The sequence below is a fragment of the Sphaerisporangium dianthi genome, from assembly GCF_042654065.1.
Taxonomy (GTDB): Bacteria; Actinomycetota; Actinomycetes; order Streptosporangiales; family Streptosporangiaceae; genus Sphaerisporangium; species Sphaerisporangium dianthi.
The window spans coordinates 225,875-281,340 of the sequence record NZ_JBHSFP010000004.1; the positions used below are offsets into that span (position 1 = coordinate 225,875).

At 70.1% G+C, this 55,466-nt stretch carries 54 protein-coding genes and 1 tRNA gene (1 of these 55 cut by a window edge); 29 read left to right on the forward strand and 26 right to left on the reverse strand.

What is annotated here, in order from left to right; translation table 11 throughout:
* The first annotated feature begins 294 nt into the window (after window positions 1-294).
* The 7 genes from ACFO60_RS08920 (at window position 295) to ACFO60_RS08950 (ending at window position 6,655) form a co-directional block, all read left to right on the forward strand.
* On the forward strand, window positions 295-1,824 hold the full coding sequence (locus ACFO60_RS08920) for a pyridoxal phosphate-dependent decarboxylase family protein (protein ID WP_380839027.1): 1,530 nt from the start codon (window positions 295-297) through the stop codon (window positions 1,822-1,824).
* A complete protein-coding gene (locus ACFO60_RS08925; protein WP_380839028.1) occupies window positions 1,821-3,362 on the forward strand; it encodes a phenylacetate--CoA ligase family protein in 1,542 nt (513 codons plus the stop codon). Before ACFO60_RS08920 ends, ACFO60_RS08925 begins: the two co-directional genes overlap by 4 nt.
* 65 nt (window positions 3,363-3,427) lie before the next feature.
* A complete protein-coding gene (locus ACFO60_RS08930) occupies window positions 3,428-3,904 on the forward strand; it encodes a hypothetical protein (RefSeq protein ID WP_380839030.1) in 477 nt (158 codons plus the stop codon).
* A 25-nt stretch (window positions 3,905-3,929) separates the two neighbouring features.
* Entirely contained in the window at window positions 3,930-4,712 is a 783-nt protein-coding gene (locus ACFO60_RS08935; RefSeq protein WP_380839031.1) for a hypothetical protein, read from the forward strand.
* A gap of 100 nt (window positions 4,713-4,812) precedes the next feature.
* Entirely contained in the window at window positions 4,813-5,211 is a 399-nt protein-coding gene (locus ACFO60_RS08940; RefSeq protein WP_380839032.1) for a hypothetical protein, read from the forward strand.
* On the forward strand, window positions 5,208-5,756 hold the full coding sequence (locus ACFO60_RS08945; protein ID WP_380839033.1) for a hypothetical protein: 549 nt from the start codon (window positions 5,208-5,210) through the stop codon (window positions 5,754-5,756). The genes ACFO60_RS08940 and ACFO60_RS08945 overlap by 4 nt, the downstream gene beginning before the upstream one ends.
* A gap of 146 nt (window positions 5,757-5,902) precedes the next feature.
* On the forward strand, window positions 5,903-6,655 hold the full coding sequence (locus ACFO60_RS08950; protein ID WP_380839035.1) for an MBL fold metallo-hydrolase: 753 nt from the start codon (window positions 5,903-5,905) through the stop codon (window positions 6,653-6,655).
* 94 nt (window positions 6,656-6,749) lie between these two features.
* Here the strand turns inward: ACFO60_RS08950 and ACFO60_RS08955 are convergent, their stop codons facing one another.
* Window positions 6,750-7,358: a TetR/AcrR family transcriptional regulator gene (locus tag ACFO60_RS08955; RefSeq protein ID WP_380839037.1), complete on the reverse strand. Its 609-nt coding sequence runs from the start codon at window positions 7,356-7,358 to the stop codon at window positions 6,750-6,752.
* A gap of 127 nt (window positions 7,359-7,485) precedes the next feature.
* On the opposite strand from ACFO60_RS08955, the gene ACFO60_RS08960 reads away from it, so the two are divergent.
* Complete coding sequence (locus tag ACFO60_RS08960; protein WP_380839038.1) at window positions 7,486-8,331, forward strand: NAD(P)H-binding protein; 846 nt, start codon at window positions 7,486-7,488, stop codon at window positions 8,329-8,331.
* A gap of 103 nt (window positions 8,332-8,434) precedes the next feature.
* Here the strand turns inward: ACFO60_RS08960 and ACFO60_RS08965 are convergent, their stop codons facing one another.
* Entirely contained in the window at window positions 8,435-8,662 is a 228-nt protein-coding gene (locus ACFO60_RS08965) for a hypothetical protein (RefSeq protein ID WP_380839040.1), read from the reverse strand.
* 422 nt (window positions 8,663-9,084) lie between these two features.
* Between ACFO60_RS08965 and ACFO60_RS08970 the strand changes: the two genes are divergently transcribed.
* Window positions 9,085-11,256 carry a S9 family peptidase gene (locus ACFO60_RS08970; protein ID WP_380839041.1) on the forward strand — a complete coding sequence of 724 codons (2,172 nt, stop codon included), beginning with the start codon at window positions 9,085-9,087 and terminating at the stop codon, window positions 11,254-11,256.
* A 66-nt stretch (window positions 11,257-11,322) separates the two neighbouring features.
* Here ACFO60_RS08970 and ACFO60_RS08975 read toward each other — a convergent pair whose 3' ends face one another.
* The 4 genes from ACFO60_RS08975 to ACFO60_RS08990 are packed head-to-tail and all read right to left on the reverse strand — an operon-like array spanning window position 11,323 to window position 16,226.
* A complete protein-coding gene (locus tag ACFO60_RS08975; RefSeq protein WP_380839043.1) occupies window positions 11,323-12,078 on the reverse strand; it encodes a GAF domain-containing protein in 756 nt (251 codons plus the stop codon).
* The gene (locus tag ACFO60_RS08980; RefSeq protein ID WP_380839045.1) at window positions 12,065-12,943 is read right to left on the reverse strand and encodes a S8 family serine peptidase; all 879 of its coding nucleotides are present in this window, start codon (window positions 12,941-12,943) and stop codon (window positions 12,065-12,067) included. The genes ACFO60_RS08975 and ACFO60_RS08980 overlap by 14 nt, the downstream gene beginning before the upstream one ends.
* Complete coding sequence (locus tag ACFO60_RS08985) at window positions 12,940-16,017, reverse strand: AAA family ATPase (RefSeq protein WP_380839047.1); 3,078 nt, start codon at window positions 16,015-16,017, stop codon at window positions 12,940-12,942. The genes ACFO60_RS08980 and ACFO60_RS08985 overlap by 4 nt, the downstream gene beginning before the upstream one ends.
* Entirely contained in the window at window positions 16,014-16,226 is a 213-nt protein-coding gene (locus ACFO60_RS08990) for an aroma-sacti cluster domain-containing protein (RefSeq protein ID WP_380839049.1), read from the reverse strand. Before ACFO60_RS08990 ends, ACFO60_RS08985 begins: the two co-directional genes overlap by 4 nt.
* Before the next feature lie 246 nt (window positions 16,227-16,472).
* Here ACFO60_RS08990 and ACFO60_RS08995 point away from each other — a divergent pair, with 246 nt between their 5' ends.
* Window positions 16,473-17,738, forward strand: coding sequence for an MFS transporter (locus tag ACFO60_RS08995; RefSeq protein ID WP_380839051.1), 1,266 nt, complete (start codon window positions 16,473-16,475; stop codon window positions 17,736-17,738).
* Here ACFO60_RS08995 and ACFO60_RS09000 read toward each other — a convergent pair.
* Both ACFO60_RS09000 and ACFO60_RS09005 read right to left on the reverse strand, forming a co-directional pair.
* Complete coding sequence (locus tag ACFO60_RS09000; protein ID WP_380839053.1) at window positions 17,685-19,496, reverse strand: AfsR/SARP family transcriptional regulator; 1,812 nt, start codon at window positions 19,494-19,496, stop codon at window positions 17,685-17,687. The two genes, ACFO60_RS08995 and ACFO60_RS09000, sit on opposite strands and share 54 nt — an antisense overlap.
* A 35-nt stretch (window positions 19,497-19,531) precedes the next feature.
* The gene (locus ACFO60_RS09005; protein WP_380839054.1) at window positions 19,532-20,659 is read right to left on the reverse strand and encodes an ATP-grasp domain-containing protein; all 1,128 of its coding nucleotides are present in this window, start codon (window positions 20,657-20,659) and stop codon (window positions 19,532-19,534) included.
* Between the two features lie 864 nt (window positions 20,660-21,523).
* Here ACFO60_RS09005 and ACFO60_RS09010 point away from each other — a divergent pair.
* Window positions 21,524-22,594, forward strand: a complete 1,071-nt coding sequence (locus tag ACFO60_RS09010; RefSeq protein WP_380839055.1) for an endo-1,4-beta-xylanase — start codon at window positions 21,524-21,526, stop codon at window positions 22,592-22,594.
* A gap of 203 nt (window positions 22,595-22,797) precedes the next feature.
* Here ACFO60_RS09010 and ACFO60_RS09015 read toward each other — a convergent pair whose 3' ends face one another.
* The 3 genes from ACFO60_RS09015 to ACFO60_RS09025 all read right to left on the reverse strand — a co-directional run bounded on the left by ACFO60_RS09015 (window position 22,798) and on the right by ACFO60_RS09025 (window position 25,975).
* The gene (locus ACFO60_RS09015; RefSeq protein ID WP_380839056.1) at window positions 22,798-23,628 is read right to left on the reverse strand and encodes an MBL fold metallo-hydrolase; all 831 of its coding nucleotides are present in this window, start codon (window positions 23,626-23,628) and stop codon (window positions 22,798-22,800) included.
* Window positions 23,629-23,691: 63 nt separating this feature from the next.
* Entirely contained in the window at window positions 23,692-24,855 is a 1,164-nt protein-coding gene (pobA, locus tag ACFO60_RS09020; RefSeq protein ID WP_380839058.1) for a 4-hydroxybenzoate 3-monooxygenase, read from the reverse strand.
* A gap of 142 nt (window positions 24,856-24,997) precedes the next feature.
* Window positions 24,998-25,975, reverse strand: coding sequence for an acetylxylan esterase (locus ACFO60_RS09025; protein ID WP_380839059.1), 978 nt, complete (start codon window positions 25,973-25,975; stop codon window positions 24,998-25,000).
* 227 nt (window positions 25,976-26,202) lie between these two features.
* On the opposite strand from ACFO60_RS09025, the gene ACFO60_RS09030 reads away from it, so the two are divergent.
* From ACFO60_RS09030 to ACFO60_RS09045, 4 genes are all read left to right on the forward strand, one after another.
* Window positions 26,203-26,595, forward strand: a complete 393-nt coding sequence (locus ACFO60_RS09030; RefSeq protein ID WP_380839060.1) for a DUF3224 domain-containing protein — start codon at window positions 26,203-26,205, stop codon at window positions 26,593-26,595.
* Window positions 26,596-26,914: 319 nt separating this feature from the next.
* Window positions 26,915-27,034 carry a DLW-39 family protein gene (locus ACFO60_RS09035; protein WP_211264163.1) on the forward strand — a complete coding sequence of 40 codons (120 nt, stop codon included), beginning with the start codon at window positions 26,915-26,917 and terminating at the stop codon, window positions 27,032-27,034.
* Between the two features lie 58 nt (window positions 27,035-27,092).
* The gene (locus ACFO60_RS09040; RefSeq protein ID WP_380839062.1) at window positions 27,093-27,818 is read left to right on the forward strand and encodes an HAD-IA family hydrolase; all 726 of its coding nucleotides are present in this window, start codon (window positions 27,093-27,095) and stop codon (window positions 27,816-27,818) included.
* Window positions 27,819-27,834: 16 nt separating this feature from the next.
* A tRNA-Ala gene (locus ACFO60_RS09045) sits at window positions 27,835-27,907 on the forward strand.
* Window positions 27,908-27,982: 75 nt separating this feature from the next.
* Here the strand turns inward: ACFO60_RS09045 and ACFO60_RS09050 are convergent.
* From ACFO60_RS09050 to ACFO60_RS09080, 7 genes are all read right to left on the reverse strand, one after another.
* Window positions 27,983-28,741 (reverse strand): tyrosine-type recombinase/integrase, encoded by a 759-nt coding sequence (locus ACFO60_RS09050; RefSeq protein ID WP_380839063.1) that lies wholly within the window; start codon window positions 28,739-28,741, stop codon window positions 27,983-27,985.
* 124 nt (window positions 28,742-28,865) lie between these two features.
* Window positions 28,866-29,594 carry an IS3 family transposase gene (locus ACFO60_RS09055; RefSeq protein ID WP_380839064.1) on the reverse strand — a complete coding sequence of 243 codons (729 nt, stop codon included), beginning with the start codon at window positions 29,592-29,594 and terminating at the stop codon, window positions 28,866-28,868.
* Between the two features lie 133 nt (window positions 29,595-29,727).
* Window positions 29,728-30,747, reverse strand: a complete 1,020-nt coding sequence (locus ACFO60_RS09060; protein WP_380839065.1) for a cellulose binding domain-containing protein — start codon at window positions 30,745-30,747, stop codon at window positions 29,728-29,730.
* A gap of 503 nt (window positions 30,748-31,250) precedes the next feature.
* A complete protein-coding gene (locus ACFO60_RS09065; protein WP_380839067.1) occupies window positions 31,251-31,724 on the reverse strand; it encodes a GNAT family N-acetyltransferase in 474 nt (157 codons plus the stop codon).
* Window positions 31,725-32,346: 622 nt separating this feature from the next.
* Window positions 32,347-32,991, reverse strand: a complete 645-nt coding sequence (locus ACFO60_RS09070; RefSeq protein WP_380839068.1) for a response regulator — start codon at window positions 32,989-32,991, stop codon at window positions 32,347-32,349.
* Window positions 32,982-34,046, reverse strand: coding sequence for a sensor histidine kinase (locus ACFO60_RS09075; protein ID WP_380839070.1), 1,065 nt, complete (start codon window positions 34,044-34,046; stop codon window positions 32,982-32,984). Before ACFO60_RS09075 ends, ACFO60_RS09070 begins: the two co-directional genes overlap by 10 nt.
* 22 nt (window positions 34,047-34,068) lie before the next feature.
* On the reverse strand, window positions 34,069-34,686 hold the full coding sequence (locus tag ACFO60_RS09080; RefSeq protein WP_380839072.1) for a DedA family protein: 618 nt from the start codon (window positions 34,684-34,686) through the stop codon (window positions 34,069-34,071).
* Between the two features lie 136 nt (window positions 34,687-34,822).
* Between ACFO60_RS09080 and ACFO60_RS09085 the strand changes: the two genes are divergently transcribed.
* Window positions 34,823-37,195 (forward strand): M28 family peptidase, encoded by a 2,373-nt coding sequence (locus ACFO60_RS09085; RefSeq protein ID WP_380839073.1) that lies wholly within the window; start codon window positions 34,823-34,825, stop codon window positions 37,193-37,195.
* A gap of 111 nt (window positions 37,196-37,306) precedes the next feature.
* On the opposite strand, the gene ACFO60_RS09090 is transcribed toward ACFO60_RS09085, so the two are convergent.
* Window positions 37,307-38,407 (reverse strand): alpha/beta hydrolase family protein, encoded by a 1,101-nt coding sequence (locus ACFO60_RS09090; protein WP_380839075.1) that lies wholly within the window; start codon window positions 38,405-38,407, stop codon window positions 37,307-37,309.
* 109 nt (window positions 38,408-38,516) lie between these two features.
* Between ACFO60_RS09090 and ACFO60_RS09095 the strand changes: the two genes are divergently transcribed.
* Together ACFO60_RS09095 and ACFO60_RS09100 are read left to right on the forward strand one after the other, a co-directional pair.
* Entirely contained in the window at window positions 38,517-39,638 is a 1,122-nt protein-coding gene (locus tag ACFO60_RS09095) for a sensor histidine kinase (RefSeq protein ID WP_380839077.1), read from the forward strand.
* A 37-nt stretch (window positions 39,639-39,675) separates the two neighbouring features.
* On the forward strand, window positions 39,676-40,323 hold the full coding sequence (locus ACFO60_RS09100; RefSeq protein ID WP_380839079.1) for a response regulator: 648 nt from the start codon (window positions 39,676-39,678) through the stop codon (window positions 40,321-40,323).
* 460 nt (window positions 40,324-40,783) lie between these two features.
* On the opposite strand, the gene ACFO60_RS09105 is transcribed toward ACFO60_RS09100, so the two are convergent.
* The 3 genes from ACFO60_RS09105 to ACFO60_RS09115 form a co-directional block, all read right to left on the reverse strand.
* Window positions 40,784-41,365 (reverse strand): DUF6461 domain-containing protein, encoded by a 582-nt coding sequence (locus tag ACFO60_RS09105; protein WP_380839081.1) that lies wholly within the window; start codon window positions 41,363-41,365, stop codon window positions 40,784-40,786.
* Between the two features lie 66 nt (window positions 41,366-41,431).
* Window positions 41,432-41,890: a tyrosine-type recombinase/integrase gene (locus tag ACFO60_RS09110; RefSeq protein ID WP_380839083.1), complete on the reverse strand. Its 459-nt coding sequence runs from the start codon at window positions 41,888-41,890 to the stop codon at window positions 41,432-41,434.
* A 221-nt stretch (window positions 41,891-42,111) separates the two neighbouring features.
* Entirely contained in the window at window positions 42,112-43,014 is a 903-nt protein-coding gene (locus tag ACFO60_RS09115; protein ID WP_380839085.1) for an alpha/beta fold hydrolase, read from the reverse strand.
* Window positions 43,015-43,109: 95 nt separating this feature from the next.
* Here ACFO60_RS09115 and ACFO60_RS09120 point away from each other — a divergent pair, with 95 nt between their 5' ends.
* From ACFO60_RS09120 to ACFO60_RS09130, 3 genes are all read left to right on the forward strand, one after another.
* Window positions 43,110-43,715 carry a PadR family transcriptional regulator gene (locus ACFO60_RS09120; protein ID WP_380839086.1) on the forward strand — a complete coding sequence of 202 codons (606 nt, stop codon included), beginning with the start codon at window positions 43,110-43,112 and terminating at the stop codon, window positions 43,713-43,715.
* 807 nt (window positions 43,716-44,522) lie between these two features.
* Entirely contained in the window at window positions 44,523-44,726 is a 204-nt protein-coding gene (locus ACFO60_RS09125) for a cold-shock protein (RefSeq protein ID WP_068904148.1), read from the forward strand.
* Window positions 44,727-45,082: 356 nt separating this feature from the next.
* Window positions 45,083-46,516 (forward strand): DEAD/DEAH box helicase, encoded by a 1,434-nt coding sequence (locus ACFO60_RS09130; protein ID WP_380839089.1) that lies wholly within the window; start codon window positions 45,083-45,085, stop codon window positions 46,514-46,516.
* A 163-nt stretch (window positions 46,517-46,679) separates the two neighbouring features.
* On the opposite strand, the gene ACFO60_RS09135 is transcribed toward ACFO60_RS09130, so the two are convergent.
* Window positions 46,680-47,453, reverse strand: a complete 774-nt coding sequence (locus ACFO60_RS09135; protein WP_380839091.1) for a hypothetical protein — start codon at window positions 47,451-47,453, stop codon at window positions 46,680-46,682.
* 314 nt (window positions 47,454-47,767) lie between these two features.
* On the opposite strand from ACFO60_RS09135, the gene ACFO60_RS09140 reads away from it, so the two are divergent.
* Window positions 47,768-48,241 carry an ester cyclase gene (locus tag ACFO60_RS09140; protein ID WP_380839093.1) on the forward strand — a complete coding sequence of 158 codons (474 nt, stop codon included), beginning with the start codon at window positions 47,768-47,770 and terminating at the stop codon, window positions 48,239-48,241.
* 140 nt (window positions 48,242-48,381) lie between these two features.
* On the opposite strand, the gene ACFO60_RS09145 is transcribed toward ACFO60_RS09140, so the two are convergent.
* Together ACFO60_RS09145 and ACFO60_RS09150 are read right to left on the reverse strand one after the other, a co-directional pair.
* On the reverse strand, window positions 48,382-49,032 hold the full coding sequence (locus ACFO60_RS09145) for a uridine kinase family protein (RefSeq protein ID WP_380839095.1): 651 nt from the start codon (window positions 49,030-49,032) through the stop codon (window positions 48,382-48,384).
* A 337-nt stretch (window positions 49,033-49,369) separates the two neighbouring features.
* Window positions 49,370-50,017, reverse strand: a complete 648-nt coding sequence (locus tag ACFO60_RS09150; RefSeq protein ID WP_380839096.1) for a class I SAM-dependent methyltransferase — start codon at window positions 50,015-50,017, stop codon at window positions 49,370-49,372.
* A 124-nt stretch (window positions 50,018-50,141) separates the two neighbouring features.
* Here ACFO60_RS09150 and ACFO60_RS09155 point away from each other — a divergent pair, with 124 nt between their 5' ends.
* The 4 genes from ACFO60_RS09155 (at window position 50,142) to ACFO60_RS09170 (ending at window position 53,232) form a co-directional block, all read left to right on the forward strand.
* On the forward strand, window positions 50,142-50,627 hold the full coding sequence (locus ACFO60_RS09155) for a hypothetical protein (RefSeq protein WP_380839097.1): 486 nt from the start codon (window positions 50,142-50,144) through the stop codon (window positions 50,625-50,627).
* Window positions 50,628-50,669: 42 nt separating this feature from the next.
* On the forward strand, window positions 50,670-51,614 hold the full coding sequence (gene sigJ, locus ACFO60_RS09160) for an RNA polymerase sigma factor SigJ (RefSeq protein ID WP_380839099.1): 945 nt from the start codon (window positions 50,670-50,672) through the stop codon (window positions 51,612-51,614).
* A gap of 92 nt (window positions 51,615-51,706) precedes the next feature.
* Window positions 51,707-52,912 carry an NAD(P)/FAD-dependent oxidoreductase gene (locus ACFO60_RS09165; protein WP_380839100.1) on the forward strand — a complete coding sequence of 402 codons (1,206 nt, stop codon included), beginning with the start codon at window positions 51,707-51,709 and terminating at the stop codon, window positions 52,910-52,912.
* 152 nt (window positions 52,913-53,064) lie between these two features.
* A complete protein-coding gene (locus ACFO60_RS09170) occupies window positions 53,065-53,232 on the forward strand; it encodes a hypothetical protein (protein ID WP_380839102.1) in 168 nt (55 codons plus the stop codon).
* A 57-nt stretch (window positions 53,233-53,289) separates the two neighbouring features.
* On the opposite strand, the gene ACFO60_RS09175 is transcribed toward ACFO60_RS09170, so the two are convergent.
* Window positions 53,290-53,799, reverse strand: coding sequence for an Lrp/AsnC family transcriptional regulator (locus ACFO60_RS09175; RefSeq protein WP_380839103.1), 510 nt, complete (start codon window positions 53,797-53,799; stop codon window positions 53,290-53,292).
* A gap of 93 nt (window positions 53,800-53,892) precedes the next feature.
* On the opposite strand from ACFO60_RS09175, the gene ACFO60_RS09180 reads away from it, so the two are divergent.
* The 3 genes from ACFO60_RS09180 to ACFO60_RS09190 form a co-directional block, all read left to right on the forward strand.
* Entirely contained in the window at window positions 53,893-54,744 is an 852-nt protein-coding gene (locus tag ACFO60_RS09180; RefSeq protein ID WP_380839105.1) for a TIGR03619 family F420-dependent LLM class oxidoreductase, read from the forward strand.
* On the forward strand, window positions 54,741-55,166 hold the full coding sequence (locus ACFO60_RS09185) for a nucleoside deaminase (RefSeq protein ID WP_380839107.1): 426 nt from the start codon (window positions 54,741-54,743) through the stop codon (window positions 55,164-55,166). The genes ACFO60_RS09180 and ACFO60_RS09185 overlap by 4 nt, the downstream gene beginning before the upstream one ends.
* A gap of 111 nt (window positions 55,167-55,277) precedes the next feature.
* A protein-coding gene (locus ACFO60_RS09190) for a magnesium and cobalt transport protein CorA (protein ID WP_380839108.1) crosses the window boundary here: on the forward strand, window positions 55,278-55,466 show its 5' portion. 804 nt of this gene lie beyond the right edge of the window; the window shows 189 of its 993 coding nt (coding positions 1-189); the start codon lies at window positions 55,278-55,280; its stop codon lies beyond the right edge, outside the window.

The following is a 55,466-nucleotide window of genomic DNA, read 5'->3' on the forward strand; positions in this document are numbered from 1 at the left end:
ATCGATCGGTTTTCCAGTAGATATTGGACCGATACAACCAGTCAAGTCATGTAAGCAGGGGAACGAACACCACCTCGCGCCCCGGACGCCGGGAGCCTCTCCTCTCTCGGCGTTTCAGAGCTCATCTTCATTCACTCGCGAGATCCTCTCACGTCATCGCACGGAAATTCAGTTCACCATGCCCAGATTCCCGGCCGAGGGCGTTCATGTGAGCGTTTCCCGGCTCCGGATCACTTTGGAGTCCACTCCGTGACGAGTTCGCTTTCCGATGTCCAGAGTTCCTTTCCTAAGCCGGTGACCGGTGAAAGCTCCCAGTCGCCCACACCGGGCCTCACTGCGGCCTTCGACCCCGGGCGCTTCCACGACGGCGCCGTGAACGTCGTCGAACGTCTGACGACGTACCTCGGCGACCGGTCGGTCCGAGGACTCGACCTCCTGCATCCGGAGGCGCTGCTGAAGGCCGCGCGGGAGCTGATGACCCTCGAACGGCAGGGCATCGCCGAATTCGACGCCGATCGAGTGGACCAGATCGTCGACCTGTACGCGGAGACCGGTATCCCGGTCTACTCACCCGGTTACATGGGCCGGCAGTTCTCCGGCGTGGTGCCACTTGCCAGCCTTATCGACCTGGTCGGCTCGGTGGTCAACCAGCCCTCCTCCTTCTATGAGGCCGGCCAGCTCCCGAACGTCGCCGAGCGGCTCATGGCCGAGGAACTCAATCGGTTCGTCGGCTGGGACCCTGACCGGTTCGCCATGGTGACGACCTCAGGGGGCTCCCTGGCCAACCTGACCGCGCTGCTCGCCGCCCGCAACCGCGCCTTCCCGCAGATCTGGACGGCCGGATCCGGCGGAACGCCGGGCCGCCCCGCCATCGCGGTCAGCGAGGAGGCGCACTACAGCGTGACGCGCGCGGCGGGCGTGCTCGGCATCGGAGAACGGCAGATCGTCCGGCTCCCCGTTGATCGGGCCGGGCGGATACTCCCTGACCTCGCCGCCCCGGTACTGGACGAAGCGCACCGGCGCGGCCTGCGACTGTTCTGCCTGGTGGCCTCGGCCGGGACCACGTCGATGGGCGCGTTCGACCCGCTGGAGGAGCTCGCGGCCCTGACGCGCCGATATGGGCTCTGGCTCCACGTGGACGGGGCGCACGGCGCGAGCCTGCTGCTGTCGGACCGGCACCGGCACAAGCTGCGCGGCATCGAGCAGGCCGACTCGCTGACCTGGGACGCCCACAAGATGCTGTTCATGCCGGCGCCGTGCACGTTGCTCTTCTACCGCGACAAGACGGCGGCGCGCGGCGCGTTCCGGCAGCGTGCCAGCTACGTCTTCGACGAGGAACCGGACGTGTACAGCGCCTACGACAGCGCGGACCAGAACTTCGAGTGCACGAAACGTCCGATGATCATGCCGCTCTGGACGGTCTGGTCGGTCTACGGCCCGGCGCTGTTCGCGCAGAAGATCGACCGGTTGTGCGCGGTGGCCCGGCAGGCGTACCAGATGGTCGCGGCCGAGCCGGATTTCGCCGTAGCGCACGAACCGGAGTCCAACATCCTGTGCTTCCGGTACCGGCCGGACGGCGTGGATCCGGCGACCGTGCACCGGCTGCAGTTGGAGATCCGTAACCGGATCCGGGACGGCGGGCGCTTCTTCATCTCCAAGGTCGACATCGACGGGGTGGCGGCGCTGCGCGTGGTGGTGATGAACCACCTGATCGACGCCGGCCACCTGGCCATGCTCATCGCCGAAATCAGGGACATCGGGCAACGAGTACTGCGCGCGAGCGCCACGGCCCGGCACGAGCAGCGGAACGGGAGTCATTCATGACCATGACGGATTCGGACATCGGCGCCGCGGCGGAGCTGGCGGCACGACTGATCCCGGAGGAGGAGCTGCGGCCCCGCTCTGTGGACGAGGTCACCCGGCTGCCCTCGCTGACCGAGAAGCTGGAGGAGTGCGGGCGGCTCACCGGAACTCCGTACTGCGAGTCCCCGCTCGGCCTCCAGAACGCGCTGGTGTTCCGCCGGCTTCAGCAACTCGTCGGCATCGCCCTGCTCAACCCGCTGTGGCGCGAGCGGCTGCACTACTTCGGGATTCGCGACGCCCCCGCCGACATGTCCGAGTGGGAGCGGATCCCTCTCTCCGACAAGATCGTGCAGCGGGACATGTTCATGGGCGCGCGGGCCGGGATGGTCGTGCCGCTCGACCGCGGCGGGTTCGAGGTGGTGGCCAGCGGCGGCACGGGTGACGGCATGCCCTTGGAGATCGTGTACTCCCTGCGGGAACTGCGCGACACCTACCGCATCGCCGGGGCCTTCATGGGCGCCTACCAGCTAGGACGTTACCTGAGCGGCCCCGGGCCGCGCTGGTTGTTCACCACTCTGGCCGACTACCAGATGTGGAGCAGCGGGACCATGGTCGGCGGCGTTCTGTCCGAGGTCCCGGGAGTCAACTACATCGGCGCGGGGCCGGTGAGCGCACCGGTGCTGGAGCACATGTTCTCCTACCCCGGCCACAAGGCGCTGATGGGCATCACCGCCAGCATCGCGCTCCTCCCCGAACTCGGTGCGGGCCTGACGCCGCAGGCCAGGGCGAGTTTCCGGGTCGCCATGTACGGCAGCGGCTCCCTGCCGCAGCGCAAGCGAGACGAACTGCAGGCGTTCTTCCCCAACGTGTCGATCCTCAGCTACTTCGCCGCGACCCAGGCTGAATGCGTCGGGCTCCAGCTCGACCACACCTCGCCGGCGCTTTCCGCCGTGCCGGGGCTGCACCTGGTGGAGATCGTGGACGAGCACGGCCGCGCCGTGGCCGAAGGCGAGGAGGGCGAGCTGGTCGTCACCCGGCTGCACGCCGACGAGACGCCGCTGCTCCGGCTCAAGCTCGGCGATCGGATGATCCGCCGCCCTGCCCTGGACGGGCCCGGGTTGCGCACCGAGCGATTCGAGTTCGCCGGGCGCACCGCCGATGTGCTGCACCTCAACGACAGCCAGTACTCGGCGACGCTGGCCCACGCGGCCCTGCGCGGGAGGCTGCGCTCGGCGTCGGGCGTCGACCTGGACCTGGTCGCGCACGAGATCCAGTTCCACAACCACCGTGAGGACCGGATCCTCACCCTGCTTGTGGCGGTGGACGACCCTGAGGGCATGGCCGCGGCCGTCGAGCACGCCCTCGGCCCGAGCGGGACGCGGCGGCTGTTCACGCAGGCGCTGCCGAGCTCCCTGTCGCTCTTCAACGACAGGGAAGCGAACGCGGTGGCCATCGAGCAGACCGGATACGAGTTCCGGCTGGAATTCGTACCGATCTCCTCGCCGCGGGTCGAGCGGACCGCCGTTGGGAAGACGCCGCTGGTCAGGGACCGGGGCTGATGATCAGGGACCGAGGCTGAGCACGTGGCGGCCCGTGAACCCGGCAAATCCGACAAGGAGGATGCATGAAGGAGAAGGTCAGCATCGTCGTGATGGTCGACGCCGTCGGGGCGTTGTCCGACCGGACGCTGCACAACGGCAACCTCTCGCTGGTCGACGACGGATCGGCCGGGAGCCTGCACCAGGGGACCCCGGACCTCATCACGGCGGTGGTCCCGGGTCAGGTCGTCCAGTGGACGCCCATCCACGTGGACGTGCAGACCCCGGTGGAGATCCAGTCCATCGAGTTCCTGTCCGGTGCGGCCGTCGCCCCCTCGGACGACCCGGGCGTGCCGCCCTACCCGGCGGAGCCCCCTGCCGTTCCGGCACCCGACGCCACCGACTCCAACGGGCACGAGAACCAGGACCTGCTGGTGTGGGAGGGCGTCGTGCCCTACTCCATGATTCCCGGTGTCCCGTACCGGTACCGGCTCGCGCTCAAGCTCCACGAAGGACCCAACAGCGTGCTGCACATCGAATCGCCCGCGCTGCTGCGCGTGTGATCCACGTTCTGCGAAAGGCGGTTCCATGGCACAGCAACACGGGATCATCGTGCTGTTCGACGTCGAGAACGCGCTTCGGACGCGGTCGCTCGACGGCAACACCTACTGGTTCGACAACATGAAGTTCCTCGGCTCGGTCGGTGAGGGCACCGGGCGACTGGTGACGATCGTGCCCGGCACCTACTACCTCGACGGGTCGCAGGCGACCGAGCAGGTGCTGAACTGGCTGCCCGCGGCGCTGGGGGCGATCCCCCCGACGGTGCCGCGTAATTACCTGGCCGAGCAGGAACGCGCGCACGACCGGCGCACGCTGGAGCAGCTGGCCGCGATCGGCGGTGAGGGCGAGGCGAGCCGCGCCGAGCTCACGCGGCTGCAGCAGCGGGTCGGCAAGCGTCCCCGCAAGCAGGCCGGCGGGCGTGGCCTCACCGCGGCCAGGCTGCTGGACGTCACCGGGAAGACCACGAGCAGCGCCGCCGCGTACAACTATCCGGCCCCGGTGATCACCGATATCACCGGCCAGGCCGTCAGCGAGAAGATCATGTACCCGGCCCAGTACGGGTCGCCCGACATGATCTACGACGGCTGGTACTGGGCCGCGACCGTGGACACGAGCCGGCCCGGGGTCTACTCGTACACGGTGCACGTCCAGCTGCACGAGCTGGTCGAGCGGAACGACGAGCTGGTCTGGGAGTCCGTGGATCTGACGTGCGAGTCCAGCCTCAAGATCACCAGCGACCCGAAGCGCAACGCCTTCACCGGCGCGGGCCTCGGCGTCCTCCCCCTCCCGGCCGTCCCTCCTGCCAGCTGACCCCGCTCGAACCGGCGCATCTCAGAACAGAAGGAGTCGTATGCCCCCGAGGAATCGACAGTCCGAATACCGGCCCGCACGGCCTGTGACGATCACTGCGGTGGTCGACCCCGTGGCCGCGCTGGCGTCGGAGAACCTGGACGGCAACCTCTACCTCTACGACACCAACAGGGCCGCGGGGTCCTCCGGTTTCGGCACTCCGGAGCTGCGCAGCTTGGTACGCAAGGGCGACACGCTGCTGTGGAACGTGATCCCGCTGGAGTGCGAGACCTACGTGGCCCTCGCCGACATCGAGATCGACCCGCGGATCGCCGAGCCCACGCGGAGGGTGTATCCCGGCACCGACATCGTGTTCTGGACCGCCGAGGTCAAGGAAGCTCTCACCAAGCCGGTACCGTACCGGCTCTCCTTCCTGCTCGGCACCGTGGGCACGCCGTTCACCCCGACCGCCCGGCCGGCCCTGACCGGTTCCGCCGGCGTAGGAAAGGAAGGCCGATGACCCAGGCGTACGCGGCCACGGACTTCGCCGACCGCGGCCAGCTCAACTCCGTCCAGCTGAACGTGGTGACCCTCATCGACATGGAGAAGGCCGCCGCGACCAAGTCCCTGGACGGCTGCCTCTACATGATGGACAACAGCGTCGGGGGAGTCGGGCAGGGTAGCGACCATCTGGAGACCATCTGCAAGCAGGGGCAGGTGATCAACTGGATCGTCCGCCCGATCGACATGCACCGCCGTCAGGACGGCACCTGGCCTCCGATGCCGAAGATCAACAACCTGGTTTTCCTCGACATCGAGAAGGGTGACGAGGACGACGTCGCCGAGCGCCGGATCATGACCGAACTCAAGGTCTACGGCGCTCCCGACCGGATGCGCGACCAGTACACCGCCGTCTACTACTACTGGGCCGGGGCGGTGATGAGCGACGCCAAGCCGGGGGTCTACCGCTATCGGTTCGTCCTTGAGCTGGAGAAGGAACAGGGCACCGACAAGTTGTACCTGAACTCGGTCAACTATCCCGCCCTGCGGATACTGACCGTCTGACGGCCCCGGGGCCGGTGAGCACGGTGTGGTGAAGACGGCTCGTCATGGCCGCCCCGGGCGGCCATGGCAAGCCTGAGAGGGCCCCGCGCCTTGTTGGGTTAACGTGGTGCACACGATGCCCGACGGTGCGGCCAGCGGAGTTGCCCATGACGACCACCATCACCGTGATCGGCGGCCCGACGGCCCTGCTGGAACTCGGCGGGCTGCGCATCCTCACCGACCCGACCTTCGATCCGCCGGGAGATCACCCCGTCGGGCCGCTCACGCTCACCAAGACCGCCGGTCCGGCCCTCTCCTCCGCCGACGTCGGCCGGGTGGACCTGGTGTTGCTCAGTCACGACCAGCATCCCGACAACCTGGACAACCTGGGCCGCGAGGCGATGACCGCCGCGTCGCTGACCCTGAGCACACCCGCGGCCGCCGCGAACACCGGAGTCACTCCCCTGCGGCCCTGGGGACACCACGATGTCGGCCCGGTTCGCGTCACCGCCGTTCCCGCCCTGCACGGCCCGCCGGGAAGCGAGCCCATCGTCGGTCAGGTCACCGGCTTCGTGCTCACCTGCGCCGGGTCGCCCACCATCTACGTCAGCGGGGACAACGCTTCGCTGGAGTACGTGGAGCTCATCGCCGGGCGCTTCCCGGCCATCGATGTCGCGCTGCTGTTCGGCGGCGCCGCCCGCGTCCCCATGCTCGACGAGCGGCTCACCTTGAACGCCGCCGAGATGGTGATCGCCACGCGTGTGCTGAAAGCCCGGCACGTCGTGCCGCTCCATATCGAGGGCTGGAGCCACTTCACCGAGAACCGGGCGGACGTGCACACGGCCTTCTCCGAAGCCGGTCTCAGCCACCTGCTCGTTTCCCCCGATCCAGGGCGACCGGTCACCTTGATGTCCGCCTGACGATGCGAGGCGGCGGAGCCTGGGCACGACGGATGTCAGGGAGAGTCCGCACACCGCCGGCCCGCCTGGCCGCGCCGCGTTCGGGTGGGCGGGGTCACGAGGTCGGGTCTGAGGTCAGGGAGTCGATCCAGCGTTGCAGGCGGTCGCCTTCGCGGGTCATCAGCTCGGGGTCGCGGAGGGTGTTGGTGATCAGCGAGATGCCCTGGTAGGCGGCGATCAGGGCGACGGCGAGGTCACGGGAGTCGTCGCGGCCCATCGCGCGGAACTGCCGCTCGGTCCAGTCGATCAGTATGCGCATCACCTCGGCGGCGGTGCGGTCGAGGCCGTCGGCGCGTTTGTCGAGCTCGGAGCTGAGGGTGCCGAAGGGGCAGCCGAACCGCGCGGCGAGGTCGCGCTGCTCCACCCAGCCGCTGATAAGGGTCTTCAGGCGGTCCTGCGGGGTGGGCAGCCCGTCCAGCGCGGAGATCATCGTCTTGAGGCTGTGCTCGTGCGCCCCGATGGCGGCCTCGACCAGGTCGTCCTTGGTCTTGAAGTAGTAGTACACGTTGCCCACGGGGATGTCGGCGGCGCGGGCGATGTCGGCGAGGGTGGTCTTCTCGACGCCTCGTTCGTGGAGCACCCGCACCGCCGCGGCCGTAAGGCGTTCGCGTTTGCCCTGCTTCGTGACCACCGCGGGACGGGCGTCGATCTCTGAGTCAGTCACCTGACTAACTATAGACAATCAGTGCCCAGCCTGGCTATGGTCACTCCCGTGAGTTAGTCAGCTGACTGACTTGGTCGGGCGTCAAGATCCCGGCCACTGGTGATCACATCCGGAATGGGAGAAGTCCATGATCGTAGTGACCGGGGCGACCGGGAACGTCGGCCGTACGCTCGTGCGGGCGCTCGCGGCCGCTGGGGAGGCGGTGACGGCGGTGTCCCGAGGAGTGTCGGAGGGGACCGTGCCGGACGGCGTGCCGCACAAGCGGGCGGACCTCGCCGACCCCGAGAGCCTCCGGCCGGTGTTCGACGGCGCCGACGCGCTGTTCTTCATGAACTCCGGCGCGAACGCCCACCTGCTCAGCCCGCGCGACATTCTCGACGTCGCCAAGGCCGGCGGAGTCCGGCAGGTGGTGCTGCTGTCCTCCCAGGGGGTGGTGACCCGCCCGCAGTCTCCTTCCCATGGCGTTCTGGGACGGTCCATCGAGGACGCCGTCCGGCAGTCGGGCCTGGAGTGGACGATCCTGCGTCCCGGCGGCTTCGATTCCAACGCCTACGCCTGGGCCGGGCAGGTGCGCGCCCGGCGGGCCGTCGCGGCGCCGTTCGGCGACGTCGGCCTGCCGGCCGTCGACCCGGCCGACATCGCCGAGGTCGCCGCCGCGGCGCTGCGCGAGGACGGGCACGCGGGGCAGGTCTACGAGCTGACCGGACCCGCTCTCAGCTCGCCGAGGGAGAGGGCACGGGCGATCGGCGACGCGATCGGCGAGCCGATCACGTTCATCGAGCAGACCCGCGACGAGGCCCGGGCGGAGATGCTGCGGTTCATGCCCGAGGCCGTGGCCGACACCACTCTCGCCATCATCGGCGCGCCCACGGCCGCCGAGCAACGGATCAGCCCTGACATCGAGCGGGTCCTCGGCCGCGCGCCCCGCACGTTCGCAGACTGGGCGAACCGCAACGCCGCCGCCTTCCGGTGATCGGGCCCGCGCGTCATCGCGTGGCGCTCACGCTCGCGCGCGGCGTCCACTCCCGCACGTCCGCCCGCGGCCGAAAGGTCGCGGGCGGGGGGTGGCGGAGGCGTCAGGCGTACAGGAAGTACCTGCCCTCGGAGCCACCGTAGCTCTGGTAGGAGCAGTAGTAGGAAGTCCACCATCCCCACTGGATGCCGAGCTGCCCGCCGTTCTGGCAGTCGGAGTAGTAGTAGTAGACGTACCGGATGCTCTCGGCCTGCGCGGGCGCCGTCCCGAGGGACAGCGACACGCCCGCCACGAGGGCGGCCGAGACGAGGAAAGCCCGTACTTTGCGCATTCCGATCCTCCTGCGGTGTGGAACCGGGACATGCGGGGCACCCCACAGGCTTCTTGATCGTGGAGTGGCACAGGAACTATCGCATCGGCGGGCGCCCGCTGACCAGGCGCCGCCCACGGGGTGCGGCGGGGGGAACCGGCATGACCTGCCCGATGAGCGAAGCGGGTGCGCCGGGAAAGTGAAACGTTCACCCCGCCACCGGAGCGGGCGCTGACCAGGGCAGGGACGAGGCCAGGCGCGGCCGGTGCTAAGATGTGTCCATATATAAGGCCGCCTTCCCGGTTCCGGGGGCGGCCATCCTGCTTTTCAGGTGTCCATCGGCGCGCGCACATCGCGCCCGGTCGCGCGGCCGCCATGGCGCGTCCTGTCCCTGAGAGCAGGCACGCGGGTGGCCGGCGCCTCGAAGAAGGAGAAGCATGGCCATGCCCTCGTTGCCACGGCAGCTCGCCCGCACGCGCCGTTTCGCGCTCGGAGTCCCCGGTCACGTCACCGTGTCGCCCGACGGCGGCACGGTCTTCTTCCTGCGCACCAGGGCGGGGGACGACCCGGTCTCCTGCCTGTGGGCGCTGGACGTCGCCACCGGCCGGGAGCGGCTGCTGGTGGACCCGCTTCCCCTGCTCCAAGGCGAGGAGGAACGGCTGTCGCCCGAGGAGCGGACCCGCCGCGAACGCGCCCGCGAGCTGTCGTCCGGCATCGTCTCCTACGCCGCGGACGGCGCCTGCGAGGTGCTGGCCTTCGCGTTGTCCGGCGCCTTGTGGACCTTCCGCCCTGCCGACGGCGCGGTGCGCCGGCTGCCGGTCGCCGAACCGGCGGTCGACCCGCGACCGGACCCGACGGGGCGGCGCGTCGCGTACGTCAGCGGCGGCGCGCTGCGCGTGGTGGAGGCCGACGGTGGCGGGGACCGGGTGGTCGCCGCCCCGGACGGCCCCGAGGTCGGTTTCGGGCTCGCGGAGCACGTCGCCGCCGAGTCGATGGGCCGGCACCGCGGGTACTGGTGGGCGCCGGACGGGCGCCGGGTGCTGGTGGCCAGGGTGGACACCGCTCGCGTCCAGCGCTGGCACATCGCCGACCCCATGGACCCGTCCCGCCCGCCGACCTCCTTCCCCTACCCGGCCGCCGGCACCGCCAACGCCGAGGTGAGCCTGTGGATCGCCGAGGTGGACGGGCCGGAGGGCGGGGCGCTCACCGCGGTGGACTGGGACGCCAAGGCGTTCGAGTACCTGGTAGAGGCCGGGTGGGACGCGTCCGGCCCCCACGCCGCCGTGCAGAGCCGCGACCAGCGCCGCGTCCGGGTCCTCGGCGTCGACGCCGCCACCGGACTGGCCGAGGTGCTGTCCGGGCAAGACGACGACGCCTGGGTGGAACTCGTGCCGGGCCTGCCGGCGCGGACCGCGCAGGGCGTCCTGCTGACCAGCGTCGATCAGGACGACACGCGCAAGCTCGTCGCCAGCGGCCGCCCCGTCACCCCGCCGGGGCTTCAGCTCGACGCGGTGGTCGCGGTGGACGGCGAGACGGTGCTGTTCACCGCCTCGCAGGAGGACCCTACGCAGATCCATCTGTGGGCGTACGACCCGGTTTCTGGGCTGCGGCAGGTGAGCGAGGAGCCGGGCGTGCACACCGGCACTCGCCGGGCGGGCACCACCGTCCTGTTCTCCCGGACCCTGGACCGTCCCGGCACGCGCACGCTCGTCCTGCGCGACGGCCCGGCCGAGGACGACGGCACCGGCGGCGGCATGGCGCCCGGCGAAGGCGGCGCGGAACGGCCGGTCCCCCTGGAGATCGCCTCGTCGGCCGCGTCTCCCGTGCTCGACCTGCGGGTGGAGCTGCTCGCCCTCGGGCCGCGCGAGCTGCGCGCCGCGCTGTTCCTGCCCTCCTGGCACCGCTCGGACGACGGTCCGCTGCCGGTGCTGATGGATCCCTACGGCGGGCCCGCGATGCGCAAGGTGACCGCCGAGCGGGCGTGGTGGACATATGTGTCGCAATGGTTCGCCGAGCAGGGCTTCGCGGTGCTCGCGGTGGACGGGCGCGGCACGCCCGGCCGGGGGCCGGCCTGGGAGCGGGCCGTCCACATGGACCTCGCGGACCCGGTGCTGGATGACCAGGTCACGGCGCTGCGGGAAGCGGCGCGGATGCGTCCGGAGCTGGACCTCACGAGGGTCGCCGTGCGCGGCTGGTCCTTCGGCGGGTACCTCGCCGCTCTGGCGGTGCTGCGGCGCCCGGACGTCTTCCACGCCGCCGTCGCCGGCGCTCCGGTCACCGACCAGCGGCTGTACGACACGCACTGGCGGGAGCGTCACCTCGGCCACCCCGACGAGCACCCGGAGGCCTACGACCGCTGCTCGCCGATCCTTTCGGCGGCCGATCTCAGCCGCCCGCTGCTGCTGGTGCACGGGCTGGCGGACGACAACGTGGTCGCGGCGCACACCCTGCGGTTCTCGGCGGCACTCCTGGCGGCGGGACGGCCGCACGAGGTGCTGCCGCTGCCGCGGGCGACGCACCTGCCCTCCGACGAGTCGGTGGCGGAGAACCTCCTGCTCCACCAGCTGGATTTCCTGCGACGCGCCCTCGGACTGCCGCACCGCGCGGCGCGCTGAGCGGAGCCGCGCGGGACCGGCGCCCGGGTGAGGGCGCGCGGCGGTGAATCCGTCCAGCAGAGGGCGTCAGAGGAGCTCCTCGGCCGCCGCGAGGAGTTTCAGGGCGGTCGGATGGGCCGTCCTCGCTCCCTTGGGCACCCGCGCCGAGATGCGTTGCAGCAGCACGTGGACGTCGTCGCCGGGGGAGGCGGAGGCGCTCGCGTCGCGCAGCCGTAGCAGCAGCTCCAGCCCGTACGCGGCCTGCGCGGCGAGCAGCCCAAGCAGGTGCACGTCGGCCAGCTCGCCGCGCGAGCCGCCGGAATCGCCGGAGTCGCCCGAATCGGCGGCTCCGGCGCGCTCACCGGGGCCGTCGTTCGCGCCGGGGCGGTCGTTCGCGCCGGGGCGGTCGTTCGCGCCGGTCTCGCCCGAGCCGCCGGGGCGGTGCGAGGAGTACGACCGGTCCAGCACCTCGAGCACCCCGATGCACCGCTCGTGCCGGACGAGCGGCGCGGCCATGATGCTGTTCGGGACGTACCCGGTGGACTCGGCCGCGTCGTGGGCGAACTGCGGCGTCTCGGCCACGTCGTCGGCGATCATCGGCTGGCCGCTCGCCGCGACCCAGCCGGCGATGCCCGTCCCCGGTGGGAAGCGCGTCCCCAGCAGGTGCCCCTCCCCCTTGCCCGACACCGCCTCGAAGACCAGTTCGCCGGTGTCGGGATCCACGAGGAAGACCGACGCGGCGGCCGAGTCGAACACGTGCCGGGCGACCTCCACGATGGACTGCAGCAGCCGGCGCTCGGTGATCTCTCCGTCATCGAGGGGCAGATGGTCATACAGCGACATACGCATCTCCGTTGCGTGTGACGACGTTGTTCGCGGCCAGATAGAGCACCGACTTGAGCTGGAACGGTGTCATCAGCGGATACTTGCTGAGGATGAGCGCGCAGATGCCGGTGACGTGCGGCGCGGCGAAGCTGTTGCCGCTGCTGCGGATCCTGCGGCCGCCCCGCCAGGCCACGGGGACGCGCACGCCGCGCGCGTAGAACTCGGCCGGCGGGGCGGGGTTGTAGTAGTAGACCATCGGGTTCGGCTCGTCGTGGCTGGCCACCGAGATGACCGACGAGAACGTCCACGGGAAGCTCAGCACGGGCATGTTGTGCGCGGCCGCGACGATCAGGCATCGCCGGAAGTACGCGCGGTCGGCCAGCTCGTGCAGCGCGGGCAGGAACTCGCTCCGCGTGGTCGACAGGCTGAGGTTGATCAGGTCGAACCCCTCGTCGACGGCCCAGCGCAGCCCGGCGAGCAGGGCCGCGCCGCTGCCGGACCGCCCGTCGGTCAGCACCCGAACCGACGTCAGGCTCACCGCGGGCGCGATCGACCGGATCACGCCCGCGCACGCCGTCCCGTGGCCGGCCGGGTCGGCCGGCACGCAGTCGGTGACCGCCGGCTCCGCTCCGTCGCCGTCGCCCGCGACCATGAGAGACCGTTCGAGGCCGCCCACCATCGGATGCGCGGCGTCGACGCCGGTGTCGAGCAGGCAGACGCGTACCCCGGCCCCGCGCGCGCCGCCCCACGCCCATTGCTGGGTGACCCGCTCGTGGCGGATGACCCCGAAGTCCTCCAGGGCCAGCCTGGAGGTGGCGGCGCTCCAGGCGGGCAGGCCGGGGAAGTGCTCGCGCCGCTCGCGGCGCCACGGTGGCTGCGTCACCGGGGTCCTTTCTGCTCGGCGATCCACGCGCGGATCCGCCCGGCGGGCAGGTCGGCGCCCTTGGCGGTGTAGTCGCGCAACGCGCGTTCGGCGGCCGCGGCCGCCTCGGCGGGATGCCCGGCCGCTTGGTAGGCGACGGCGAGGTCGACCATCACATCGCCGCGCAGGCACGGGTCGTCGGTACGGTGCAGCTCCCGCTCCGCCCGGCCCGCGAAGGCGAGGGCGGCGCGGTGGTCGCCGCCGAGGGAGGCGAGCCGCCCGCGCACGGCGAGCAGGACCAGCTCGCCGCGGGTCTGCAGGCGGCCGCCGCCCGCCTCCAGCCGGTCGAGCGCCTCCCCGGCCTCCGGGGCCAGGCCCTGCCGCAGCAGCTCGCGCGCCGCGTACACCTCCAGCGTCCTGGCCGGTTCGGCGTGCCCGGCCCGGTGCAGGGCCGCCGCGCACCGCCGGAACAGCGTCTCGGCCGCCGCGTGCCGGCCGACGAGCGACTCCACCAGGCCGCGCACCTGGTTCACCGCGGTCGCCGCCATGTCGAGGTGGAGGTCGCTGGTGTGCTGTTCGGCGGTGGCCAGCACGGTCCGGGAGGCGGTGACGTCCCCGGCCAGGGCCAGCAGGCGGGCCTCGGTGAGCAGCACGGGGATGAGCAGCGCCCGGTCCCCGCCGAACCTGGCCGACAGCTCGGCGCACAGCGCGAGGCTCTCGCGCAGCGGCGTCGGGGACCACTGGGCCAGCTCGCACAGCCCGCTGAGCAGGCGGTCCTCCTCGTACCCGTCCCCCAGTGACCGGGCGCGGACGAGGCCCTCGCGCAGCGCGGCCTCCGCGGCCCCGGAACGGCCCGCGAGGGTGCTCACCAGCGCTTCGAACTGGTGGAAGCGGCACCAGCCCAGGTCGTCGCCGGGGTCGCCGGCGAGCAGGTCGCGCAGCGGCTCGGGCGCGGCGGGTCGGGTGCCGAAACGCACCGCCAGCGTCTCGCGCTGGATCGCGCAGGTGAGCCGGGTCCGCCGGTCGTCCGGCAGCATGCGCTCGGCGGTGTCCAGCGCGGCGAACGCCCGGCCGCCGTCGCCGCGGGCCAGCCCGGCGTCGCAGATGCGGACCGCGAGGGGGCGGTGCTCGGGGTTCCCCGCGGGCAGCAGGTCGCGCCCGCGTTCCAGCAGGGCGAGGGCGGCGGGCAGGTCGTTGCGGTGCAGCGCCTGGGTGCCCTCGTCGATGAGGGCGCGCGCGGCCCGTTCGGTGAGCGCCGGCAGCAGCGGGTCGTCCGGCCGGACCTCCCGCCGGAGGAGGCAGGCGGCCTCCAGGTGGTGGGTCAGGTCGCCGTGCGAGGACTCCTCGTCCGACCCGTCGCGCCGCGGCCTCGCCGTCCCGGCCGGCCTGGACAGCCGGTCGGCCAGGGCCAGGTGCCACTCCGCTCGCAGCTCCTTGCGCGTCATGGCGTAGACCGTGTCGCGGGTGAGGGTCTGGGTGAACTGGTAGGAGCCGGGCGCCTCCCGCCGGCGGACCATGCTGCGCCGCAGCAGGCGCCGCAGCAGCTCGTCGACCGCCGGCTGCCCGTCCATGCCGTCCTGGCACAGCAGGTGAAGCTGGTCGGCGGTGAAGACGTGGCCGATGGTCGAGGCCCGCTCCAGCACCTCGCGCTCGCCGTCGCCGAGCCGGTCCAGGCGTGCGCCGAGCAGGGCCTGGATCGTGGGCGGCAGGGGCGCGTCCTCCCCCTCCTCGGCCAGGGTCTCCAGCATGAGCTCGGCGAACAGGGGGTTGCCGTCGGAGCTCTCGGCGACCCGTACGCACACGCCGTCCATGCCATGGCCGACCACCTCGGCCTCCGGCGTCCGGGCCGCCGACAGCGTGGCGACCAGGAGCTCCATCTGGGCGTGGTCGAGCGCGCCGAGTTCCAGCGACGAGGAGCACGCCATGCCTCCGCCCCAGGTCGGGCGGGCTTCGAGCAGTTCGGGCCTGGCCACGCAGACCAGCAGGACCGACACGTCCACCAGCCACGTCGCGAGGTCGTCGATCAGGTCGAGGAGCGTCGGCTCCGCCCAGTGCAGGTCCTCCCAGACGACCACGAGCGGCCGGTGCCGTGCCAGCGCCTCGAACAGGGTCCGCACCGCGCGCGCGACCTCCTCGACCCTGGCCACCTCGCCGCCCCGCGGCGTGCGCGAGGCGTCGGCGGTCATCAGGCCGCGCAGGGCAGGCACGCTCGTGGGCTCCACCGCCGGGGTGATGTCCGCCCAGGCGCCGTTGAGGGATTCGAGCATCTCGGCCACCGGCCGGTAGGTGATCCCGGCCCCGTACGAGCGGCACCGGCCGGAGATGACGGTCACCTCCTCGGGCAGGGTGTGGACGAAGTCGCGCACGAGCCGGGACTTGCCGATGCCGGGCGTGCCGAGCAGCGTGACGACGCAGCATCGGCGGCCCCGCGACGCGCGCCGGTACGACTGGCGGAGCTGTTCCATCTCGTCGTCGCGGCCGATGAGCGGGACGGCGTCGTCGCCGCGCCGCGTGGTCTCCGGCTCCAGCGACGACACCCGCCACGCCCGCACGGGGCCGCTCTTGCCCTTCAGCGTGAGCGGCGGCACGGCCTCCAGGCGCGCCTGCGTCCGGACCATGCGGGCGACCTCGTCCCCGACGAGGATCTCGCCGGTGCCCGCCGCCGACTGCAGCCGGGCCGCCGTGTTGACGGTGTCGCCGATGACGCGCAGGTCGGAGCCGGGCATGTCGATGACCACGGCCTCACCGGCGGAGACGCCACAGTGCACCTCCAGCCGGAGCCCGTGCGTCGGGGCGAGCCCGTCGCTCAGCTCCCGTACCCGGGCCAGGGCGGTGTGGGCGGCGCGGACCGCGCGCAGGGCGTCGTCCTCACTGCTGATCGGGATGCCGAACACGGCCATGATCGCGTCGCCGATGAACTTCTCCACCACGCCGCCGTGCTCGCCGATGCCCGACGTGCACGCCTGGTAGTACCGGTCCAGGATGTGCCGCAGCAGCTCCGGGTCGAGACGCTCGGCCAGCTCGGTCGATCCGACCAGGTCGATGAACAGGACGACGACGTGGCGGCGCGCGGGGCGGGGCGCCCTGGTGGTCATACGAGCTTCAGTTCATGGCCCTCGACCTCGCCCGCCACGGCGTCCAGGCGGGTCTTGATGGAGTTCAGCAGATCGACCTCCGGCCGGCTCAGCTCCGCGAACACCTGCCGCTGCCGTTCGCTGAGCAGGTCGATCGGATGACCGGCCTCGCGCAGGATGGTCAACGCGTCGAACGGCTTCGGCCCGGTCCGAATCTCGCGGCTGTCCATCGGCCACCTCCTGGTCGCGCCCGCCGCGGCCTGCAGGCCGCCCGGCGACTCACACGCTAGACACGCGGGGTTTGGCGGCAGTATGGCGCCGCCATGCCGTCGCCATACTGGCCCCAAACTGGCCCGAAACTGGACGCCCCTAGCGTGTGGTTCGCCGCCGGGCGGCTCCGGCCACGCGCCTTCGCGGGGGCGCCATGGCCGGGCCGGACGCGGACGCTCCTCGACCGAGCGGACGGAGGTGGAACCGTGAACGAGCCGCCCTCGCTGCGCCGCAACCTCCGCTTCCAGGTGCTCTGGGCGGGATCGGCGACCTCCGAGCTGGGATCGGCGATCACCTGGGTGGCGTTCCCGCTGCTGATCCTGGCCGTCACCGGCTCGGCCGTGACGGCGGGACTGGTCGGCGCCTGCCGCGTCACCGCCAACCTGCTGGTCTCCCTGCCCGCGGGGGTGTGGGTGGACCGGTGGGACCGGCGGCGCATCCTGGTGTGCGCCGAGGCGGTCCGGGTCCTCGCCCTGGCCTCCCTCGCGTTCGCGGTCTTCGCGGGCAGGGTGGCGTTGTGGCACGTCGTCGTGGTGGCGGTGGCCGGCGGCGCGGCGGACGCGTTCTTCGATCCGGCGCGTTCGACCGCGATCCGTGCCGTCGTGCCCGCGGAGCGGCTGCCGTCGGCGTACGCGCAGGAGGAGGCGCGCACGCACGCGGCGTCCCTGGCCGGGCCGCCGCTGGGGGGCCTGCTGTTCGGCCTGGGACGGGGCATCCCGTTCGCCGTCGACGCGTTCACCTACCTGGTCTCGCTGGTGTGCGTCCTGCTGGCCAGGGTGCCCCGCCGGCCGGAGACGGCCGCGGAGCCGGGCGGGACCAGGATTCGCGAGGACGTCGCGGAGGCGGGCCGCTGGCTTTGGCGCCAGGACGGGCTGCGCGCAGGTCTGGCGTTCGCCCTGCTGGCGAACCTCGTCGCGAACGCGCTGCTCCTGCCGGTGATCGTGATGGTCGAGGCGCGGGGCGGCGGCTCGGCCGCGGCGGGCGTCGTGCTGGCGGGCATCGGGCTGGGCGGCCTGCTCGGGGCCACCGTCTCGGCCAAGATCGGAAGCCTGCTGCCGCCTGGCAGGCTGATGCTGGCGGTGGTGGGCTTCTTCGCGCTGGCGGTGTGCGCGACCGCTCTGCCGATGGGCCCGTACTGGCCGGTCGTCACGCTCTTCCTGGCGATGGTCGCGGTGCCGTCTCTGACCGTGGTGCTGCGCGTCCTGCTCGCCACGCTGGTGCCCGACACCATGATGGGCAGGGTCACGTCGTTGTTCACGATGGCGACGATGGGGCTGACCCCGCTCGGGCCCCTGCTGGGAGGCGTGCTGGCGCAGTACGCCGGCGGCGCCGCCGCGCTGGTGCTCATCGGCGGCCTGCTCCTTTCGGGATGCGCCCTGGCCGCGGTCAGTCCCGCGCTGCGCGGCCTCGGCGCCGGCTCAGACCCGGTGATCTCCGCGAAGTTCGGTCGCGAACCGGTGGGCGAGCGGTGACATGGTGTAGGCCATGGACTGGGCCACCACCTCGGCGCCGTTCGCCGCAGGCTGCGGCACCGACAGGATGTTCGCCTCCAGGAGCGACTCGATGGCCAGCTCGGCCGATCTGCCGGTGCCGTCCAGCGCGGCCACCAGCTCGTCGTGGCTGAACGGCGGCCCGGCCAGCGCGCCGAGGGCCAGGAACGCCGGGCGGTGCGTCCACGAGGGCTGGTTGTAGCACTCCTCGAAGCGGTCGCGCAGGCACGTCTCCCCCGCGACGAACTCGTCCAGCACGCTCTCGGAGTGCTCCAGCCGGTCGGCCAGATGGCCGACCGGCACGTGCCGGAGCCCGGCGAGCCTGCCGCCGAGCAGGCGCAGGACCAGGGGAGACAGCCCGAACCTTTCGAAGATCGCCCTGACGGCGGGCAGGTCGCCGAGCACCCGCTCATGCCCGATCAGGCGGCCCAGGAACTCGATGCCCTCGGCCGGCGACAGCTGCGCCAGCCCCACCCGGGTCACCGACTCCAGCCCGCTGAGCCGGCTCCGGCTGGTCACCAGGACCTTGCTGGCCGTGGTGCCGGGAAGCAGCGTGCGGACGCTGGACTCGTCGGGGGAGTCGTCGAGGATCAGCAGGATCTTCCGGTTGGCGAGCCAGGACCGCCAGACCGATGCCAGCACGTCGTCGTCGTGGACGGCGGCGACGTTCAGCCCGACGGCCTCCAGGATCTCCCGCTGGAGGTCGACGGTGGCCCTCGGGTCCCCGCCGTGGCGGCGCAGGCCGACGACGAGCGCGCCGTCCGGGAAGCCGGATGCCAGCATGTGCGCGACGTGCACGGCCAGGGCGGTCTTGCCGATGCCGGGCTCGCCGGTGATGAGAGTGACGGCGGCCGCCTCGCCGACGATGCGCCGCACCTCGTGCTCGCGGCCGACGAAGTCGGCGATGTCGCGCGGCAGCTGGTTGGCGAGGCTCTGGATCGGCCGCGTGCGCGTGGCGGCGGGGTGGCCCGCCGCGCCCACGGGCCGCCGTCCGTCGCCCTTGAGGATCTCCTGGTAGAGGTTCCTGAGCACGGGGCTCGGGTCGAGGCCCATCTCTGCGGCGAGGTGGCGGCGCAGGACCTCGAAGTGCGACAGGGCCTCGGAGGTGCGCCCGCACCGGTACAGCGCGGTCATCCTCGCGGCGGCGATGCGCTCGCGCGAGGGGAAGCGCGGGGCGAGGGCGTCCAGCGAGGCCAGGGCCTCGACGTGGCGGCTCAGCTCGATCTCCAGTTCCACCCAGTCCTCGTAGACCGACAGGAACAGATCGGTGGAGCGGGTGATCTCCTTCGCGACCAGGGGCACGTGGCAGAACTCGGCCAGGGGCGGGTCGTGCCACATGCGCACGGCCTCGGCGAGCAGCTCGGCCGCGACCGCGAGGTCTCCGGCGCGGACTGCGGCGCGGCCCGACCTGGCCAGGTCGAGGAAGCGCAGCAGGTCCAGTTCGGCGGGGTCGGCGTAGAGCCGGTAGCCCCATCCTTCGAAGCTGAGCCGGCAGCCGAAGATCTTCCGTAGCCCCGACACGTAGACCTGCAGGTTCTTGCGCGCCGTCCGCGGCGGGCGCTCCCCCCACAACGCGTCGATCAGCTGGTCCGACGGGATGACGGCGTTCGCGTGGCAGAGCAGGATCGCCAGCAGGAGCCGCTGCTTCGGCGCGCCGATGATGGCCGTGCGATCGTCCACCCGGACCTCGAGCGGGCCGAGTATCGAACAGTGCAGTCGGAACGGAGCCGCGTTACCCATACGCTTTCCTTGATTTCGCGCCGCTTCTGTGGTGGTCACCGGACGCGGCCGGCGATCGGCGCGCCCAGCAGGAGGAAGTCGACGATCTCGATCGGAGGGGGAGCGCCGGCGCTTCGCAGGGCGTCCAGATGGCGCTTTCTGATCATGAGCGCGGCGGCGGCCGAGACGGCGGTCCCCCCGGCCCTGGACTCGAACCAGCGCCAGTCGCCGTCCACATTGACCTCGAGGAACACCACCTCCGTCCCGCGGAGCAGCAGGTCGAACGCGCCGTAGGCCAGGCCCCAGAGCTCCGCGAGCCGGCGTACGGCCTCCGCCGCCGCCGCGGGGACGGCCGCCGTCGTCACCGGCACCTCCGCTCCGTCGCGCCACGGCGAGTCAGGAGAGGGTTTGGCGACCGCGTAGGCGTGGACGGCCCCGTCCACGTAGTAGACCCGGAGCTCGGAGTCGTGCTCGACGTACTCCTGCACCATGACCGGGAAGTCCAGGGCCGGACGGCGGGTGAGTTCCTCGCGGTGCGCGATCTGGGGGAACACTCCGACCAGCAGCCCGGGCGCCGTCTCGACGAAGTGCTCGTCCACCACCTTGACCACGAACCGGCGGCCCGCCATCCGCGTGGCCGCCGCGGCGGGGTCGGTGGTGACCGTCGTCTCGGGGACGCGGACTCCGGCGCGCGCGGCGCCGGCGAGCTGTTCGAGGTGGCCGGGGCCGCTCATGGGCAGGTTCGACGGCGCCAGCGAGGCCAGCTGGCGGGCCAGGGCCGCCCAGGAGTCGGCGCGCACCATGGTGAGGGCCGGGTCCGCGGCGCCGGGCATCGCCCGGGGGGAGAAGTGACGCGCCCAGACGACGGTCGGGGCGATGCGACGGCCGTCCAGGGTGAGGGCGCGGTCGCCGACCCGGAGGGACAGATCCAGCGCCGTCACGCCCTCGGCGTCGATCCGTACACTCGGGACGCCGAGGCGGCGCAACATGGTCTGCAGGACGGCGAACTCGCCGCATCCGGCCCGGTCGGCGAGGACGACGCATGGCGTCGCGGTCAGGGCGCCGTCGGGTTTCGGCGGCGACCACGACACCGTGCCGTGCGACGAGCGCAGGTCAACGGTGACGGGAGGGCCGTGGAGCCGGCTGGGAAGATCGTTCGCCGAACCGCCGACAGGCGCTAACAACGTCCGTCCGCAACCACGGGCCGGCGGAAACCGTCACAGGCGTCTTCCCCCCAGGCTCCACGCGAAATCACCATGCTGTTCACGTACACACCTCCACCAGTCGCGATGATGGCGAATTATTGACAAGAGGATGTATATGTGGAGAATAGGCGGCTTTGACCTGCTATGTGGGGAGTTCGTGACTCAATGAGAGCACGAGTCAGCATGGTCTGCAAGCCGTGTTTCCGCAGGTAGACAATTTTGACAGTCGAATGATCCGGGTGGTTCTTACCGGAGCGCCGGAGCGTTCGTCACGCATTTTGTGCGGTGCGCCGTGTCCGAAACGGGGTCGCCGCCGGCCGCTTTGAAAAGATCGGCGGATTTCACCGTTCGGAACGCGGAAGGTGATGCGCCCGCCTTGTTCCGCCGCCGGACCTGAGTGCGGGTCATGTCAATGCAGGCAGCGCGGGACGCGCCCGCACAGTGGCCGGCCCCGCCGGGCCCCGGCCGCGGCCGGGCCGTGCGGGCGTGGCCGGCGCTCGCGGACGGCGGCGCGTTCGCGAGCGTCATGGGTGAACGCGCCGGTCCGAAAGCCCTCGGCGCCCGAAGGATCGGCATGGTTCGCCGGGGACGGCGCAAGTGGGCGGCCCTCGCGCGAGGCCCGCCCGTCCGGCGGCGAAACTTTCACGCGCTTTCTCCGCCGTGGCTCGTCCACCGAGCCTCACGCGGACCTGACGTCCGAACCGTTGACGATCGCGGTCGTTACATCTACGTTGCAGGACACGACACGAAATATCTCGGGAACGATCCGAAAGTTTCGGAGACGTTGCCCGAACCATTGTCGGGGGCCGCGAGATCGTCATCGAAGACCACGAGTGAGGATCCATGAAACGTCTCCTGCTGGGAGTGATCGCCATCGCGCTCGCGCTGGCCCTGCCCACGTCGGCGTACGCCGGCGGACCGGGCGGCGGACCCGGCGGCGGCCACGCGCCGCACGACCTGCGCGAGCTGGCGCACAAGCTCAGGGTGTACATCGGCTCGACCGTCGACGTCACGGCCCTGGCGGACGAGGCGGACTACCGTAAGGTGCTCAACCGCGAGTTCTCGCACGTCACCGCCGAGAACGCGATGAAGTGGGAGTCGGTCGAGCCCCAGCGCGGCGTCTACACCTGGGACGGCGCCGACGCCGTCGTCAAGAACGCGCAGCGCAACGGCCAGAACGTCCGCGGGCACACCCTCATCTGGCACAACCAGCTCCCCGTCTGGCTCACCGAGGGCGTCGCCGACGGAAGCATCGACGCCAAGGAGCTGCGCAAGATCCTGCGCGAGCACATCATGACCGAGGTCGGGCGCTACCGGGGCAAGGTACGCGCCTGGGACGTGGTCAACGAGGTGGTGGACGACGAAGGCAACATGCGTCAGAGCATCTGGATGACCAACCTCGGCCCCGGCTACATCGCCGACGCCTTCCGCTGGGCGCACCAGGCCGACCCGCACGCCAAGCTCTACATCAACGACTACAACCTCGAGTGGAACACCGCCAAGATCAACACCACCCTCGGGATCGTCAAGGACCTCCAGTCCAAGCGCGTGCCGATCCACGGCATCGGCTTCCAGGGGCACCTGGGCATCCAGTACGACTACCCGGGCGACTTCCCGAACGTCATGCGCCAGTTCACCGATCGCGGCCTGGAGGCCGCGATCACCGAGGCGGACGTGCGCATGGTGCTGCCGGTGACGCCCGAGAAGCTCGCCACCCAGGCCGCCTACTACCAGCGCATGCTGTCCACGTGCGCGGCCAACCCGCGCTGTGCCGAGTTCACCGTCTGGGGCTTCACCGACCGCCACTCGTGGGTTCCCGGCGTCTTCGCCGGGGAGGGCGCCGCCTGCATCATGGACGAGAACCTGGCGCACAAGCCCGCCTACGACGCCCTGCTCGGCGTCCGCAGGGCCTGACGGGCGTCCCGCCCGAGGCATGACACACGTCCGGCGGCCACCAGTGAGGGCCGGTCGCCGGACCGCGGCCCGGGGGAGTGCGGGCTCCCCCGGGCCCGCCGGTTCAGCGGCGCGGCAGACGGCGGCCGACCGCGGCAGACCTTGACGCATACCGCGATCAGGACGTGCGTGCTGTTCCTTCCACGAAGATCTCCCCGAGAGGGTCAGCGGCTCCCGCGCCCGGCGCTCCGGCCGAGGACGTGGTAGGTCTCGCCGCGGGCCAGGCAGTGCACGCGGCCGGAGAGCCCCAGACGGTTGACGTGCTGCCGGAAGTCTTCCAGCCCCGAGGTGAACGCCTCGTAGTCGTCGTAGTGGATGGGCACGTTGTGGGCGGCGCCGATCAGCTCCACCCACTGGGCGCCCTGCATCCCGTCCATGGTGACCAGCAGAGTGCCGAGCAGCTTGGTGCCGCCCAGGTGCACTATGGCCAGGTCGATGTCGGGGAACCGCCGGGGGATCGCGTGCAGCCGCTCGTCCAGCAGCGTGTCCCCGCTGATGTGCACGCGCAGGTCCACATCGCCGTCGTTCCCGCCGAAGTCCAGCATGCTGCCCATGACCGGCGGCAGGAACCGCTCGGCCGGTCCCGGCGCGTGACGGGCCGGCAGTGAGGTGATTCTCAGGCGGCGCCCGTCGCGGATCATCACCCGGTCCTGCCAGGTCGAAAGGCCGATCGCGTTGCCGAAGCCCTGGCGCCTGAGCCGTGCGGCGGCGTGCGAGGTGGTGAAGATCGGCAGGCGCTTGTCCAGGCCCCGGCGCGTCACCCGGTCCCAGTGGTCGCCGTGCATGTGGGACAGCACGACGGCGTCGACGGCCGGCAACCGCCCGATCTCCATCGCCGGATCGGTGCGGCGGCGCGTGCTCAGACCCCAGCCCAGATACGCGCGTTGCCCGCGGTGCAGAAAGTTCGGATCGGTCAGGAGCGTGAAGCCATGACAGCGGATCAGCGTCGTGGCGTTCCCGATGAAGTACACGCTCGCTTCGGTCGGATCAGACATCTCGATCCCCCGTTCCCTGGAATCTCAGGGTATGCAAAGAGGTCGGGGCCGAGGCGCGCGGGGCTAGCCGAAGGGCAGACCGACGTAATTCTCCGCCAGCGTCTTCGCCGCGGCCTCCGACGAGGTCACGTAGTCCAGGTAGGACAGCTGGAGCCGCTGCTCGTAGGGGTCCTGGGACTCGAAGGTGTGCAGCAGCGTCGTCATCCACCACGAGAAGTGCTGCGCCCGCCACACCCTGCGCAGGCACGCCTGGGAGTACCCGTCCAGCAGCTCGCCGGAGCCGGTCTCGTACCACTGGGTGAGCGCCTCGGTCAGCACCCGCACGTCGGCCACCGCCAGGTTCAGCCCCTTGGCGCCGGTCGGCGGGACGATGTGCGCGGAATCCCCGGCCAGGAACAGCCGCCCGTACTGCATGGGCTCCGCCACGAAGCTCCGCATGGGCGTCAGGCCCTTTTCGGTGATCTCGCCGGTGGCCAGGACGAAGCCGGGGACGGTCTCGAGCCGGGTCTTCAACTCGGCCCAGACGCGCTCGTCGGGCCAGGCGTCGATGTCCTCACCCAGGGGGACCTGCAGGTAGAAGCGGCTGACCTCAGGAGAGCGCATGCTGTGCAGGGCGAACCCGCGGTCGGTGCGCGCGTAGATGAGCTCCTCCGCCGACGGCTTGACCCGGGCCAGGATGCCCAGCCAGGCGAACGGGTACTCGCGCTCGTACTCCGTCAGCACGCCCGCCGGGATCGACGGGCGCGAGACGCCGTGGAAACCGTCGCATCCGGCGACGAAGTCGCAGTCGAGCCGCTCGCCGCCGAAGGTCACGTACGGCCGGTCGGTGCCGAGGTCGTGCAGGGCCGCGTCGTCCACCTCGAACCGGAGGTCCCCGCCGTCGGCGAGCCGGGCGGCGATCAGGTCCTTGACGACCTCCTGCTGGCCGTAGACGGTGATCGACCGCCCCGGGACGAGCTCTTCGAAAGCGATGCGATGCCCCGCGCCGTCGTACCTCAGTTCGATGCCCTGATGGGGAAGGCCCTCGCGGCGGAGCCGGTCGCCCACGGCGGCGGCGGTGAGGGTGTCGACCGTGCCCTGCTCCAGCACGCCCGCCCGTACCCGCTTCTCGACGTGGTCTCGGCTCTGACGCTCCAGCACCACCGAGGAGATGCCCCGCAGGTGGAGGAGATGGGAGAGCAGAAGGCCCGCGGGGCCCGCTCCGATGATGCCGACCTGAGTTCTCATGTGAAGAAGCATCCTTCACGCACGGGCCGGGTGCGAGCCGATGCTTTCACCCTGTGGAAGAGCGGCCGATCGTCCACAGCCTGTGGACGATCGGCCGCGCACGCGCGAGATCGCCCGCGCGCGCACGCGCCGTCGCGACGGCTCAGCCGACGGAGAAGATCTCCCGCAGGTAACGCAGCTGCACGTCACGCTGGCGGCTCGCGCCGCCCTCATGGCCGTTCCACGGCCACACCGTGATGTCCTTCGGCCCCGCCCAATGGTTGTAGGCGGCGAAGACCGTCGACGGCGGGCAGATGAGGTCCATCAGCGCCACCGAGTACAGGGCCGGCACCCGGCCGCGAGCGGCGAAGTTGACCCCGTCGAAGTACGACAGCGTGCGGAACACCTGCTCCTCGCTGTCGCGCAGCGAGGACAGGAACTGCACGATCTCCTGGTACGGGAAGCGATCGGTGATCTCGACGGCCCGCCGGAAGTGCGTCAGGAAGGGCACGTCGATCACCGCCGCCTTGACCTTCGGCTGCAGCGCCGCGGTGGCCTGCGCGATGCCGCCGCCCTGGCTGGCGCCCGAGACCGCGATGCGCTCGGCGTCCACGGAGGGGTGCGCGGCGGCCACGTCCACCGCGCGCACGGCGTCGGTGAAGACCCGCCGGTAGTAGTACTGCTCGGGATCGAGGATGCCCCTGGTCATCATGCCGGGCGCCTGCGGGTGGCCGCCGCCGTGCGGGTCGCCGGTCGCACCCGGGCTCTGGATGTTCGCGCCGCCCTGGCCGCGCGTGTCCACTATCAGCGCCGCGAAGCCGGCGGCGGGCCACACCGTGTGGTCGATGGGCAGCCCTCGCCCTCCGGAGTAACCGATGTACTGCACCACGCACGGCACCTGCTCGGCGCCCTCCGGCACCAGCATCCACGCCTTGATCGGATCGCCGCCCCATCCGGCGAACGTGGTGTCCTGGACCCGCACGCCGGTCAGCGGAGCGTCGTAGTCGGCGAAGTCGGGCGCGAGGTCATGGCCGGCGGCCTCGTCGAGGGTCGTCTTCCAGAACGCGTCGAAGTCGGCGGGTTCGTCACGCTCCGGACGGTACTCCCGCAGCTCCGGCAACGGCAGGTCGAACAGGGCCATATACCTCTCCAAGGGTGAATGAGGCCACCGAGTGAGCGCGCCGCTCGATGCGCACGGGTGGGCGGAGCGCGTCGCGATCGCATGCTATCCGCGAGGAGATGTGCCAGTCGATGTCCGGACATAGGCGCATTCGGGCGTTTTGCGTTCGGAGAGTGACCGGGATCCTGACGGCAGATGGCATATATGCACGACACAGTGGACTCGTCACCACCTCAAGGAGGACAACTGTGCCACGAGCGAGCGGTGCCTTCACCATCGACGGCTGGGAGCCCGAGACCTACGACGAGCGCGAAGGGGCGACCCTGTCCCGCGTCCACGTCACCAAGACCTTCCATGGCGACCTGGAAGGCACCAGCACCACCGACATCCTCACCGCGATGGCGCAGGTCGAAGGCTCGGCCGCCTACGTGGGGTTCGAACGCTTCACCGGCGCCCTCCACGGCCGCAAGGGAACCTTCGTCCTGCATCACAACGCCACCGGATCCGCCGGGGAGCAGTCGCTGAGCTGGACCGTCCTCCCGGACTCCGGCACCGGCGAACTCGCCGGCATCCGCGGCGGCGGACACATCGTCAAGGACGGCGGCGCCCACACCTACACCCTCGACTACGACCAGCTCTGACAATCGTGGGACCTCAGGGCCGCGCCTTCCTCCGGCCGCTCGCGGCCACTCTGCACGAAGCCGTGGAAATCGCCGCAGACATGACATCCTGATCTTGTATGGCGTAACCCCTGCTCAAGCCATCGGCCGACGCTTACCTGAAGGGCCGATGCTCGTAACGGATGCCGCGAAGATGGTTCCGTATCAGAAGATTGTGGACACCCGCTTCACCGGTGAACCAGGGATGAAGCCGATCCCTTGCTAGGCTGCAAGCATCTGTTAGCAACCCGGCGCCGTCCCATCCCTGGCTGATGGGGCCGTTGAGAAGTGGGGTCACACCGTGAAGAAGCTGCTCGTTCTCGCGCTCGTCGCCCTTGGGGGGCTGCTGGTCTGGCGCAAGGTGCAGGCCGACCGCGCCGAGCTCGACCTGTGGACTGAGGCCACCGGCAGCGAGAACTGACCACCTGGGCAGCCGAACGGGTGCGTGAATGGCTCTGGATCAAGGCGGAGGTGATGGCATGACCGACGCCTCACCCATCAGGCTCGCCTGCCTCGATCTGGCCGGCACCACGATCGGTGACATCGCCATGGTGGAGCGGGCGTTCGCCGAGGCGATCGCGACGCAGGGCATAGTCCCCGGGACCGGGGCATACGCGCGGGCCATGGTGCACGTGCATCGGTCCCGGGGATGTCCCAAGATCGAGGTCTTCCGCGGCATCTTCCCCGACAACGAGGCACAGGCACAGGCGGCCAACCTCACCTTCGAGCGCTCCTACGAGGGCGCCATCGACCGCGCAGGCCTTCTCCCCATCCCCGGCACCGTCGAAGCCCTGGAGAAGCTCCGCGCCGCGGGCGTGAAGATCTGCATCATCACCGGCTTCAGCCGCGCCACCCTCGGCAGGGTCCTCGGCGTCGTCGGCTGGATGGACAAGATCGACCTCGCCCTCTGCCCCGAGGACGCCGGCCGCGGCCGCCCTTGGCCCGACATGGTCCTCACGGCCCTCCTGCGGCTGCGCGTCGACGACGTCCGCGAGGTGGCCGTCGTGGGCGACTCCGAGAGCGACATGCTCTGCGGCAGCCGAGCCGGCGCCTCCATCGTGGCCGGAGTCCTGTCCGGCGTCCACAGCCGCGAACGCCTCCTCCGCGGCGGCGCCACCACGATCATCGACTCCATCGCCGACTTCCCCGCCCTCGTCCTCGACAGTGCCCCGGCCAACGCGCCAGTAGCCACCTCCTCCCGGTAAGCTGTCCTCCGAACAAGGGGCCTTAGCTCAGTTGGCAGAGCGCCTGCTTTGCAAGCAGGATGTCAGGAGTTCGAATCTCCTAGGCTCCACCCCAGCTCAAAGGCCACCTCCCATGATCGGGACGTGGCCTTTTCGATGCGTACAGCACGGAAATACAGCAACGGCTACGACTCCAGCCGGTCACCGAGCCGCTTGAGGGCCTTGCGAGTCTCTTCGGAGGAGACCTCGCTGTAGATGTTCATGGTCACCGAGATCTGGCTGTGCCGGAGGATCTGCATGGCCACGCGGGGGTGGACGTCGAGCGCGACGAGCAGGGACGCGCAGGTCTTGCGGGTGGCGTGCACGTGGACCTTGCGTACCTTGGCCTTGTCGCAGGCGCCGGCGAAGCTGCGCCGGAAGTTCGAGGGTTCGATCGGCCGCCCGCTCGCCGTGGTGAACACGAGCCCGGTCTCCTGCCACGAGTCCCCCGCCGCCTTACGGGCTTCATCATGTGCCCGTTGACGGGCACGGAGCGCCACCGTCACGATCTCGGGAAACGGCAGCGTCGCGTCCGAGGCGTCCGTCTTGGTCTGCCGGTGCAGCAGCTTGCCGGCGACTCGCTGGAGTTGCCAGCCGATGGTCATCTCGGTGTTGGTGAGATCAACGTCCTCCCAGCGCAGTCCCAGTGCCTCCCCGAGGCGCAGGCCGAGCACGAGGACCAGGACGTAGGCCGGGTACATCGGATCTTCACGAGTTCGGGCGGACTCCAGGAAGGCCCGCGCCTCCTCGACCGACCACGGCTTGACCTTGCGCTTGCGAGGCATCGGCATCCTGACGTTGGCCGCGACGTTACGGCTCAGCACCTCTTCCCTTACGGCGTTGCTCAGCGCGGCCCGCAACGTCATGTACGCGTCGCGGACCGTCCACTCCGAAGGCTTGGACATGCAGCACTTCCCCACCGCGCAACACCGCTGCCGACGCTTTGGGTTGCTGTGCGCCTTGAACCGCGCCGGGATTGATGGAGACTCTGATGTGCCCCGACTTCCGTGGAGTCGGCTTGCTCGACTCTCATGCCAGATGGGTGTTCGGGTAGAGCATCTCGTATTCGATCGGGGTGTGCATTTTCAGGGCGCTGTGGCGTCGTTGCCGGTTGTGGAAGATCTCCAGGTAGTCGAAGATCGCGTTCGCCAGCTCGATCCGGGTCTTCCAGCGTTGGCGGTTGAGCAGCTCGGTTTGCATTCGGCCCCAGAACGACTCGATGACCGCGTTGTCGAAGCAGTCGCCGATGGAACCCATCGACGGGATGAGGCCGGATGCGCGGGCGCGGCGGGTGAAGGCCCAAGAGGTGTACTGCACGCCGTGATCGGAGCGGAGCAACATGCCGACGGTGGGTCGGCGATTGTGGATGGCCATGCCGAGCGCGTTGGTGACCAGGGTGGCGGTCTGGCTGCTGTCGATGGACCAGCCGACCACGCGGCGGGAGTAGGCGTCCAGCACGACGCAGCAGTAGACCTTGCCCTCCCTCGTCGGGTGCTCGGTGATGTCGGTGACCCAGAGCTGATCCGGTCCGGTCCGGGCGAACTGCCGGTCCACCAGATCGGCCGCGGTCGGGGTCTGATGGACGGAGCGTCGGCGTCTGTTGGCGCCGGATTCGCCGTCCTCCGTCCCACCGACCCGGCGCCGGAGAAAGGCCCGCTCGGGGCGGGGAGAGCGTCGCACCCGGCGATGGTGAGTGGTCAGCGCAGCGGGCATCACACCAGCGAAGGTCAGCGGCCGGCGCACCAGGCGGTGACACATGGGTTCACCGGGCCCGGCTCTCCACCCCCGGCCATGTGCAGGAGATGGCCGGCGCCGGGGCGGCGGGTCGTGGTACGGCGACGCTGGCGCCTGTTACGGCGCCGGAGCCGGTGAACCTTCGCCGGACAGCGCACTAGCTGGAAGGGGTGCGGATGCAGGCGGTGATGGGGGTGTTGTCGGTGCCGCTGGTGGTGGCCTGGAAGCCGAAGGTGGTGGAGGCGCCGGGCGCCAGCGCTCCGTTGTAGCTCGCGTTCGTGATCGTGTACGGATTGGCGAAGTCATCCAGGCTGGCGTTCCAGACTCGGGTGATCTGCTGGCCGCCGGGGAAGGTGAGGGTAACCGTCCAACCGGTGGTCGCGGTGGTGCCGGTGTTGGTCACGACCACCTTCCCCTGGAACGCGCCGGGCCAGTCGCCGGCCGGGCTGTACACGGCCGTACAGCCCCTGGTCGGGCAGGCCGGGACGTAGACGGTGACCGGTGAGGTGAAGGCGGAGTAGTTGCCCGTCGCGTCACGCGCCCGTACCCGGAAGCGGTAGACCCCCACACCGGACTGGGTGAACGACGTGGTCGTCGTGGTGCCGACCAGGGCGAACGTGCCGCCGGTGGCGCCGGGCGCACGCCAGATCTCGTATCCGATGACGCCTACGTTGTCCGTCGAGGCGGTCCAGGTCAGCGTCACCGAGCCGCAGGTGACGGTCGAGGTCGGCGTACCTGGCGTCGTGGGCGGCTGCGGCTCCGGCGTCATCGTCGGGCAGGGGGGGAGCACGACCCGCACCGGCTCGGTGAAGGCGGAGGTGTTGCCGGCCGCGTCGCGTGCCCGCACCTCGTACAGGTACAGCCCCATGATGGGCTGGGTGTACGAGGTCGCCGAAGTCGTCCCGACCGGGACGAACGTGCCGCCGCTGTAGGGCGCGCCGTACACGTCGTAGCCGGTGACCCCCATGTTGTCGGTGGAGGCGGTCCAGTTCAGCGTCACCGACAGGGGATTGCATCCGACCGTGCTGCTCAGCCCGGTGGGAACCGTCGGCGGGGTGGTGTCGGCGAGCGGCGCGATCCTCGCCGGAGCCGTCGCCGAGAACGCGGGCGTGGTCGCCCCGAGCCCGGCCAGCGCGGCGAGGGCAGCGAGAACGATGGAGATGACTCGCCGTTGCATGGTGACTCCCTGGCGGCCAGGAGGCGGGGCGGTGGCCTGCATACCGATCGACGCGCTACACAGACGGTAGAAGTGAGTGTCGCGGCCTGTCGACAACGCGACCGGGCGGGTCGCGAAGATGCAGGTCGCGGATGCAATTTTCAGCCCGCCGGACCCGGACGGCGCCGATCGGCGGGGCCCGCCATCCGCGCGTCGTGCGCTCTGCCGACCGGGGGCGTGGGTGACTAACTGGGTGACAACCGGTGCGTCCGCACGCGGACGCTGGCGGACGTTGGCGCACTGTTCTCGTGTCCGGGACGAGATGACAGGGTCAAACTGCTGTTTGGCTCAGTTTGCAAGCAGGAAGTCAGGGGTTCGAATCCCCTAGGCTCCACCGAAAGGAAACCCAGGTCAGGGCACATACCCCGCCCTGGGTTTCGCGTCGGCGGTCACTCCGGACCGACTTGACACACCCCTGCCATCGGATGTCCGAGCCTCGGCCCACCGAGCCGCGATACTCGCCGTTACGAGCGGTTCGTCAGATCCAACACCCCGACCGTCTGGCCTCCGCTCTTCTCACCTGTGAGCCGGAACCCAAGCTTCCGATAGAAACCCTCGGGGCCGCCCTCTCCCGGCTCCCACGTGACATACATCTGCGTGCCACCGCGACGCCTGACCTCAGCGGCCACTGATCCGACGGCGAAGCGGCCGATTCCAGCGCCCTGCGCGTCGGATGTCACGTTGAGACGCCACAAGCCGGACCGGAAATCGACTCCCTTACCGTCCCAGTCGATATCGAGGAAGGCCATGAGGAAGCCCACTGGACGGTCGCCATCGAAGATGAGGCGTGGCCAAGCCACCTCCGGGTGGACGTAAGCCTCGGCCAGCGACTTCGCCACCGGAGAGACGAAGCGCTCCTGGTCGGGGCGGACTTTTACGGCGGTAGCCATCTCGATGTTGGCAGGTGTGATAGGCGCAAGGCGGAAGCTCTTAGTCATGCTGGAACCATACGGATTGCGTCGTGCTCCTCGCGCTGGGGATCGGCAACCACGAGGAGCCGCCCCGGGCGCCACGACTTGCAGGCGTTGAAGAAAGTCTGACACTGCCTGGCGCGCTTGGGCTCGCCTCTACCAGGCTGGTGAGAGTCCAGGCCTGATCACTGCCTGCTGTCCTTTCGGCAAGAAGGCCGGTGACCGACAGAAAGCCGGTTCAGGGTACGTTTCCCGGCCTGGGTTTCTCGCTTCAACCGGCTTGTTTCCGCTTCCCTGTCTGTTGCGCCGGTTGATAGCGCTTCCGCTATCAACATGTCCGCTGCAAGCTTCCGGTCGTCAGCCTGCTCTGAGGAACTGTTCGAAGGCTTCCCTGGCCAGCGCAGATACCGTCTTTCCTTCTTGGGCGGCGCGGGCCTTCGCGCGTTCTCGCAACTCCTCAGGTACGCGGAAGGAGACCCTTGGAGAGTGTGTGCTTTCGCCGCTCAGTGATGGCCGGCCGCCACGGCCGGTCGGTATGGGGACGCGGCAGAATCCGTCGGTGATCGCGCAGCCACTGGGGTGCGGGCACGTCGTCGATCATGGGTGGCGGCTCGGCCGGGCCACAAGCCATGGCACTCGCCATACAGCCTCAGGAGCCGAGGTAACGCAGGACGGCCAGGACCCGGCGGCTGTAGCCGGCGGTGTGGGAGAGCGACAGCTTGTCAAACAGTGCGTTAACGTGCTTTTCCACCGCACTCTGTGACACGTGCAGCGCCTGGGCGGTCGAGGCGTTGGTCAGGCCCTGCGCCATCAGTTCCAGCACCTCGCGCTCTCGGCCGGTCAGCCGGGCCAGGGGGTCGGCGTGGCTGGTGCGGGCCAGAAGCTGCCGCACCACTTCCGGGTCGAAGGCCGTGCCCCCGGCGCCCACCCGCTCCAGCGCGTCCAGAAAGTCGCCGACCTGCGCCACCCGGTCCTTGAGCAGGTAACCGATGCCGTCGACGTCCCCGCTCATCAGCTCAGTGGCGTACTTCTTCTCCACATACTGCGAAAGCACCAGCACCTTCACCTGCGGCCAGCGGCGCCTGATCTCCAGGGCGGCGCGCAGGCCCTCGTCGGTGTGCGTGGGCGGCATCCGCACGTCCACGACGACCGCGTCGGGCTCCCGCACCGCGACCGCCTCGACCAGCGCCTGGCCGTCGCCGACGGCGGCGAGCACCTCGTGGTCCTCCTCCTCCAGCAGCCGCACGAGACCCTCGCGCAGCAGGGTGGAGTCCTCGGCCAGGATCACGCGCATGGCAGCTGCGCAGTGATCGTGGTGGGTCCGCCGACGGGGCTGGTCACGGTGAAACGGCCGTCCAGCGCGGCCACCCGCCGCGCCAGCCCTGACAGGCCGCCGCCCGCAGGGTCCGCCCCGCCCACACCATCGTCCTGCACGCGCACGACGACCATGGTGTCATTTTCGCGAACTTCGACGGTGACCGCGGTGGCGCGGGCATGTTTGGCCGCGTTGGTCACCGCCTCGCTGACCACGAAGTACGACACCGTCTCCACCGCCATCGGCGGGCGCGCAGGCAGCTCGCACACGACCTTGACCGGGACGCTGGAACGCTCGGCCACGCCGGCCAGCGCGTCGGCGAGCCCGAGCGAGTCCAGCCCCGACGGGTAGACCCGCCAGGCCACCTCGCGCAGTTCGCCCACCGCCTGCTGTGCCTGCTCGTGTATTTGGGCGAGCAGTTCAGTCCGTCCCCGGCGTGCCCGCCCGGCCAGCATGGACAGCGCCACCAGCCGCTGCTGCAGCCCGTCGTGCAGGTCCCGTTCGATCCGGCGCCGTTCGGCATCGACGGCCACCAGCACGCCCGCGCGACTTTCGGCCAGCTCGGTGATGCGGCGGCGCAGCGCCTCGGTGGGGTCGGGGGCGAGCATGCGCTGCGCAAGCCGCCGCTCCAGCGCGTGCACGCCCACCAGACCCGACAGATTGAGGAACAACAGAACGAACCCGGCCAGTGCGGCGTAGGCGAGCAGCGGCGCGGTCGGCAGCATGCCGTCGAACGGCAGTCCCCTTCCCCACGTCCAGACCAGTGATCCGGCCGTCCCGACGCCGACGAGGAGCAGGGCGCCGACCAGGCCTCCGAGCACGCCGACCGGCAGCCTGGCCGCCACGTAACGCAACTCCTGCCCGTCAGGCCGGGCCGCACCGAGCCCCAGGACGGCGGGGTCAAGCCGCAGGCGACGGGCTTCGAGTACGGCCAGCCGCCGGGCCGCCTCCCGGACGGCGGTACGTCGGGCGAACGGCAGAGCGGGCAGCAGGAAGACGAGACCGAGCAGGGCGGTGACAGCTCCTCCAAGCACTGCCCCTAGCAGGAGCGGGCCCTTAGTCAGGGAGCGCATGCCGACCCTTTCGCCGCTCGCTCAGCCTGACCCCCAGGAAGACGAGGACGGCCAGCGCCACGACGGCGATCACCACGTTCGTCCCCACTCCGACGTAGATCTCCACAACCGACCAGTTCTCCCCGAGGAGGTAACCGGCGAGGACGAAGATCGTGTTCCAGATGAGGCTGCCGGCCGTGGTCAGCGCCGTGAAGACACTCAGCGGCATGCGTTCCACCCCGGCCGGGATCGAGATGAGGCTGCGGAAGATGGGGATCACGCGCCCGAAGAGTACGGTCTTGCGGCCGTGCTTGAGAAACCATGCCTCGGTCTTGGCGATGTCGGAGACCTTCAGCAGTGGGATCCGGGCGGCCAGGGCCAGCGTGCGCTCGCGGCCGAGCAGCGCGCCCACCCAGTACAGCGCCAGCGCGCCCACGACCGAGCCTGCTGTGGTCCAGGCCAGCACGCCCAGCAGGTCCATCTCGCCCCTGGAGGAGGCGAAGCCGGCCAGCGGCAGGATCACCTCGCTCGGGAGCGGGGGGAAGAGGTTCTCCAGCGCGATCGCCAGTCCCGCCCCCGGCGCTCCGAGGATTTCCATCAGTTCGATCAGCCAATCCGTCATGCCTCAAAGGCTATGGATGATCATGGTGGGTCTGGAATGAGGCGCATGGCCGTTTCGGGGGTGCGGAAAACCACAGGTGCTCTCGGGCGGGCGCCTCATTCCGCCGGGTGAGCGGCTCGGCCTAGCGTTCCCGGCCATGATCGGAAAGTTCTCGGACGTCTCGCGGCGGGTACTGGCCGGGCTGGCGGCCCTGCTCACCCTGGCCGCTGTGATGGTGCTGTCCGCCATGGCCGACAGCACCATGCAACCCCTGCCGGCCACCGCGCCCGGCGAGCAGTTCAGCGCCGAGCGCGCACTGGCCCATCTGAAGGAGTTCGCCGCTGAACCGCGGCCCATCGGCAGCTCGGCGAGCGACCGGGCCCGGGACTACCTGGCCGGGCAGCTGCGCGCGGCAGGGCTTCGGGTCGAGATCCAGCGCTCCGTCGGCGCCCGGCCCGCGGCGGGGCTGGCGACGTTCGGCCAGGTCGACAACATCGTGGGCCGCCTGCCCGGCACCGGCTCGACCGGCACCGTGCTCATCGCCGCCCACTACGACTCTGCGGCCATGGGACCGGGCGCCTCCGACGACGGCGCCGCGGTGGCCGCGATGATCGAGACCGTCCGGGCGCTGCGCACCCGTTCCGGCCTGCGTAACGACATCGTGCTGCTCATGTCGGACGGCGAGGAGGACGGCGTACTCGGCGCCGAGGCCTTCGTCCGCGACCACCCCCTGGGCAAGGCCGGCGGCGTGCTGCTGAACTGGGAGGCCCGCGGGGTCGGCGGCCCCTCGCTGATGTTCGAGACCTCCAGGCACAACGCCCGCCTGGTGGAGACCTTCGCGGGCGCCGTCCCCGCACCGCGCGGCGACTCCGCCATGGTGGAGCTGTATCGGTTGCTGCCCAACAACACCGACTTCACCCCGCTGACCAAGGCCGGTTTCACCGGCATGAACTTCGCCTACATCCAGCGCTCCTCGCTGTATCACACGGCGAGCGACTCCATCGCCAACCTCGACCCGGGCAGCCTGCAGCACCACGGCACCAACATGCTGGCGCTGGCGCGCGCCCTCGGTGACGCAGACCTGGGAACGACGGCCTCCGACCACGACGTCACCTACTTCCGCGCGCTCGGCACCATGATCATCTACCCGGATCAGCTCGTCTGGCCGCTGGCGGTGCTGGCCGTCATCGCGGTGGCGGGCCTGGCGGTGCTGGCCCGCGTCAGGCGGCTGCTGAGCCTGCCCCGGCTGCTGGCGGCCGCGGCCTCGGCCATGGTGCCGCTGGTGGTGTCGGCCGCCCTGGCGCAGGGGCTGTGGGAGCTGCTGGTGGCCTGGCGGCCCGCCTATGACCTGATGGGCGGGCTGCCGCACCGCCCGCAGTCGTACCAGGCGGCGATTGCGGTCCTGTGCGCACTGGCGGTGCTCGGCTGGTACCTGGTGCTGCGTCGCAGGCTCGGACCGGCGGCGCTGGCCGTCGGTGCCCTGACCTGGCTCGCCGGGCTGGGCGTGCTGTGTGCCCAGGTCGCTCCCGGGGCGTCCTTCCTGTTCACCCTGCCGACGCTGATGGGCGCGCTCGGCTGGCTGGCCGCCGTCCCGCTCCGCACGCCTACCTGGGCGCGGACGGTCACTGCGATGCTGGGCCCGATCACGGCCGCGATGCTGCTGCCGTCCCTCGCCGGGAACGTCTTCGACGGGATGGGGCTGGCGCTCGGCGGGGTGAGCGCGCTGGTGCTGGCATTGTTCGGGCTGGTCGTGGTGCCGATCACCGAACTGTTCCTGCCCGATCTCGCCTCCCGGTCCAAGCGCGCCGCCGTCCTGGCCGTGCCCCTGACGGCGCTCCTTCTCGCGACGGGGCTGGTCGCCGTCGGGTTCGTGGCAAACGACTTCGACGCCGACCGGCCGCGGCGCACGCATCTGGCGTACGTCATGGACGCCGACACCCGCACCGCCCACTGGGTCAGCGCCGACGACGCCCCCGCGCGGTGGACCGGGCAGTACGTGTCCGAGCACGACACCTCCGCGCTGCCCGCCGGGTACGCCCGGGGCACGCTGTGGACCGGTCCCGCACCGGCGATCACCACCGACGGCCCGCGAGCGACCGTACTGGCCCGTAGCGGAGACACGCTCAAACTGCACGTGACCGCCGGGAAGGGCGCGCGCTCGGTGACACTGCGGATCGACCGGCCGATCACCCATGCCACCGCATCGGCCGGCCGGTTCGGGTCGGCGAGCGTGCCCGTCACCGGCACGCGAGCCGGCACCTGGCCCTCGGAGATCCGCTTCCGCGGCATCCCCGCCCAGGGAGTCCAGATCACCGTGCGCATGCCGGAAACGGACCGGATTCGCCTCATCGCTATCGCCGAGACCGACGGGCTAAGTGCGGTGCCGGGTTTCGTCCCCAGACCTCCCAACCTGGTCGCAGCCACCAGAGAGGACGGCGACCTCGTCTCGGTCACCCGCAGCTACACCCTGGCCAGGGACTCTCAGATCCCGGAACGCTTGCCGTCCAGCTCGGGCAAGATCGCGGGATAGCTCTTGTTGCCACGTTGCCGAGGCTGCTTCCGCGCTCGCCGGGACGCGACTGCGTGGTGGGCCGGATCGCCGGCGATCCACCGTGCCGCGGACGCCATCACGCTCGAAGGACTACCCGGAATGGGCGTCGCATGTGTGGTCGGTGACCTCGGGGAAGTCCTCGACTGCGGTGTGCCTGCCGAGCAGGTGACGGTCGAGGAAGGCGGCCAGGTAGGCGCGGGTGATGCGCAGAGCCCGCTCGCCGTCCAACTCCTGCGCGGGCAGGCCGAGCTGGGGCCTGAGCACGGCGTAGTCGACGAATGCCGAGTGGTCCGTCCTCGCCACCGTGATCCACTGCTTCCAGCCCTTCAGGCCGGGCCAGAAGTCCGGCCACGAGCGGTCCTTTCCGCTGGGCGTGTGCAGCGCCTGGGTCCCGACAAGCATGAAGGGCCGCTTCAGCGACTTGACCAGCGGGTTGAAGCTGCCGTCCAGGTTGACCCCGGCCCGCACCCGTGAGTCGGACTCCATGGCCAGCGCGGCGCTGTTGCCGCCCATCGAGTGGCCCACCATGGCGATCCTCTCACGGTCGATCATTTTGCCCCAGCGGCCCCCGGCGAGTTCGTCGAGCACGAATCGCACGTCCTTCACCCGGCTCGCGGCGACCCTGGCGCCGTCCTGCCCACGCACGCACGCCAGGCAGGAGGTGGTGCGGCCGTCCGGGAACGTGGTGGCGACCGACTCGTACGTGTGCTCCACTCCTGCGACCAAATACCCCCTGCTGGCCAGGTCCTCGGCCAGTGAGGTCAAGGTGGCGCGCGGGAAGCTGAACCCCGGCGACATGACGACCAAGGGCAGGCCGCCCTTGACCGTCCGGACGGGCGCGCCGACCTTGGCGTGGGTCCTGGTTCTGGTGAGCGCGTCCGGGGCGACGTTCTCGTAGTCCTTGAGGATCGCGGCGGACTCCTGGGGCGTCACGTACGGCGCCCGCTTCCCCACGGCCTTCTTGGCCGGATACCAGAGCGAGACCAGCAGCTCTCTCTTGTCCGCCGCGGGGTTCCACGGGTCGGGACGGTCCGCGTCGACCAGGTACAGGGTGGTGGTGCCGACGGACAGGGAGCCGGTCGGCTCCGGCAGGGCCGGGTCTGCCGTGACGGCGGACCGGGCGTGGGCTTGGGCGCTGAGACCACCGAGGACGACCAGCGACACGACGGCGGCGGTAACGGTTCTACGCATGCGACCCACGTTCACGCCCTCGCCCGCCGCCCGGGATGCCCCGATCGTCGATCGGCCTTTGCTACTTTCGTCATAACACCCTTTCCGGGCCACCCCCTAGCTTGTGAACATGCGGTTCGTGTTACTCGGCGGAGGGGTGTTCGCGCTCTCGCTGCTCGTGGTGCAGGGGCAGGCCGGCGTGCCGTCGGACCTGCCGCTCCCGGTTCTGGTCGTGCTCTCCGCGGCCACGGGCGTGGCCACCTGGTGGGTGCCGCGGTCCTGGTGGCCGCTGGCCGCGGTGGGCGCCGTCGGCTACGCGTGGCTTGTCATGTGGCCGCCGCTGGTGATCTCCTCCTACTACGCGGGACTGACCCTGAGCCGGAGTCGCGGCATCGTCGCCTACCTCGGTGGCTGCCTGATCGTGTGCGGGATCTCCGCCGTCGTGGGCGCGTGCCAGGACGGCCTGCGTGAGGTGATGACCACCAACCCGGGCAACGCCCTGGTGATGGCGCTGGCGATGATCGGGCTGCCGGTGGCGGTGGGCCTTTACGTACGTGCCAAGCGCGAGGTGCTGGCGGCGGCGAGGGAGCGGGCCGAGCGGCTGGAACGCGAGCAGGTCTTGCGGGCCGAGCAGGCCAGGGCACAGGAGCGGGCCAGGATCGCCAGGGAGATGCACGACGTGGTCGCGCACCGGGTCTCGCTGATCGTGCTGCACGCCGGGGCGCTGGAGGTGCGAACGGACGACGACGAGGCGGTCCGAGTAGCCGCGCTGATCGGTGGGATCGGGCGGGAGGCGCTGGCCAACCTGCGCGACGTGCTCGGCGTGCTGCGCTCTCCGCGTTCGCCCGACCGGGAGGGCGCGCTGCGGCCGCCGCCCACGCTGACCGACCTCGACCGGCTGCTCGACCAGTCCCGCTCCCTGGGCATCACGGTGACCAGGCACGACGAGGGCGAGGTACGTCCGGTGGAGACGACGGTGGAGCGGACCGCGTACCGGGTGGTGCAGGAGGCGCTCACGAACGTGCACAAGCACGCCGGGGACGCGGGGACGGACGTGCGCATCCGCTACGGTCCTGACGTGCTGGAGGTGGAGGTGCGCAACGACGCGCCGGGCGCGCCGCGCGAGGAACTGCCGGGCGCGGGCTGGGGCCTGGTGGGCCTGCGGGAGCGGGTCGAACTGCTCGGCGGCACGCTGCGCACGAGCGCCGAGGACGGCGGCGGCTTCCTGGTGCGCGCGCGGATCCCGGCATGAGCGCGCCGCCGCACGCGAGCGGGCCTGGGAGACCCGCGTGATCCGGGTGCTGCTTGTGGACGACGAGGAGCTGGTCCGCTCCGGCCTGCGGCTGATCCTGGAGGCCGCCGGCGACATCGTGATCGCCGGCGAGGCTCGCGACGGCGCCGAGGCCGTCTCGGCCGTGCGGCGACTGCGGCCCGAGGTCGTGCTGATGGACGTGCGCATGCCGGGCGTGGACGGCCTCACCGCCGCCGCCCGGCTTCTCGCCCGGCCGGACCCACCCAAGCTCGTCATGCTCACGACGTTCGACCTGGACGAGTACGTGCACGAGGCGCTGCGTCTGGGCGCGGTCGGCTTCCTGCTCAAGGACAGCCCGCCGCGAGAGCTGGCCGCCGCGGTCCGTACGGTGGCCGGCGGACACGCCATGCTCTCCCCGTCGGTCACCAAACGCCTGCTGGCCTCCTATGTGGACCGTACCCCCTCCCGCGCCGACGCCGCGCGCAGGCAGCTCGCCGGGCTCACCGGACGGGAGGAGGAGGTGATCAGAGCCGTGGCCCGCGGCCTGTCCAACGCCGATATCGGCCGCGAGCTGCGGCTGACGGAGGGCACGGTGAAGTCACACGTCAGCCGCCTGCTGGCCAAGCTGGGCCTGGCCAACCGGGTCCAGGCCGCCATCCTGGTCCACGACGCCGACCTGGGCTGACCGGCGATCTCCGCGTCGCACGATCCGTCCCAGCACCTCGGGAGACGCTCGGCAACGCGCTGACCCGGTGGCTAGGAGCACCCTTCGAACGCTCTCCAGCCTGAGCCCCCAAGGGTGTTGCCCCCGCGGGTGCGGGGACCGTGTACAGCAGCGGGTACAGCGACGCCGCCTTACGTGATCGCACGTCTCCTGTCGGCGTCGGCCGCTTGAGCAGCGCGGGGAGCTGTCTACGTCGTGACTGGCGCCCGTTTGCAAGCAGGATGTCAGGAGTTCGAATCTCCTAGGCTCCACCAGCCGAAACGCCGCTTCCCGCACCAGGGAAAGCGGCGTTCGTGCCTTCCGTCCGCGACGAATCCCGAAGGTGATCCGTCAGCGCCAGAACGATGGCCGCCGGGATGAGGCAAGATCTCATGTGACGCCCGCCCCCAAGCGTGCCCTCGGACGGGCCATCGGAGACAGGTCAACCGATGATGCCGCTCATGAGCGGCGCTTTCACGATCTCCGGGGGCAGCACCACGCCGGTCAACCGGGCCGCGAGGAGAAGCGCTCCGGAGACCGACGACGGCGCCTTTGCGCCGGTTCCGGCTACGTCATCGGGATCAAGTCCCGCCTCCCGCATCAGGTCGTTGAGCCGATCAGGATCACTCCCATGCCGCCATTCTGGAATCTTGGGGTTGAAGTACGTGACCAGTTCCCCGTCCACCGCGTAGACGAAGTCATCGGATGCATAATCATGCCGTAGCACAGCCACGGTCACGGTCCCCGCCGACAGCGCCTGTGCCTTGTCGGCTTCGGTGCACGTCCACCCGCTCTCCTCGATGAGAACCGTCCAGTCGCCCACCCGCCCCGCGAGCACCGTCTCAGGAAAGAGGTCCTCATCTATCAACTCGTCGTAGGTGAGCGGCCGGATGCTCTCCTGGTCGGCCCCCAGCCGGCGAAGCGCCTCCACTTCGCTGACTTCATGCACGAAGGTCAGGCACCACAGATCGCCCAGCCCACCCTCTTCGGCCAGCCAGGCGACATCGTCGTAGGTAAAAGCCATCCGCGGCACCTCACCCATAGATCGTCGTGCCATCAGCGTGCCATTAAGGGCGGTGAACAGGGGGAGTCACGGGGACTCAGAGGAGGCTTGCCGCCGAGGGCAGGCACGTTTCCCGAGGTGATCAGCCCGATTCGCAAGCAGGATGTCAGGAGTTCGAATCTTCTGGGCTCCACCAGCCGAAACACTCAACGCGTGATCTCGAAAACCGGGTTCGAGCGGCTGTCTGGGTGACCAAGCCTCTTGCCTGCTCCCGAACAGGCCGTCCATCGCCGTCGCGCCCTCCTGCACGACGGGCCGGATCTGGAGACGGTGGACCGTCTCGGTGACCACGGTGTTGGCGTGGCCGACCAGTCGTGAGATGTGCTCGATGGGGACACCCGAGTCCGAGAACGGTGACGCGAAGCTGTGGCGCATCTCCCCAGGCGTCCACTCCGCGTCGACCAGCTCGGCGCCTTTGAGGATCTTCCGGAAGTCCCATCGGACGTTGCCGGCGCTCAGCGCGGTCCCGTTCTTCGTGCGGAACACCAGCCTCTCGGTTCCGCAGGATCAGCGATGTTCCGTACCTTCCCCATTAGACCTTGCCGAGCCGCTGAGACTGCCCAACCTTGGTGTCGCGGGGAACCTTGGAGCGGCTCACCGAGCTGCCGGCAGATGAGCGGTGATGCTGGACCCGAGCCGGCCAACGCGGGGTCCGGACTATACGCGGAACGCTATCCCCGGCAGGAAGACTGTTGCCGGTTCGCTGCCTAGGCGGCCGAGGTGAAGAAACGCCTGAGTTCGGCTGCCACGACCTCCGGACGGGCGGCGGGGTTTTGCTTGCTGACATCTCCCGATGCGCCGTGATCGAGCCCGGGGAACTCGATCCGTTCGACGTTGGGAATGGTCTTCTCCAGTCCGGACAGTGCGGGCTTGAGGAAGGGCAGTCCCTTGCTTCCGCCGAGCAGGAGTATTTCGGCCTGTATGTCGGCGAAACTGTCCAGGGTGTCGGCCATCTCGGCCAGGAGCACGCCCTCGTAGTGCAGGGTTGGGGCGAGTGTGCGCATGGTCGCGTCGCCTGGCTTGGCGTTCTTGTCCTCGCTCTTCGTCAGCAGACCGGTCAGCCAGGTCAACAGCCCTCGTGGCATGATGTTCATGATCGGCGGCCCAAGCCGGAGGCCGAGCATGCTGGTCACCAGCGCGGCCGCCATCTTGCCTTCGGCCATTTCCCGGTCGAAGCGGTCGATCCACCCGGTCAGCTGCGGGATGTCCTCCAGAAGCAGTGCCGGTTCGTAGACGGCGGCCTTGTGAATCGCCGGCAGCACGCGTGCCGCCTGGAGCACGGCGACGCCGCCTGCGCTGACGCCGAAGACGTAGTGGGCGCCGGTTTCACGGAGAACCGCGTCGAGGTCTTCCACTTCCTTCCGCACGCTGTAGCCGTCTCCGTATGGTCCGCTCTGGCCCCGGCCGCGACGGTCGGGAAGGTGGACGGTGAACGCGTCGGCCAACTCTTCGGCCATGGTCATGTGGCTCCTGGCCGTCTCCATGGAGCCGTGCAACAGCACGATGCCCGGGCCGTTTCCGATGGTGTTGTAAGCGATCTGGGTGCCGTCGTCGGAGGTGACGAAGCCGGTGCTGAGTTCCGCCGCCTGGGGTCGTTCATGCATGGTCATCGCAGAGTCCTTTGGAGCGCTGTTGGCCGATGGCAAAATAGTGTCAGTGCCACTAGTTGCTTGTCAACTAGTTTCACCGTCGATAACATTGGGGAATGACCACTCCTCGTACCGGCTCACCGCTCGCCCTGACCGTCCTGGCGCTGTTGCAGCACAGACCGTTGCACCCCTACGGCATCCAGCGGCTGATCAGGCAGTGGGGCAAGGACAAGGTGGTCAACGTGGGCCAGCGAACGAGCCTCTACCGGACGATCGACCGTCTCACCGCAGCCGGCCTGATCGAGGTGCGAGAGACCGAGCGCGACCAGGCATACCCGGAGAGGACGGTGTATGAGATCACCGATACGGGACGCGCCGTGGCCCGCGAGTGGTTGCTGGACATGCTGGGTACGCCCAAGCAGGAGTTCCCCGAGTTCCCGGCGGCGCTGTCCCACCTGCTGATGCTCGCCCCTGAAGAGATACGCGAAGCCCTTGAGCGGCGCGGCAGAACGCTCAGTGAAGCACTGGCCACACTGGACGCCGACATAAGCGCCGAAACCGGACGCGGCCTCCCCCGCATCACCATGCTCGAAGCCGAATATCTGCGTGCCGTCACGGCGGCTGAGTTGCAGTGGCTTCACTCGGTGATCGACGATCTGCGCAGCGGCAACCTGGCCTGGTCGGTCACTGACCTCCTGGCCTTTGCCGAAGCCCCGGAGTGAAATCCATGGACCCGCGCTTCCCAGCCGCGCGATCTGGTCCAGGTCCTGGATGACCCAGCCGGATCCAGCGAGAGCCTGGTCGATCTTCGTACGGGTCTGAGCATCGGTCAGCGGCGATCAAGACCCCTGACCCACCGGTGAGGGCACGATCTGACCATAGGACTCGAAGGTCCAGGAGGTGATGGTGCTCACTCGCCGGCGGCTACCAGGCATCGAGTCTGCCCGATCAGGCCGACCGCGCCCTCGTGGACCTGCCGTCCTTGCAGCGTGGAACCTGGCCGCGGCACGCCCGCCGCTTCCCGCCACCGACTGGTGGCTCGCCGTCGACGGGGACCGGGTCCGCGCAGCGGTGGCCGCGTCTGGGCGAGATGTCACGCTGATCGACCCGCTCGGCTCGCAGGCTCCGCCGCCTGGCCCGCTGCCCGAAGCGCTCGGCCTGGCGGCGCTACCCGTCGGCTGCCGGCCGCCGTTCAGTGGGGCCACCACCTCACTTCCACAGTACGAACCATCACTCATTCCGCGGAATATCTGTTGCCGAAGATGCAGAAGTAGGTGCGGCGCGCGGTTAGGTTTCATGGCGTAGCCGATGGAATTCGGGCCCTCGCTTCCCTTGACCGTGCGCTCCGTGGTACTGTTGTTTCAGTTGCAGTTGTGGTTCCCAAAGACTTCAAGTGCCCTCACCGGCGTTCTCTGCCGGCGGTGGCACTTTTGTATTGCCGGTGCTTTTCCGGACGGGGCAATCATCGCGGCGACGCGAGGCTCGCACAGGGCGAGCTTTATGGGCACTACCCCCTAAGGAGATGCAAAATGGCTACAGGCACAGTGAAGTGGTTCAACTCAGAAAAGGGCTTCGGCTTCATCGAGCAGGATGGCGGCGGCGCTGACGTCTTCGCCCACTACTCGAACATCGCCGCCCAGGGCTATCGTGAGCTCCAGGAAGGCCAGAAGGTGAGCTTCGACGTCACCCAGGGCCAGAAGGGGCCGCAGGCGGAGAACATCGTTCCCGCCTGACGCTGAGCACTCGCAGATGGGGCCCGCGCCTTAGGGTGCGGGCCCCATCGCGTTGCTCCGTGGTATTCGATGTGCCGTGACCGTCTCACGAACGGCGAGCACGGCATGTCCGCTCCTCCGCCGCGCGGCGGATGGACCATCAATGGCTCGGTCCGGACTCAGATCCGCTCCAGCCCCTCTGACCCGGCATCTCAGCCGCCATTCTAATCGGCGATTGCCGACCATTCCGACGCACTGGACCAGGCTGTTTTCCGCCCGGCTCGATTCGTCTTTTCTCCGGCTCGTGCTCGCTATTCTTTGTGCCGCTCATCGCGCCGAGAATCACTTGATACGTGCCGCATCGAGGAAGGTTCCGTATGAACCGTGCAACTCGTACGCACGACCGCTACTCCCCCGCCCGTGCGGGCGGCTCTGCCAATCTCGGCAGGGGTGGCCGAGCCGGCTCGCCGGCTCCGCGCCGTTCGGGCGCCCCCAGCCGTTCCGGTGGCTACGGGCGGCGACCCGCCGCGCTTCAGGGGGAGTTCGCACTGCCGGTCACCGTTACCCCGGCCCTGCCCGCAGCCGCGACATTCGCTGAACTGAACATGCCGCTCGCGCTGCTGAAGGTGCTCACCAGTCTGGGAATGCATGAACCGTTCCCGATCCAGGCGGCGACGCTGCCGAACTCCCTGGCCGGCCGGGACGTCCTGGGGAGGGGGCGCACGGGATCAGGCAAGACTCTCGCCTTCGGCCTGGCTTTGCTCGTCCGCATCTCCGGACAGCGTGCCGAGCCGCGGCAGCCGCTGGCCCTGATCCTCGTCCCCACTCGGGAATTGGCCCAACAGGTCACCGACGCACTCACTCCGTACGCCCGGTCACTGAAGTTGCGGCTGGCCACGGTCGTCGGCGGCATGTCGATCGGCCGGCAGGCGAACGCGCTGCGCGGCGGTGCCGAGGTCGTCGTTGCGACCCCCGGACGGCTGAGGGATCTCATCGAGCGCGGTGACTGCCGCCTGGACCGGGTCGGAATCACCGTGCTGGACGAGGCCGACCAGATGGCCGACATGGGGTTCATGCCTCAGGTCACCGCCCTGCTCGACCAAGTGCGCCCGGAGGGCCAGCGAATGCTGTTCTCCGCCACTCTGGACCGCAACGTCGACCTGCTGGTCCGCCGCTATCTGACCGACCCGGTGGTCCATTCGGTCGACCCCTCGGCGGGCGCGGTCACCACGATGGAGCACCACGTGCTGCACGTCGAGGGCGCCGACAAGCAGGCGACCACTGTGGAGATCGCTGCTCGCGACGGCCGGGTGATCATGTTTCTGGACACCAAGCACGCCGTGGATCGACTCACCGAACACCTACTGAACAGCGGCGTACGCGCCGCGGCGCTGCACGGGGGCAAGTCCCAGCCCCAGCGCACCCGCACTCTCGCCGAGTTCAAGACCGGTCACGTCACGGTGCTGGTGGCGACCAACGTCGCGGCCCGCGGCATCCACGTCGACAACCTCGACCTCGTCGTCAACGTCGACCCGCCGAGCGACCACAAGGACTACCTGCACCGCGGCGGCCGCACCGCCCGCGCCGGCGAGTCCGGCAGCGTCGTCACCCTGGTCCTGCCGAACCAACGCCGCGACGTGAGCCGCCTGATGGCCGACGCCGGTATCGCCCCACAGACCAGCCAGGTCCGCTCCGGCGAGGCCGAACTGCGACGTATCACGGGCGCCCAGGCTCCCTCAGGAATCCCCGTGGCCATCACCGCACCGGTGGTGAAGCGCCGAGCGGGGCGGAGCGGCCGACGATCCTGGTAGCAGTGGCGACCGCCCGGCGGATCAGGACGTCGGAGACCAACCCAGACCGCGCCGAAGAAGTTGACGCGAACTGGGCGAGGAAGCCCGATTTTGGTGCGTTTGACCACACGGGCGCAAGGACGCGGGCGCGTTCGTGACGACGGGCGGCCCCAAGAAGCCCAGGTCAGGACTGGATCTCCCAACCTGGGTCTCTTACTTTCCCGGACTCGTCTCGTCCTTCGTGCCCGTGCCGCTTCCGTCTCAGCAGGGCTGCGCCTGCGGTGTTCAGGCCCACGCCCCAGATCAGCAGGATGACGAACCACTGCGTCCATGTCAGCGGGTTCATCTGGCCGGAAAGCAGGTTCCGGGCGGTGGCGTAGGGAGTGAGCCACGCCTGGGCGGGCTGCAGGACCTCGATGCCGCCGAGCACCACCCACAGGCCCATCGGCAACACGATGGTGCCGAGACACGCGACCACGGGCGATCGCAGCAGCAGGCCCAGCCCGGTGCCGACCAGTTGGGCGTCGATCTGGAGCAGAACGCTGCCCACGGTGACGATTCCCATGTTGAGCCACGGATCCGCGCCAGAACCGGACGTAGCGATCGCGAGCGTCAGGGCGCAGACCAAGATCCCGAATACGCCGACAGCGGCTGCCAGCACCATCGCGGCCAGCAAGGACGGGATGAGGTGGGCTCTATGGGGTGCTTTGCGCAGGTCGCCGGTCAGCAGCGCGCCGAGGAAGGGCGCTGGGGCCGACATCAGGAGTTGCACTGTCTCTGTGAGTGCGGCGAACCCTTTGCCTGCGGGAGGCGCCGTCATGCTCAGCCCCACGGCCGTCAACAGGCCCGCCAGCAGGGTGCTCGTGATCAACCACTGCCGGGGCCGTGTCCCGACGGAGCGGCGAAGCGCGGCGCCGGTCGCCTTGCCCAGGCTGGTGTACGCACCGTCACTGTTCACCGCGCACCGTCTCCAAGGCTCGCCTCCTGGTTCGTCCCTTCCGTCATGATCTCCTGTGCGATCGACAAAGTCACCCGTTGATGGCGGCCATGGGCGAACTCCGGTGGGCCTGCGTCCGCGTTGCGTGAAGTCCTTGTCCTAGGGGCGGAACACCGGGCCCGGTGAGTCCGCAAGGGGCTGCGCGAGTTTTGCCTCGGATGGGAGAGTGCTGGGCGTTCCCTGGCGTGGCAGCTACGGCCTCGTGGTCCGGAGTCGCCCTACCCGTGGGTAGTGTGACCTATGGGTTGATATCCCGACCACGGAGAGGAACATCCATGGTCGACAAGTGGGAAGTCAAGCGCGGGCTGGCCGAAGCGATCAACGACCACGACGTGCATCGGCTGCTCGATTTCTTCGCCGAGGATGCCATCATCGTCTCTCCCGTGGGCCTGGCGGAGGGACACGACCAGATCGCGTGGCTCTATGAGCAATTGTTCAAGGGATTTCCGGACCTCCATCTGACGGTGTGGTACGAGGCCACCGGCACCGACAACCCCCTGATGGTCGAATGGACGGAGACCGGCACGCACAGCGGACCGTTTCTGCTGCCCGACGGGCGGGAACTGGAAGCGACCGGCCGCCGCATCACTCTGCGGGGGACCTGCGCCTCGTTCATCGAGAATGGAAAGGTCGTCACGCACCGGGAGTACTTCGATCAATTGGAGCTGTACACACAGCTCGGCCTGCGCCTGTCAGGGGACGATCCGGCCCCCACGTGCCCCGGCGGCGAATCGCCCGAAGGTCCCTAGGAGCATCCCGAACGAACACCCCGTGCCGACCGTCTCGAGGGTTTCACGCCGGCCGATGTCCTGCCTCGCCGGTTCCTCGCACTGGACGCTCCACCCCGGCGTTCTCGATCTCGAACCGCTCGCGGGTGGGTCCGGCGGCGTCAAGGGCTGGTCGGCGGGGCGACGACCAGCTCGGTCTCCGGGTCGTGGTCGATGTGCGGAGGACCGGCGACGATCATGGTCGCTCGGCCCCACGGCTGTTCTCGCAGGAGGAACGGCAGTTCCTCCAGCAGCCAGTTCGCCACGTGCTCCAGCTGTTCGGGGGAGTCACCGTCGCGGACGACCAGCAAGCGCTCCTGCTCGTCGAGGTCACCCTGCATCCACACCGAGGCGTCCAACCACGGGGCGAGCTCTTCGCGGATGATGCCGGTGCCCTCGACCCAGATGAAGTCGGCACCGGCGGGGATGGTGATCGACCCCGGCCGGTCGTGGGTGGTCCAGGCGTCAGGGCGGAAGTCCACCGCCTCACCCCGGTGCAGAGGCCGCAGGATGTTCTCGGCGAGCACGTCACCCCAGTCGAAGTAGGCGTGGTTCCAGGCGACGTCGTCGGTGTGCACGATGGCGGAGTTGGGCACCACGTCGCGCAGCCGCTCGGCCAGGGTCGTCTTGCCGGCGCCGCCCCGGCCGTCGATCGCGATCACCCGCGGGCGTCCGGTGACGCCGGGTGACGCGTCGCGCAGCTGCCGGACGGCGTCGAGCACGGTCGTCACCCGCCAGCCGGCGGCCTCGGTCTCGCCTGGATGTAGATGCATCGACAACCTGTCTCCGAAAGGTGAGGACGCGAGTGCGGCCCGCGCGGACGGGCCGCCGGTCGTCTGACCCTATCGACGTGATCGGCGGACGGTGACGGCGTTCGGACGGTAGTTCGGCCATCGGCGCGACGGTGTGCGTTCGGCACGCCTGTCCAGCACGCCTGTCCAGCGCCGATCGGCGGACTCCGGCGCCATTTCGTCACTGGTCGCATTCGTCGCGGTGGACGTCGCTGGGCGGTTCGCCGGTCGTGAGCCGTCGCTGGGCTCAGGTGGGGCGCTCACACCCCCTCACCGGAACGAACCCGCGTAACGGTTCACGCTCCGGCAGGCGAAAAGCTCACCGTTTGCGGGCGAGCAGTTGCACCGCTCGCGCCGGGTGGCCGTTCATCGTGGCGACGAGGGTCTGACGCTCTTCGACGAGATCGAACGCGGGCAGGAGGGCGTGCAGTTCGGCCACGTCATGGTGTCGCACCACCGCGCCGTCGTCGGTGGCGAACACTCCGTAGGGGGTGTGGAACCGCTGGGCGTAGGCGGCGTAGCGGTCCCGGTTCCGCTCGTCGTCCTGCAGCACCATGTCGCTGATGTAGAGGAGCCCGCCGGATGCGAGGACGCGCGTAAGTTCGGCGATGAGCGCCCGCTGTGCGTCGTCGTCGGGAACGCACGTCAGCACCGCGAACAACAGCACGACGTCGAAGCCCGCCGGCGGGTACGGCAGGCTCGGTGGGGATTCCAGCACTGCGAGGCGCAGGTCAGGGTGCGACCGGCGGCCCCGCTCGATCAGAGCGGCGGACAGGTCCACTCCCGATACGTCGGAGAAGCCATGGCGGCCCAGCTCGGCCATGACACGGCCGTAGCCGCAGCCGTAGTCCAGGATTCGAGCATCGCGGCCCGCGGTCGCCAGCCAGCCGAGATCGACGGGGTGGGTGAACGTCTTCTCGGCGCCCACGGTGTCCCAGTACGTGACCTGACGACCGAGATCCTCCATGAAGCCACAGTAATGGCACATCTCGATCGCCCCATGGGCGTCGATCCGGTTAACCGTTTCCCCGCGGCCACCGGCATGCCTCATATTGGGTGAGCGGTTCGGGTCGGCGGGAAAGGGCCAAACGATGACCATGCTCGTTCACATCACCCCCGCCAAGAACGTGCGCGCCATACGGCGCGGCGGCATCCGCGCGCAGAGCCTGGCCGACGCTTCGCAGACGGGGGTCTACTGCCTGCCCGTGATGCCCTCCTACCAGCTCACGCATCAGTGGGTCCGGGAGCTACGGCGAGGCGGGCAACGCACCCTGATGGCGGTGCACTTCCGCGTCCCCGACGGCGAAGAGGTGTCCGTCGGTCACTATGGCTCCCCCCGGGTGCACGTCAGCAGTGCCGAGGCCGCCGCTCTGGTGACGGAACTGGAGGACCCCCGCGGGTACGAGGTGATCATTGCTCGGTCGATCGCGGCGAAGGAGATCCACCGGATCCGGCGGGTGAACCAGGTGACGGGGTGGCGGTACTCGCCCGACGCGCACGGCACCCGTCCGTGCCCATTCTGCGACCCCGGAGGGTACGGAGCCTCCAAGATCCGCAAGGCCTTCGATGAGGAGTAGGGCGCACCGCCGGCCGGCGGTGCCCGGGGCTAGGCTCGGGCCATGCCGTTGACCGCCAACGACGTCGACCGGTTCGAGGTGTCAAGGCCGCGCCTGGAGGCCATCGCGTACCGCCTTCTCGGCTCCGCCGGGGAGGCGGAGGACGCCGTGCAGGAGACGTTCCTGCGCTGGCAGGCCGCCGATGTCGGCCGCATCGAGGTGCCCGAGGCCTGGCTGACGAAGGTCCTCACCAACCTGTGCCTCAACCAGCTCACCTCCGCGCGGGCGCGCCGCGAGACCTATGTGGGCACCTGGCTTCCCGAGCCGCTGCTCGCCGGAGACCCGATGCTCGGCCCGGCCGACACCGCCGAGCAGCGCGAATCGGTCTCGTACGCGGTTCTCACCCTCATGGAGCGGCTCTCCCCCAGCGAGCGTGCGGTGTACGTGCTGCGGGAGGCCTTCGAATACCCGCACCGGGAGATCGCCGAGATCCTCGACATCACCGAGGCCGCCAGCCAGCAGATCTTCCACCGCGCCAAGAAGCACGTCGCGGACGGCAAGCCCCGCACCGCGATCGACGAGGCAGCCGCCCGGCGGATCGTCGAGGAGTTCCTGGCCGCCGCCGTAAGCGGCCAGACCGAGCGGCTCGTGCGCCTGCTCACCGAGGACGCCGTCTCGATCGGCGACGGCGGCGGAAAGGTCCCGGCCCGCGTCAAGGTGATCGAGGGCGCTGTCGCGGTCGCGAAGTTCCTGCGGGGCCTGCTCGCACCCGGCGAGGCGAAGCGCCAGATCATCGGCGGCGCGCCCGAGCTCTATGCCTGGACCGCCAACGGCGGCCCCGCCGTCGTGGCCGTCGTGGACGGCCGGGTCGTCGGCATCGTATGCCTTGAGGTCGTCGCCGAGAGCATCGCCGCGTTGCGCAACCAGGTCAACCCCGACAAGCTCGAACGCGCGACCGCGCGCTGGGCGGCCGCGGACCACGGGGAGCCTCTGGGCCACGCCTTCTGATGCCTGTGTGAGGTGCTTCACATCGAGTTCCTGTCAGGAAACGGCGGGCCGCCCGGTTCAAGTGGCAAACCCGTGCGAGACAGGAGCAGGGAATGCGGCACCACATCGTCGTCCTCGGAGCCGGATACACCGGAGCCACCGTCGCCGGCCGCCTCGCCAGGCGGCTCCGCCGCGAGGAGGTCGCCATCACCCTCGTCAACGCCGAGCCTGATTTCGTCGAACGCGTCCGCCTGCATCAACTCGTGGCCGGCCAGGACCTCAAGCCCCGGCCGTTCAGCGAGATGTTCGCGGGCACCGGCGTCCAGCTGAGGCTCGCGAAGGTCACCGGCGTCGACGTCGAGCGCAGGACCGTCGCCGTCATCGACGCGAACGGCGCCGGACAAGCCGAAGAGATCGCCTACGACACGCTCGTCTACGCCCTCGGCAGTGGCTGGAACGCCCAAGGCGTCCCCGGGACCGCCGAACACGCCTACGAGATCGCCGGCCGCCAGGGAGCACTCCGGCTGCGCGAGCGCCTGGCCGGCCTCGACGCCGGGCGGACGGTGGTGGTCGTCGGCGGCGGGCTCACCGGTGTGGAGGCCGCGACCGAGATCGCCGAGGCCCGCCCGGACCTCGATGTCGCCCTCGCCGCCCGCGGCGCCCTCGGCGACTGGCTCTCGCCCAAGGGCCGCGCGCACCTGCGGAAGGTCTTCGGCGATCTCGGAATCACCGTGCACGAACACGCGACCGTCACCGGCGTCGAAGCCGACCGCGTCGTCACCGCCGACGGCAGGGCCGTCCCGGCCGCGGTCACCGTGTGGACCACGGGCTTCGCGGTCCACCCGATCGCGGAGGCGACCGCCCTGGAGGTCGCCGGCACCGGCCAGATCGTGGTCGACGGGACCATGCGCTCGGTCTCGCACCCGGAGGTGTACGCCATCGGCGACGCGGCCATGGTGATGGGCCCCGGCGACAAGCCGCTGCGGATGTCGTGCGCCTCGGGAATCCCGGTCGCGTGGCAGGCCGCCGGCGCGATCACGGCACGCCTGACCGGCGGCAAACTGCCGGACGCCCAGATCCGCTACTTCAACCAGTGCATCTCCCTGGGCCGCAAGGAGGGCCTGATCCAGTACGTCACCGCCGACGACCGCGCCGTGAGCGCGGCCCTGACCGGACGGTTCGCCGCCGTGTACAAGGAACTGGTCTGCAAGGGCGCGGCCTGGGGCGTCGCCAACCCGACGTTCGGGCTGCCGGCCCGGCGCCGCCGCGTCACGCGGGAGCGGGTCGCGAGGGGCTCGGCCGTCAAGACGCCGGCGTAGAGCGAAGCGGGCGCTCTCGACGTGAGGGCGCCCGCTTCGCGCCGGTCCACGCGGCGACGATCGCCGGGGAGGTCCCCGGCCGGTCCGCATCCGGCCTGATGCCCAGGCGTGGGCTCCGGGAAGCCGAGCGGTGGACGACGTACGCTCGAGACATGGCCGAACGCAGGAAGAACGACGTCACACAGGACATGCTCGCCGCCTGGGCGAGAGGTACCCGCGCTGCCATGGCGCCGTTCCTGCAACGAGAGCAGGAAGCGGCCGAAGCGGAGCAGAAGCGGAGTGAGGCTTCGCGGCCGAACGTGATGACCGCCGACGACTAGCGGCGCGCAGCCGGCCCGCTCCCGGCCGGCGGGCCGTCCGGCTCTCACCGCCGGGCGTCACGTCCCCGCGGAGGCGCGGGGCGTCGCGTGATGTGCCGCCCGGTGGTGATCATGCGGTGGCGAGGGGGCATGAGGGCCGCGGTACGGGAGCGTCTCGCTGTAGACGATGTTGGTGGTGGTGCTGCCGAACTGCGCGAGCTCGTCCATCACCTTCTCCAGGTGGGCCATGGAGGTGGCGGCGACCTTCAGCGTGTAGCAGTCGTCGCCGGTGGTGCGCAGGCACTCCAGGATCTCCATGCGCTCGCCGAGCAGCCGGTGCAGCGGCTCGTGACGGTTGCCCGGGTACTTGAGCCGCACCACGGAGAGCACGGCGTATCCGACCTTCGCGAGGTCGACGGTCGCGCGGTAACCGCTGATGACGCCGGCCGACTCCAGCCGCCGCACCCGCTCGGTCGTCGCGGAGGCGCTGAGGCTCACCCGCCGGGCCAGCTCGGTGAGCGGTACGCGGCCGTCGCGCTGCAGCTCGGCCAGGATGGACCAGTCCGTGGCGTCAAGACTCTCGGCCATTCGCCGAATATACCGCTGGATCCTCGGCCGAACCGGCCGCAAGCAGGTGATCATGTCTTCCGCATGGACTGATCGGCTGACTAGCCTGGACCGGTGAAACTAGGCGTCAACGTTCCGAATTTCGGGCCGGGCACCCGGCCCGCCGTGCTGCGCGGCTGGGCGGAAACGATGGAGGAACTCGGGTTCGACCTGCTCATGGTCTCCGACCACATCGTGGTGACCCCCGACGTCGCCGAGCAGTATCCGGCGCCGTTCTACGAGCCCTTCACCACACTGTCCTGGCTCGCGGGGATCACCACCAGGATCAGGCTCGGCACCACGGTGCTCATCGTGCCCTACCGCCATCCGCTGCTCACCGCCCGCATGGCGGCCAACCTCCAGCGGTTCAGCGAGGGACGACTGGTCCTCGGCGTGGGCGTGGGCTGGGCGCGGCAGGAGTTCGAGGCGCTCGGCGTGCCGTACGGGCGGCGCGGGGCGCTGACCGACGAGCACCTGCGGACGATGCGCTCGGCTTGGCAGGACGAGGAGGACTACCAGGCCGGGCACATCCCGATCTGGGTCGGTGGCGGCAGCGACGCCGCCCTCCGCAGGGCGGTGCTCCTCGGCGACGCGTGGCACCCGCTGCGCTTCACCCTCCCGTGGCTGGGAGAGCGGACGGAGCGGCTGGCCGCCGTCGCGGCGGACCTGGGGCGCCCCGTCCCCGCGCTGGCCCCGCGCATCCTGCTGCGGCTCACCGGCACCCCGGTGACGGGCGAGGAGCGCCGGGCGGGCGAGGGCACCCTCGACCAGATCATGGACGACCTGGAACGGCTGCGTCAGCTGGGCGCCGAGACCGTCGTCCTCGACCCCTTCAGCGGCGACCCCGACGAGACGAACGATCCAGAGGCGGCATGGCGCATGCTCGCGGCAGTGGCCGCCGCCCATGAGAAATCGGAGCACCCATGACACAGGACGACGAGAAGTTCCTCCGCAGGGCCATCGAGCTGGCCGCCACGGCCCGGGAGGGCGGGAACCCGCCGTTCGGCTCGCTGCTGGTGGGCCCGGACGGCGCGGTGCTCGCCGAGGAGCGCAACACATCGCTCACAGAGTCCGACATCACCGCCCACCCCGAGCTGAAGCTCGCCCGCTGGGCCGCCCGCGAGCTCGACCCGGCCACCGCGGCCGCCACCACCATGTACACGAGCTGCCAGCCGTGCGGCATGTGCGCGGGTGGCATCGAGCGCTCAGGGCTCGGCCGAGTCCTCTTCGCGCTCTCCACCGAACAGCTCGGCACGCTGAAGCCGCCGGCCGGTCCGCCGTCCTTCCGCCAGGAGGGGCCGGCGCTTTTCGACGAGGCCCGCGTCCCCATCGAGGGCTACTACGTCTGACCCGTGCCGAGCGCGGCCGCGCAGCCCGGGCCCTTCCCATGGTCGATCATGAGGTCCCTCGTCCTCGATCGGTAGCGCGTACGGGCCCGGGGGTGCGTCACACTGCTGGGTGTGATTGTGGACAAGGCGATCTATTGCGACGGCGGTCGCGAGACCATCTCCGGGGACATCAGCGAGACGTTCGAGGCCGCCCGGGCCAAGGGCGACTGCTTTGTGTGGATCGGGATGCACGAGCCGACCCAGGAGGAGTTCGACCTGGTCACCGGGGAGCTGAAGCTCCCCGACCTCGCCGTCGAGGAC

Excerpts from the sequence above, each read along its gene's own strand:
- ACFO60_RS08975 (WP_380839043.1), bottom strand. The coding sequence starts at position 12,078 with ATGTCGCTGTATGACCATCTGCCCCTCGATGACGGAGAGATCACCGAG.
- ACFO60_RS09025 (WP_380839059.1), bottom strand. The coding sequence starts at position 25,975 with ATGGCCCTGTTCGACCTGCCGTTGCCGGAGCTGCGGGAGTACCGTCCG.
- ACFO60_RS09060 (WP_380839065.1), bottom strand. The coding sequence starts at position 30,747 with ATGCAACGGCGAGTCATCTCCATCGTTCTCGCTGCCCTCGCCGCGCTG.
- ACFO60_RS08985 (WP_380839047.1), bottom strand. The coding sequence starts at position 16,017 with ATGACCACCAGGGCGCCCCGCCCCGCGCGCCGCCACGTCGTCGTCCTG.
- pobA (WP_380839058.1), bottom strand. The coding sequence starts at position 24,855 with ATGAGAACTCAGGTCGGCATCATCGGAGCGGGCCCCGCGGGCCTTCTG.
- ACFO60_RS09105 (WP_380839081.1), bottom strand. The coding sequence starts at position 41,365 with ATGGCTTTTACCTACGACGATGTCGCCTGGCTGGCCGAAGAGGGTGGG.
- ACFO60_RS09085 (WP_380839073.1), top strand. The coding sequence starts at position 34,823 with ATGATCGGAAAGTTCTCGGACGTCTCGCGGCGGGTACTGGCCGGGCTG.
- ACFO60_RS09070 (WP_380839068.1), bottom strand. The coding sequence starts at position 32,991 with ATGCGCGTGATCCTGGCCGAGGACTCCACCCTGCTGCGCGAGGGTCTC.
- ACFO60_RS09140 (WP_380839093.1), top strand. The coding sequence starts at position 47,768 with ATGGTCGACAAGTGGGAAGTCAAGCGCGGGCTGGCCGAAGCGATCAAC.
- ACFO60_RS09095 (WP_380839077.1), top strand. The coding sequence starts at position 38,517 with ATGCGGTTCGTGTTACTCGGCGGAGGGGTGTTCGCGCTCTCGCTGCTC.
- ACFO60_RS09055 (WP_380839064.1), bottom strand. The coding sequence starts at position 29,594 with ATGTGTCACCGCCTGGTGCGCCGGCCGCTGACCTTCGCTGGTGTGATG.
- ACFO60_RS09120 (WP_380839086.1), top strand. The coding sequence starts at position 43,110 with ATGACCACTCCTCGTACCGGCTCACCGCTCGCCCTGACCGTCCTGGCG.
- ACFO60_RS09050 (WP_380839063.1), bottom strand. The coding sequence starts at position 28,741 with ATGTCCAAGCCTTCGGAGTGGACGGTCCGCGACGCGTACATGACGTTG.
- ACFO60_RS08930 (WP_380839030.1), top strand. The coding sequence starts at position 3,428 with ATGAAGGAGAAGGTCAGCATCGTCGTGATGGTCGACGCCGTCGGGGCG.
- ACFO60_RS08950 (WP_380839035.1), top strand. The coding sequence starts at position 5,903 with ATGACGACCACCATCACCGTGATCGGCGGCCCGACGGCCCTGCTGGAA.
- ACFO60_RS09065 (WP_380839067.1), bottom strand. The coding sequence starts at position 31,724 with ATGACTAAGAGCTTCCGCCTTGCGCCTATCACACCTGCCAACATCGAG.
- ACFO60_RS09125 (WP_068904148.1), top strand. The coding sequence starts at position 44,523 with ATGGCTACAGGCACAGTGAAGTGGTTCAACTCAGAAAAGGGCTTCGGC.
- ACFO60_RS08965 (WP_380839040.1), bottom strand. The coding sequence starts at position 8,662 with ATGCGCAAAGTACGGGCTTTCCTCGTCTCGGCCGCCCTCGTGGCGGGC.
- ACFO60_RS09090 (WP_380839075.1), bottom strand. The coding sequence starts at position 38,407 with ATGCGTAGAACCGTTACCGCCGCCGTCGTGTCGCTGGTCGTCCTCGGT.
- ACFO60_RS08960 (WP_380839038.1), top strand. The coding sequence starts at position 7,486 with ATGATCGTAGTGACCGGGGCGACCGGGAACGTCGGCCGTACGCTCGTG.
- ACFO60_RS08945 (WP_380839033.1), top strand. The coding sequence starts at position 5,208 with ATGACCCAGGCGTACGCGGCCACGGACTTCGCCGACCGCGGCCAGCTC.
- ACFO60_RS09155 (WP_380839097.1), top strand. The coding sequence starts at position 50,142 with ATGACCATGCTCGTTCACATCACCCCCGCCAAGAACGTGCGCGCCATA.
- ACFO60_RS09150 (WP_380839096.1), bottom strand. The coding sequence starts at position 50,017 with ATGGAGGATCTCGGTCGTCAGGTCACGTACTGGGACACCGTGGGCGCC.
- ACFO60_RS09170 (WP_380839102.1), top strand. The coding sequence starts at position 53,065 with ATGGCCGAACGCAGGAAGAACGACGTCACACAGGACATGCTCGCCGCC.
- ACFO60_RS08935 (WP_380839031.1), top strand. The coding sequence starts at position 3,930 with ATGGCACAGCAACACGGGATCATCGTGCTGTTCGACGTCGAGAACGCG.
- ACFO60_RS09175 (WP_380839103.1), bottom strand. The coding sequence starts at position 53,799 with ATGGCCGAGAGTCTTGACGCCACGGACTGGTCCATCCTGGCCGAGCTG.
- ACFO60_RS09010 (WP_380839055.1), top strand. The coding sequence starts at position 21,524 with ATGAAACGTCTCCTGCTGGGAGTGATCGCCATCGCGCTCGCGCTGGCC.
- ACFO60_RS09130 (WP_380839089.1), top strand. The coding sequence starts at position 45,083 with ATGAACCGTGCAACTCGTACGCACGACCGCTACTCCCCCGCCCGTGCG.
- ACFO60_RS09185 (WP_380839107.1), top strand. The coding sequence starts at position 54,741 with ATGACACAGGACGACGAGAAGTTCCTCCGCAGGGCCATCGAGCTGGCC.
- ACFO60_RS09040 (WP_380839062.1), top strand. The coding sequence starts at position 27,093 with ATGACCGACGCCTCACCCATCAGGCTCGCCTGCCTCGATCTGGCCGGC.
- ACFO60_RS08970 (WP_380839041.1), top strand. The coding sequence starts at position 9,085 with ATGCCCTCGTTGCCACGGCAGCTCGCCCGCACGCGCCGTTTCGCGCTC.
- ACFO60_RS09165 (WP_380839100.1), top strand. The coding sequence starts at position 51,707 with ATGCGGCACCACATCGTCGTCCTCGGAGCCGGATACACCGGAGCCACC.
- ACFO60_RS09145 (WP_380839095.1), bottom strand. The coding sequence starts at position 49,032 with ATGCATCTACATCCAGGCGAGACCGAGGCCGCCGGCTGGCGGGTGACG.
- ACFO60_RS09015 (WP_380839056.1), bottom strand. The coding sequence starts at position 23,628 with ATGTCTGATCCGACCGAAGCGAGCGTGTACTTCATCGGGAACGCCACG.
- sigJ (WP_380839099.1), top strand. The coding sequence starts at position 50,670 with ATGCCGTTGACCGCCAACGACGTCGACCGGTTCGAGGTGTCAAGGCCG.
- ACFO60_RS09115 (WP_380839085.1), bottom strand. The coding sequence starts at position 43,014 with ATGACCATGCATGAACGACCCCAGGCGGCGGAACTCAGCACCGGCTTC.
- ACFO60_RS08925 (WP_380839028.1), top strand. The coding sequence starts at position 1,821 with ATGACCATGACGGATTCGGACATCGGCGCCGCGGCGGAGCTGGCGGCA.
- ACFO60_RS08990 (WP_380839049.1), bottom strand. The coding sequence starts at position 16,226 with ATGGACAGCCGCGAGATTCGGACCGGGCCGAAGCCGTTCGACGCGTTG.
- ACFO60_RS09080 (WP_380839072.1), bottom strand. The coding sequence starts at position 34,686 with ATGACGGATTGGCTGATCGAACTGATGGAAATCCTCGGAGCGCCGGGG.
- ACFO60_RS09000 (WP_380839053.1), bottom strand. The coding sequence starts at position 19,496 with ATGGGTAACGCGGCTCCGTTCCGACTGCACTGTTCGATACTCGGCCCG.